This is a genomic window from Sphingobacterium humi, from assembly GCF_009768885.1.
GTDB lineage: Bacteria > Bacteroidota > Bacteroidia > Sphingobacteriales > Sphingobacteriaceae > Sphingobacterium > Sphingobacterium humi.
The window spans coordinates 1-57671 of record NZ_WSQA01000008.1 but is presented as its reverse complement, the minus strand read 5'-3'; the positions used below and the strand labels follow the sequence as shown (position 1 = coordinate 57671).

The 57671-nt window shown below is 40.1% G+C and carries 40 protein-coding genes (1 of these 40 running past the window's edge); 19 read left to right on the top strand and 21 right to left on the bottom strand.

Features of this window, described 5'->3' with window-relative positions; all coding sequences use genetic code 11:
- Positions 1-1593 carry the 3' portion of a beta-ketoacyl-ACP synthase III gene (locus tag GQF63_RS11645; RefSeq protein WP_160369407.1) on the top strand. It extends 294 nt beyond the left edge of the window, so only the last 1593 of its 1887 coding nucleotides appear in the window; its start codon lies beyond the left edge, outside the window; the stop codon is at positions 1591-1593.
- A gap of 11 nt (positions 1594-1604) precedes the next feature.
- Entirely contained in the window at positions 1605-2489 is an 885-nt protein-coding gene (locus GQF63_RS11640; RefSeq protein WP_160369406.1) for a DUF6999 family protein, read from the top strand.
- 28 nt (positions 2490-2517) lie between these two features.
- Here the strand turns inward: GQF63_RS11640 and GQF63_RS11635 are convergent, their stop codons facing one another.
- Genes GQF63_RS11635 through GQF63_RS11620 form a run of 4 tightly spaced genes read right to left on the bottom strand, consistent with a single transcriptional unit; the run spans position 2518 to position 8799 of the window.
- The gene (locus GQF63_RS11635; RefSeq protein ID WP_160369405.1) at positions 2518-3378 is read right to left on the bottom strand and encodes a DUF7281 domain-containing protein; all 861 of its coding nucleotides are present in this window, start codon (positions 3376-3378) and stop codon (positions 2518-2520) included.
- Positions 3368-7042 (bottom strand): ATP-binding protein, encoded by a 3675-nt coding sequence (locus GQF63_RS11630; RefSeq protein ID WP_160369404.1) that lies wholly within the window; start codon positions 7040-7042, stop codon positions 3368-3370. The genes GQF63_RS11635 and GQF63_RS11630 overlap by 11 nt, the downstream gene beginning before the upstream one ends.
- Positions 7026-7598, bottom strand: a complete 573-nt coding sequence (locus GQF63_RS11625) for a condensin complex protein MksE (protein WP_212592558.1) — start codon at positions 7596-7598, stop codon at positions 7026-7028. The genes GQF63_RS11630 and GQF63_RS11625 overlap by 17 nt, the downstream gene beginning before the upstream one ends.
- A 1-nt stretch (position 7599) precedes the next feature.
- Entirely contained in the window at positions 7600-8799 is a 1200-nt protein-coding gene (locus tag GQF63_RS11620; RefSeq protein WP_160369403.1) for a hypothetical protein, read from the bottom strand.
- Between the two features lie 195 nt (positions 8800-8994).
- Between GQF63_RS11620 and GQF63_RS11615 the strand changes: the two genes are divergently transcribed.
- Genes GQF63_RS11615 through GQF63_RS11595 form a run of 5 tightly spaced genes read left to right on the top strand, consistent with a single transcriptional unit; the run spans position 8995 to position 18387 of the window.
- A complete protein-coding gene (locus GQF63_RS11615; protein ID WP_160369402.1) occupies positions 8995-12201 on the top strand; it encodes a SusC/RagA family TonB-linked outer membrane protein in 3207 nt (1068 codons plus the stop codon).
- Positions 12202-12211: 10 nt separating this feature from the next.
- Entirely contained in the window at positions 12212-13915 is a 1704-nt protein-coding gene (locus tag GQF63_RS11610) for a RagB/SusD family nutrient uptake outer membrane protein (protein ID WP_160369401.1), read from the top strand.
- Between the two features lies 1 nt (position 13916).
- Positions 13917-15833: a heparinase II/III domain-containing protein gene (locus tag GQF63_RS11605; RefSeq protein WP_160369400.1), complete on the top strand. Its 1917-nt coding sequence runs from the start codon at positions 13917-13919 to the stop codon at positions 15831-15833.
- 7 nt (positions 15834-15840) lie between these two features.
- Entirely contained in the window at positions 15841-17115 is a 1275-nt protein-coding gene (locus GQF63_RS11600) for a DUF2264 domain-containing protein (protein ID WP_160369399.1), read from the top strand.
- A gap of 9 nt (positions 17116-17124) precedes the next feature.
- A complete protein-coding gene (locus tag GQF63_RS11595; protein ID WP_212592557.1) occupies positions 17125-18387 on the top strand; it encodes a glycoside hydrolase family 88 protein in 1263 nt (420 codons plus the stop codon).
- Positions 18388-18425: 38 nt separating this feature from the next.
- Here the strand turns inward: GQF63_RS11595 and GQF63_RS11590 are convergent, their stop codons facing one another.
- The 7 genes from GQF63_RS11590 to GQF63_RS11560 all read right to left on the bottom strand — a co-directional run bounded on the left by GQF63_RS11590 (position 18426) and on the right by GQF63_RS11560 (position 28833).
- Positions 18426-19856 carry a redoxin family protein gene (locus tag GQF63_RS11590; RefSeq protein WP_160369398.1) on the bottom strand — a complete coding sequence of 477 codons (1431 nt, stop codon included), beginning with the start codon at positions 19854-19856 and terminating at the stop codon, positions 18426-18428.
- 9 nt (positions 19857-19865) lie between these two features.
- Complete coding sequence (locus GQF63_RS11585; RefSeq protein WP_160369397.1) at positions 19866-21323, bottom strand: PKD-like family lipoprotein; 1458 nt, start codon at positions 21321-21323, stop codon at positions 19866-19868.
- 16 nt (positions 21324-21339) lie between these two features.
- A complete protein-coding gene (locus GQF63_RS11580) occupies positions 21340-22098 on the bottom strand; it encodes a DUF4843 domain-containing protein (protein ID WP_160369396.1) in 759 nt (252 codons plus the stop codon).
- 4 nt (positions 22099-22102) lie between these two features.
- Entirely contained in the window at positions 22103-23527 is a 1425-nt protein-coding gene (locus tag GQF63_RS11575; RefSeq protein ID WP_160369395.1) for a RagB/SusD family nutrient uptake outer membrane protein, read from the bottom strand.
- 4 nt (positions 23528-23531) lie between these two features.
- A complete protein-coding gene (locus GQF63_RS11570) occupies positions 23532-26813 on the bottom strand; it encodes a SusC/RagA family TonB-linked outer membrane protein (protein WP_212592556.1) in 3282 nt (1093 codons plus the stop codon).
- A gap of 173 nt (positions 26814-26986) precedes the next feature.
- Positions 26987-28135: a FecR domain-containing protein gene (locus tag GQF63_RS11565; protein ID WP_160369393.1), complete on the bottom strand. Its 1149-nt coding sequence runs from the start codon at positions 28133-28135 to the stop codon at positions 26987-26989.
- 98 nt (positions 28136-28233) lie between these two features.
- A complete protein-coding gene (locus GQF63_RS11560; RefSeq protein ID WP_160369392.1) occupies positions 28234-28833 on the bottom strand; it encodes an RNA polymerase sigma factor in 600 nt (199 codons plus the stop codon).
- Positions 28834-29013: 180 nt separating this feature from the next.
- Between GQF63_RS11560 and GQF63_RS11555 the strand changes: the two genes are divergently transcribed.
- Entirely contained in the window at positions 29014-30021 is a 1008-nt protein-coding gene (locus GQF63_RS11555) for a LacI family DNA-binding transcriptional regulator (RefSeq protein WP_170292232.1), read from the top strand.
- Between the two features lie 29 nt (positions 30022-30050).
- Here GQF63_RS11555 and GQF63_RS11550 read toward each other — a convergent pair whose 3' ends face one another.
- Positions 30051-30278: a hypothetical protein gene (locus tag GQF63_RS11550; RefSeq protein WP_160369391.1), complete on the bottom strand. Its 228-nt coding sequence runs from the start codon at positions 30276-30278 to the stop codon at positions 30051-30053.
- A gap of 580 nt (positions 30279-30858) precedes the next feature.
- Between GQF63_RS11550 and GQF63_RS11545 the strand changes: the two genes are divergently transcribed.
- Genes GQF63_RS11545 through GQF63_RS11535 form a run of 3 tightly spaced genes read left to right on the top strand, consistent with a single transcriptional unit; the run spans position 30859 to position 36940 of the window.
- Entirely contained in the window at positions 30859-33864 is a 3006-nt protein-coding gene (locus GQF63_RS11545) for a SusC/RagA family TonB-linked outer membrane protein (protein ID WP_160369390.1), read from the top strand.
- A gap of 20 nt (positions 33865-33884) precedes the next feature.
- On the top strand, positions 33885-35414 hold the full coding sequence (locus GQF63_RS11540) for a RagB/SusD family nutrient uptake outer membrane protein (RefSeq protein WP_246163494.1): 1530 nt from the start codon (positions 33885-33887) through the stop codon (positions 35412-35414).
- Positions 35415-35437: 23 nt separating this feature from the next.
- Positions 35438-36940: a DUF4886 domain-containing protein gene (locus GQF63_RS11535; RefSeq protein ID WP_246163491.1), complete on the top strand. Its 1503-nt coding sequence runs from the start codon at positions 35438-35440 to the stop codon at positions 36938-36940.
- Positions 36941-37044: 104 nt separating this feature from the next.
- Here GQF63_RS11535 and GQF63_RS11530 read toward each other — a convergent pair whose 3' ends face one another.
- From GQF63_RS11530 to GQF63_RS11505, 6 genes are all read right to left on the bottom strand, one after another.
- Positions 37045-39114, bottom strand: a complete 2070-nt coding sequence (locus GQF63_RS11530) for a DUF5689 domain-containing protein (protein ID WP_160369388.1) — start codon at positions 39112-39114, stop codon at positions 37045-37047.
- Complete coding sequence (locus GQF63_RS11525) at positions 39111-39962, bottom strand: endonuclease/exonuclease/phosphatase family protein (protein WP_160369387.1); 852 nt, start codon at positions 39960-39962, stop codon at positions 39111-39113. Before GQF63_RS11525 ends, GQF63_RS11530 begins: the two co-directional genes overlap by 4 nt.
- Positions 39963-39969: 7 nt before the next feature.
- A complete protein-coding gene (locus tag GQF63_RS11520; protein ID WP_160369386.1) occupies positions 39970-41490 on the bottom strand; it encodes a RagB/SusD family nutrient uptake outer membrane protein in 1521 nt (506 codons plus the stop codon).
- A 5-nt stretch (positions 41491-41495) separates the two neighbouring features.
- The gene (locus GQF63_RS11515; protein ID WP_160369385.1) at positions 41496-44903 is read right to left on the bottom strand and encodes a TonB-dependent receptor; all 3408 of its coding nucleotides are present in this window, start codon (positions 44901-44903) and stop codon (positions 41496-41498) included.
- A gap of 92 nt (positions 44904-44995) precedes the next feature.
- A complete protein-coding gene (locus GQF63_RS11510) occupies positions 44996-46093 on the bottom strand; it encodes a FecR family protein (RefSeq protein ID WP_160369384.1) in 1098 nt (365 codons plus the stop codon).
- Between the two features lie 40 nt (positions 46094-46133).
- Positions 46134-46679 carry an RNA polymerase sigma factor gene (locus GQF63_RS11505; RefSeq protein WP_160369383.1) on the bottom strand — a complete coding sequence of 182 codons (546 nt, stop codon included), beginning with the start codon at positions 46677-46679 and terminating at the stop codon, positions 46134-46136.
- A gap of 272 nt (positions 46680-46951) precedes the next feature.
- Here GQF63_RS11505 and GQF63_RS11500 point away from each other — a divergent pair, with 272 nt between their 5' ends.
- Complete coding sequence (locus GQF63_RS11500) at positions 46952-47719, top strand: methyltransferase domain-containing protein (RefSeq protein ID WP_160369382.1); 768 nt, start codon at positions 46952-46954, stop codon at positions 47717-47719.
- Between the two features lie 7 nt (positions 47720-47726).
- Here the strand turns inward: GQF63_RS11500 and GQF63_RS11495 are convergent, their stop codons facing one another.
- Entirely contained in the window at positions 47727-49115 is a 1389-nt protein-coding gene (locus tag GQF63_RS11495) for a Gfo/Idh/MocA family protein (protein WP_160369381.1), read from the bottom strand.
- A 185-nt stretch (positions 49116-49300) separates the two neighbouring features.
- The gene (locus GQF63_RS11490; RefSeq protein WP_160369380.1) at positions 49301-49477 is read right to left on the bottom strand and encodes a hypothetical protein; all 177 of its coding nucleotides are present in this window, start codon (positions 49475-49477) and stop codon (positions 49301-49303) included.
- A 163-nt stretch (positions 49478-49640) separates the two neighbouring features.
- On the opposite strand from GQF63_RS11490, the gene GQF63_RS11485 reads away from it, so the two are divergent.
- Genes GQF63_RS11485 through GQF63_RS11455 form a run of 7 tightly spaced genes read left to right on the top strand, consistent with a single transcriptional unit; the run spans position 49641 to position 56459 of the window.
- Entirely contained in the window at positions 49641-50273 is a 633-nt protein-coding gene (locus tag GQF63_RS11485; RefSeq protein ID WP_160369379.1) for a TetR/AcrR family transcriptional regulator, read from the top strand.
- A gap of 42 nt (positions 50274-50315) precedes the next feature.
- Positions 50316-51596 carry a TolC family protein gene (locus tag GQF63_RS11480; RefSeq protein WP_160369378.1) on the top strand — a complete coding sequence of 427 codons (1281 nt, stop codon included), beginning with the start codon at positions 50316-50318 and terminating at the stop codon, positions 51594-51596.
- Between the two features lie 44 nt (positions 51597-51640).
- The gene (locus GQF63_RS11475) at positions 51641-52567 is read left to right on the top strand and encodes an HlyD family secretion protein (RefSeq protein ID WP_160369377.1); all 927 of its coding nucleotides are present in this window, start codon (positions 51641-51643) and stop codon (positions 52565-52567) included.
- Position 52568: 1 nt separating this feature from the next.
- Complete coding sequence (locus tag GQF63_RS11470) at positions 52569-53483, top strand: ABC transporter ATP-binding protein (protein ID WP_160369376.1); 915 nt, start codon at positions 52569-52571, stop codon at positions 53481-53483.
- 1 nt (position 53484) lies between these two features.
- On the top strand, positions 53485-54231 hold the full coding sequence (locus GQF63_RS11465) for an ABC transporter ATP-binding protein (RefSeq protein WP_160369375.1): 747 nt from the start codon (positions 53485-53487) through the stop codon (positions 54229-54231).
- 3 nt (positions 54232-54234) lie between these two features.
- The gene (locus GQF63_RS11460) at positions 54235-55341 is read left to right on the top strand and encodes an ABC transporter permease (protein ID WP_160369374.1); all 1107 of its coding nucleotides are present in this window, start codon (positions 54235-54237) and stop codon (positions 55339-55341) included.
- A complete protein-coding gene (locus GQF63_RS11455) occupies positions 55338-56459 on the top strand; it encodes an ABC transporter permease (protein ID WP_160369373.1) in 1122 nt (373 codons plus the stop codon). The genes GQF63_RS11460 and GQF63_RS11455 overlap by 4 nt, the downstream gene beginning before the upstream one ends.
- A gap of 126 nt (positions 56460-56585) precedes the next feature.
- Here GQF63_RS11455 and GQF63_RS11450 read toward each other — a convergent pair whose 3' ends face one another.
- Entirely contained in the window at positions 56586-57107 is a 522-nt protein-coding gene (locus GQF63_RS11450; RefSeq protein ID WP_160369372.1) for a hypothetical protein, read from the bottom strand.
- Positions 57108-57671 lie beyond the last annotated feature (564 nt).

Below are 57671 nucleotides of genomic sequence, written 5' to 3'. Positions count from 1 at the left end.
CAGGCCGACTTGCCCGTCCCTGGCTTTGCCAGCATGCTGCATGGGGAAAGTAAGCTGCCTGTATGTGATATTGCCTCCCATCAAAGTGTGTGTGCCGCTGGAATTATGGCCTTAAAGAATGCCTTTCTACATATTCAATCCGGCGAGCATCAGCATGCTCTTTCTTGTGCCGCCGATATGCCTAGTCGCATGTTCAAGGCTTCCCGATTTGCCCATCAAGCCCATATACAGGAAAAAGGACTTCCCTTGGATACTGATTTCCTCCGTTGGATGCTCTCCGATGGTGCTGGCGCCATGTACCTAGCTGATACGCCAAATAGCAAAGGCTTATCCCTACAAATCGAATGGATTGAGGTAAAATCTTATGCCAACAGCTTTGAACCCTGTATGTATGCTGGTGCCAATAAAGCAAAAGATGGAAGCATAAAAACAAGTTGGCTCGATTATCCTTCTTTTTCCGAAGCGGATGCAGATGCTGCCATTAACTTAAAACAAGACATCAAACTGGTGAATAATACGGTGAGTTTGGGTGTGCAGCACTTCTTCCAATTGATTGAAGCTGGGAAAATTAATCCGAAATCTTTAGATTGGTTAGTGTGCCATTATTCCTCCGAATACTTTAAAAAGCCCATTGTGGATCTTTTAGCAAAAGGCGGCCTCCATATCGAAGATGAAAAATGGTTTACCAATTTACACAGTAAAGGCAATACTGGATCGGCTTCTATTTACATTATGCTGGAAGAACTCTTATACAGCGGCAAATTAAAAGCCGGCGATGAAATTGTTTGTATGGTTCCAGAGAGTGGCCGATTTATCACCAGCTTCGTCAAATTAAAGGTGGTCAGTGGCCGGCCCGAAACCAGACAACATGCCATTTCTAAAACCGATGAAATCCTTGCCCCTTCCATTCACATTGATAATAAACCTATCCAGGAAAAATTAGTGCGCGAGTTGACCGATATCTGGGTAGATTTCGAACTTGCCCTTCGTAATACTGAAATTATCGACCGTATCTATAAAGGCAGCATTACCCTGGAAGATTATAAATTACTGCTGTTAAACTTAAGACAGCAAGTTATCGATGGTTCGCAATGGATAGCACGTGCAGCATCTAATGTTAGCATGGATTATTTTGACATCAGGTCCTCTTTTATTTCCCATTCTCGCGATGAACATAAAGACTATCAGATTCTGGAGAAAAACTTCATCAACTGTGGTGGAAAGCAAGAAGACCTTTATCAAACACCGAAGAATATCGGTAGTGAGGCTCTTTCAGCTTACATGTTTCATAAGGCCAGCCAACCGAATCCCTTTGATCTATTAGGAGGAATGTTTATTATTGAGGGCTTAGGAAACCGATTGGCTGGAAAATGGGGCCGTGCCATTCAAGAGGAACTCGGATTAGCGAATGACCAAGTATCCTTCTTCACCTACCATGAAACAAGCGATAGCAACGACAATCATTTCGAACGCTTTGAAAAAGCCCTAAACTCCGATCTATTAACAGAGGACATGGCCAATAAGGTAGCAAAAACGGCGAAGGTGGTCGCCCGATTATATCAACTGCAACTAGCCGAGCTAGGAAACTATTAAATTAGAAGAATATGATTCACAATAGCTCATATTTCGAAAACCTCGAGAATAACCCAAGGGATCCCAGTCATTGGCATGCCCTATTTTTGGATAATTCTGTTCCCTTTCATAAAGATGCCAAAGCGGCCTTTTTATTTGATTCCAACCGCAAGAGCAAGCAGTTTTTATTGCCCTTTCTCCGGGTCTTTGGCAGGTTGACAATTATTATTCTGCAAATATTTAAGGCCATTGCGCCGAATTTGATAAATGCTCCCAAAACCTTACACCGCTTTCTTTATTGGGGCATGAAGTACTGGGTAAGTCCGGAGGCTAACTTTTTAATTTTACGCCATTTCTATTTAGGTTCCGAGGTGCTACGCTTTATTAAAGATAATGTAGAGGGTGCGGAAGAAATACCGATGAATCCTTTAAAACCTCTTTCCTTTGAAGCCGTTAAAGACAATTTGTTTTTAGAGCACGATCTAAATCTCTATAATTTTATTATAAACCTGAACAAGGCCATTCAAGAACGTGGATTAAGTATTAAACCGGTGCTGGACCCTAATTTTCAAGCCATCGGTGCTCAGCCCATACCCTTTGAACCGTTTAGAGATAAATGGACGAATATGTTGGATCTTGCCTCCGCTATTGAAATCTTCACCCCGGTTTATCAATTCTTTTTAACGGATAATGACTTTTGGCGCGCCTCGAACTCCCTGCAGTTAGATGAGGTAATTGGGGTATATGCCGCCACGATTATGCAATGTCCGGAAAAGCTGGTGGCTTTAAACAATAAACATCCCATGATTCCCTTGCCTACTTATGGCGCGGGCTTCCGCTTAGTGCTTCATGGATTATCAACTGAGGTATTACACCACCTCATCAGTCAGGAAAAACAAAAGAAGCAAGCTGTATAAATTTTTCTGGGGTATTTTTTCATTCGGATTATGTTAATCCGATCAAAGCTTCTTGCTCTAACCCTTTTTTATATTGCTGTAAAAGTTTGACTAACTCTATTAATGCAGGCTCCCCTACCTCATTAACTTTATGGTTGAGCTTTTGTCGATCATAAAGTGCTGGATTTCCATAATTAGAAAGTAGCTGTTCCAAGTTTTGTGGAACAAAGAATGTAGCACGCTCTTTTAAGGTGTTTTTATATTCATTTAAATAGATATTGATTCCAGCATAATCAAAATCGCCATAATGGAGGTATTTATTTGGTATACCCTGCAGCCACTTTAGCAGGTCTTTATTCTGATTTTGAGGATAGCGACTTACAAAGAGTGGTGTAAGTCCTTCAAATAGGAATCGTTGCTGTGCAATGGTACTAAAGTTCTCTGAATTTTCTACATTCACGATGACTACTTCGGGGTTTGGAATAAAGGTTTCATAGCGATGGATAAATTGAAAAGTTCCATCAGTGGGATGAATTATAATTTCAAGCCCATCTAATAAACCAGGAATCGGCATAAAGCTATTGACCAAAAAGCCCTTAAAAGACCGCACAGCAATAAGTTTGGAATCTGAGGCACTCCGGGTTAAATCCGATCGGGAGACTTCCTGCTGTTGAAGCACTGCAACATAAGTTTCAAGATCTAGTATAGCAAAACGGACTCGCAGATAGCTATTTAACCCATTTACATCTGGGATATAAAGTAAACTTTTGGATCTTCCTTTTCGCTGATCTAGAATAATTCCTTCTTCTATAAATCCATTGACAAGAGAGAATCGCATGCTGCTAGCGGGCAATTGTTCACCCCTAGCCATGCGTAATAATTTAATAGCAAGAGCCAGACTAATTTTCATACGCTTGGTTGTTTGTTATTAATCTTTTCACCAAGGTTGCATGCGTTTTATCCTTACTCAACAAATAGGTATGTTTATAATCAATTGCATTATAAGAAGTTGGCGAACTATTAATGAGCACGATATTTCGGTCATTAGCGAATTTCAGGATGCCTTTCACATTATTCGGATGTAATTTTCCAATCTCATCCATCATACAATGCAACCGGAAGTCCTTGAATTTTTTAGAAGCATTTTCCTTAAATACATTCAACAACATGATATTGATCATAGCTTTCACAAGAACGTCAGTTCCTTCAGAGCCTACGTTTGTGAGTTTTTCTACCCAACCACTGTCATTATCATTTTCTACAATTTTAAATTGTAATTCAAAAGTATCAGAAAGGGTGACTTCATTTTGTTTCGATGCTGCAATTTCCAAAGCAAAGCTTCGAAGATAATTCACAGCCTTTTTATTGTTAAGCGTTGAATCTTCCTGACTAAATAAATTTGCAGTACCTAATGCAATCGCATATTCGTCATTGAAAAGACGAATATGTTGTAGTAGCGACACGATCTTGCTTGCACTAGGTGTCATTCTTAATTCAATGCCCTTAATTACTCCCGCAAAATTACGTTCCATAAAGTCACGGTTAATATCATTGATTACTTTATTAATAATTGCTTCTTTAGAGACCAATTCAGTAGTCTCCCTTCCAACCTGGAGTATTAAAGATGCAAAAAGCTCATTCGTTCTTCTTTCGTATTCATCTATTTTATTTTCTTCCAGAAATTCACTGAGGTTATCAGCAAAGTGAAGGTATTGCTGATCATCAACAAGAATTGTTTCAAATCCAAAAATATTACCTACGGAGAAATTACTAAGGAATCGATTAATATGACTTCGTAATTCCGTCATCCGGTTGTTTGATTCACTTATTTTTTCATAAATCGTTGCAATTATTTTTACCAGTCGAATTGGATCCGCCTCAACCATTATGATATTTGGCTCTTCATTTGCCAGGTTCAGGTAAAGATCAGATTTACAGAATTCTTCAAACGCCGTTAGGTCTTCCCTAGTCTCCCGAAGTTTAAGCTCAAGGGATGAAATTTGATTTTGCAACACAGACAGCGATTCTTGGAGTCTGGACTTTGCAATGACATGACTTTCTTTTTCAGTAGCGAGTTTTCCCGTAGCTATTTTTCTTTTTGCTTTAAACTCATCAACCAGATCAAATAATTCCCTTTTATCTTTATTGTATTCTGCTACCCGATCTCTATTTGCCTCGATGTAATTTAATTCTGTTTCAATCTGAAGAATTTCAGTATCTATTTCCTTCAGTCGCTCCACCTCTGCTCCTTCCTGATGTAGATCCTTATTTTGTTGTTCCTCAATTTTAATTCTGCGAAGGGCCACCTGTTGCTTTTCTGCAGCAATAGATTCATCAGATTGATTTAGAAGGTTAGCGAGTCGTTGATCCTCTTCTTGTAGTTTACTTTTTAACTCTCGCTTTCGTTCCTCCTGTTGCCTTGTTTTATTGTTTTTGGTAGCCTTCCATTCTTCTTGAGCTTGTACTTTTTCTTGTTCCGCTTCAAACTTTCGCTTGTTCAGATCATCTAGAATTTGACTCTTCTTAGATTCAGCTTTTCGCTTCCATTCTTCCTGACTCAGTACTGCCTGTTTCTGTTTTTGGATAAATTTTGTTTCGTTATACTCTCCTATACCAATTTCTTCTTTTAGTTGTTTAATCTGAGGCTGATATTTTTTGCTAATTTTATCTATTTCTTTGTTTTCCTGTTCTTCAAGATTAGTGATGGAAGCTTGATGTTTTGCAATTTCTGCATAACAAGTCTTAATTTCCTGTTCATAATCGGCTATTGTTTTAATACGAAGCGGTAATTGCGCTAAATTAAGTTCAACACCAAACAGAAGGTGTCCATTGGCATCCACTGATTTCGGGGATAATTCAGAATTAAAAAGAATAGATTGCTGATTAATTACCTTACCAATATTTTCTTCCCATCCCGGTTTGTTGTTGTGCAACCATTCATAAAATGAATTACTACTTCTGCTAATTATCGACTCATTTTCGTCGATTATGGATTTTTCACCAGCTATCCGTTGGTCAAGTTCGGCCTTTTGCGCAGCATAACTCATTTGCACTTCTTTTTCATCCATTGCCCAACTTTTCTGTAATGATTCAATCTGTGCCCGACTATTGTTTCTGAAATTTTTAATAGCTATAAGTTCTTGATCTGCATGTTTGATCACCTGTTCGACTTCATTTAACTCATCTTCATACCAACGTTTCACCTTTGCTACAGCAGTTTCTAATGTAATCTGATGAATGATCTCTTGAATGGATGTTTCTTTTATATCGGCATTTTCCTTTAAAACAGCCAACTCCATATCCATTTCTTTTAAAATTTTATCAAACTGATCTTTAATTTTGTCTTTCCTCTGGTTGGTCTCTGCATTTAATGTGTTATTTTCCCTCTCCCTCTCATTGATGAACATTTGCAATTGATTGTCGAGCTGTTGTAACAAGGCTTTATATTTATCAGTGATTTCCTGATAACGAAATGAAAGTAAATGACGTTCGGCTTCCATGCTATGTTTTTTAGTTTCCCAAACAGCCTTTTTAGACACTCGATCTATTATGCTATTGATGTCCAATCGCTGATAGAGTTCATTCTTTATTTTGGCATCCGATAACCTATCGTCCATCAATGTTATTTCTTTATTAATCTTATTTATCCTCTCTTGAAACTTATCATTTGCTTCCCTAACTTTTTTCTCAGCCTGAGCTTGTTTTCCTTGTAGTTGCTCAAGCTCCTTTAATAAAAATGGATGAGCTTGCTCAATCTGGCTATGAATAGCAATCAAATTTTGAAAAAGTTCATATTTTTCTTTCGTCAAAAAGTTAACTGTTCTCCTGAGTTTTGCAATATTACTCGCAAGCATGCGAACAAGGACTTCCCCAGACCTGTTTTGTTCCGACCATTTACCTATGTCATTAAGTTGCTGTTCAAAATTCTTAAGATGAAGAGCATACTGATCTAAATCTATCCGGATGTCCTCCTCATTCAGCGACATAATAATCGTTTGTTTAATAAACTCCGCTTCTAGTTTAGAATTTAAAAAGACATTTTGAATCGTGCGTGGAAGATTCTGATAGGATCGACTTTCGATGAGGGCATATTTCCGGAACACAGCATCAAGTCCTTTATTATTACCATAAATTATATCCCGATATTCTTCATAACGGTCAACTTTTCGACTGTATGAGGTATGCGAAGCGAATGTATTGCGCAACTGATCCCACAGCATTGCCCTATGGTCCTCCCCGATGTAATTTTCCTTATGATATGCTGAATTTATAAACCTGAAGGCAGCTCTGCCTTGAGATTTAAATAACAAAACACAGAAGGGACCATTTTCTGTTAGAACTTCATATATTATATAAGAGTTGGCATGCGGTAGATAATAATCATCAAAAGTTCGCTTACTTTTTTCGATGCCCAGTTTTATTTTATCTGCATTATAGAAAAAGAGAATGGCCCGCAAACAGGTACTCTTACCTACACCTTGAGTTCCAATAAAGTGCACATTTCCAGAGAGGCCTATTTCTGCATAAGCAATACTGGCACTATTTATAAAAATAATTTTATTCAGGTATCTCATGCTGTATATCTTCTGGTATATCTATAGCTGAAACTAGGTTTTCTAAGTAAGCGAAGGAAGCCAATGTTTTGTATTCTTGAGATATATCGTTTTCAAGCTCGATAAAATTATCCCTTTCTAACATATCTAAAATTTTCGCCAAGATTTCAGCATACTTATCCTTGCCGGTTGTATATTTTCTTAAACTTTCAAGTTTACTTTTGAGATCCGCGTCTACACCAAGCCTTACCAATATATCAGCCATCCGAAAACGCATCCCTGAACCAAAGCCATGGTCGAAAGTTTTTAAAAAGTCTAATATATCAATCCATTTCATTGCAATTTCGAGCTTACGTTCAATTTCAGCACGGTATTCGGATCTTACAAAGTGATAATATTCATTTCCTTCTTCCAATAACATATTAATTCCAAGAAAATAGGTTCTATAGGCATCAAAATCTTCATTGATGGCTAAGTAAAGTTTTCGGATATGTTCTTTGGTACTATTTGAGCAAATGAACTGACCCTTACTCAAAATTTCGAAAACATTAGCAGATTGTTTAGGTATTACACTCATATTAAGCAGGATATATAAGTAAATATTCTGTTCCAGATTTTACATGGTATCGATCCGTAAATCTAAAAAAGTTATCGTATTGTGAAACAAGTTGGCAATAGACGGTTACTCTTTCTTCAAATTCCACTTGCATTCCAAAATCATAGCTTTGCAAAAATTCGAATAAATTATTACTCCCCGCGAGAAAGTTATTTTTTACTTCTTCCAGATTAATTTGAGGAACTTGCTCAACCTCTGAATCCAAATACGCACTTAAATTAGTTTCAGCAATCGACTGTTTTATTCTAATACCAGATAGATGCTTGGCACGGATTTTTTTAATCAAATCTAAACAGGTATCATCATTTTGAAGCTGTTCAATGGATAGCTTCAACGAATAAACCGGATTGGGCTCAAAAAGTAATGGGTTTTCCCTTCGCAAAACATCCAAAATATTGGTTTTAGTCCGTAGTTCAAATTGGTCTTTCAGATATATTAGCTGCCGAATTTTTTCTACCAAGATATTTTGTGCACGAAGTCGATTTAAATATTCTATAATCTGCTTCTGACTATCGATAAGGTTGTGTCGACAGGCATTAAGCTGACTTTTTAAATATAGAATGATTTGTTGGAGTTGCTCATCTGTTGCTACTTTAAAAAAAGTCTGCTCTTCATCTCCTGAAATTAGTTTCTCGGTAAGATTAATTAAATTGAATATATCATTCCGTTTACTATCCAGATTCTCCAGTTTAGACTTTTTGATTTTATAATTAGGTTCATTTTTAAACGTATTATCGATGTTTCGTTTTAAATCGACAACATTACGAATAGCAATTACACCTATTTTTCGAAGCGCATTCTTAATTTGTCTTAGATAGTTGTATCGCCTGTAATCATTATTTTCTTGCAGGTAATACAAAATATTATGGCGGATAGCTTGTATGTTTTCATTAATAAATGAGACGTTTATCTCTTCGTTAACCTCTAGAATCTGTTCAAAGAATTGTAAAAATTGATCATCCAATTCTAAAAATGCCCCATTCTCTCGAAGAACATTATACTCCAACAGCAAGCGAAGTTTATCCTCATTATAATCCAATACCTCCAGAGCGTCATCATACCTATAGGCAAATAGCTTCCTCTTTTCAAAGATTTCGCTTATAAGCTTCTGTTCTCGACTTAAGGTGGCCAGTAATTGCTTTATGGAAGTAAATGATTTCAAATCGCATACAGTTATGACCTAAAATAACAATTTATCAACACAAATGGCTAATCGACTGTCTTTAAACAGAATAATTAAAGGATACAATGGTATTATAGGCTGCCCAAACGCAAAGAAATCGTTTTCGTGATTATTTCATTACTCCAGAAGATTATCCCCTAATTTAGATACCGGCTAATAACAAAACCTATATAAATGAATAATAACCTTACTCACCCATCCTATGGAGTGAGGACGATTACCCCACGCGTAAGTTGGTCCTTACTCCTGTCGCTATGCTTTGCTAGTGTTATTCAAGTTCAAGGGAATACCTTAAAAGAAGCGCCTACAATTCGGATAGAATCCAACCTGCAGCACACCGTTCGCGGGAAAGTAACTTCCACAGATGGCACGCCCATTTCCGGAGCAACTGTTTCTGTGAAAGGGACGGCTATCAGCACGAAAACCAATGATGATGGCACTTTCCAGCTTTCTGGCGTAACAAGCAATGCATTGTTAACTGTTAGTTACATTGGCTATCAAACGTTGGAAATTCAAGCATCCACTACGGGCAGTATGAACATTCGCCTTGAGGCAGGCTCGACAGATTTAGAAGCTGTTGTAGTTGTTGGTTTCGGTACCCAGAAAAAGGAAAACCTCACAGGAGCCGTGGCTTCCATTCAAATGACAGACGTGGTGGAAAGCCGACCAATTACTTCCCTATCTGCCGGCCTATCGGGTCAAGCACCAGGATTATCTGTTACACAAGGTTCTGGTAGACCAGGTGCTGATGGTGGTACTTTACGAGTTCGCGGTCAAGGAACGTTGAACAATGCGAATCCACTTGTCGTTATTGATGGTGTTGTAGGCGATATGAACTTGATCAACCCCCAGGACGTAGAGAGCATCTCCGTGTTAAAAGATGCGGCTTCGGCCTCCATTTATGGATCAAGAGCAGCCAATGGAGTTATCTTGATTACCACAAAACGTGGTAAGAACGATCAGTTTAAAGTGATCTACAACAATTACTTTTCTTCACAACAGCCTTCGAATGTCATGACCATGATTTCTAATTATGCAGATTACATGGAATTGGTAAACGAAGGTTACAAAAATGGAGATCCCAATGCCAAAATGATATTTTCCCAAGAGAAAATAGACCTTTGGCGAGCCAATGAAAATGGCGATCCCTTGCAATATCCGAATGTGGATTGGGTAGAAGCATTATTCCAAAATAAAATTTCACAGAACCACAACCTTTCCTTTACGGGAGGTAGCGAGAAAATAAGATTCTTCGGATCCTATGGGCTATTGGATAACCCCGGCATTGTAGAACGTGCAACCTATAAGCGTCATACTGCAAGGGTAAATCTAGAAGCTGATTTAAAACCTTGGCTAACTTTAGGCGCCAATATCAATGGTGTCGTTTCAAAAACTGAAATAGGAACGAACTTGATCAATGATGTTTTCTTATATGCAGCTGCGAGTACGCCTGGTATGGTTTTACGAGCACCAGATGGCCGTTTTGGTTCACCTAATAATCCTGAGGACGATCCCCAATCAAACAACATTCTACATCGATTATATAGCTCAAAAGGAGATATCAATAAGAACCGCGTTGTCAGCAGATTCTTTGCAAAATTAAAACCGATTAAAGGCTTAACCATGGAAGGTTCTTATACTTATACGTATAATGATGATTTCATTTATTCTCAACCTGTATTTAATGATCGTTGGAATTTTCTGACTAATACAGTAGCTACAGCGGGAACTGGAAGATCCTCTGTATCCAACACCTCAGTGAAATCCTTCCGCTATTACATGGATGGAATTGCTAAATATGAAAATTCTGCTGTTGACAACCGCCTACAATATGAAGTTATGGTGGGTGCCAGCCAGGAGCTATTAAAGGACGGTTGGTTCTCGGCTTCTAAGCTTGATTTGGTTGACCCTTCTTTAACTGTGCTAAATGCCGCAACCATGGATGCCTCAGCCTCCGGAAATACAACTGATTGGGCCATGCGTTCCTTTTTCGGTCGGATAAACCTTTCCTGGGATGATAAGTACTTATTAGAGGCGAATTTGCGGACAGATGGCTCGTCCCGCTTTGCGTCGGGCAAAAGCAGATGGGGAACATTTCCATCAGCTTCCGTAGGTTGGAAAATCTCCTCGGAAGAATTTTATAGTGCCGAATGGATGCCAACGTTAAAATTAAGAGCTTCTTATGGTTCTTTAGGAAATAACGGTACCATTGATGATATTTTTTATTATAACTCAGGCATCAATAACTACGAGTATCAAGCACTTTATAACTCTGCTAATTACATCCTCAACAATCAACTCTATGTTGGTTTCGCTCAAACAGTGTTAAGCAATAGTTTATTAACTTGGGAAAGTACCAATGTGTTAAACTTCGGATTGGATTTCGATTTATTAGGTCATAAAATCGGTGGATCTATTGATGTATTCGATAAAACAACCAATAATATCCTCATTAATCTTCCCGCACCTTTAGTAGTTGGTGATGCGTCTATTCCCCGTACTAATGCTGCAAAAGTAAGAAACCGTGGTATAGAAACCAACCTATCCTATCGCGACAAGATTGGCGACGATTTCAACTTCAATATTGGTGGAAATTTCACCTTTATCGATAATAAAGTGATTAAGTTTAAAGGAAAAGATCGCTCTATATCCGGTTCTAACTTGTTACAGGAAGGCTATGCCATCAATACCCAATATATTTTACTCGCTGATCGGATTATCCAAACAGATGCCGACCTGCAATTAGTAGAAGATATGGTAAACAATGCACCAGTCGACCCAAACACCAACAATAAACTTAACCCATTTGCTGCTTTCGGAAATCCTAAAAAGGGCGATATTTTATATAAGGACAGCAATGGCGATGGTATCCTAAATGATGAAGATCGGGTTGCTGTAGGACATGGTACAGCGCCACGCATCACCTATGGCTTTAACATAGGATTTGATTATAAAGGCATCGATTTCAATGTATTCCTGCAAGGAGCCGCCGGCAATAAAGTAATTTATTCCGACATCCACTACACTCCAACGGTTCGTTGGGGCTATCAATTGAATAAGGAAATCATCGATGGGCGCTGGACGGAAGGTCGTACTGATGCTTCCTTTCCAAGGTTATTGCCTTATACAGATTCTAAAAACACACGTGCTAGTGATTTCTGGTTACAAAACAAAGCCTATATGCGTGTGAAAAACATCCAACTAGGATACACCATCCCGAACCATTTAACTCAACGCTTTGCCGTACAAAACTTGCGATTATTCGGATCATTGGAAAACTTCTGGACCGTTACTGACTACAAAGGATTCGATCCGGAAGTAAGTGGAACAAACTACCCTACAATGAAACAAGTGGTTTTTGGCCTTGGATTAACCTTTTAATTAGCACATCATGAAAAAGATATCATTATTATATATAGCCGCTTGTATAGGACTTAGCTCTTGCTACAAGCTCGATACAGTTCCTTACAGCCAAGTAAGTGCAAATAGCTTTTGGCAAAATGAAGATCAAGCCCTAGCTGGAATTCTAGGCGTTTACAACGATTTAAAAAAGGAAAACACCTTTGGATTACAATTCAGCTACGATATGCTGACCGATATTGGCTTAGGCTATGATCCTCCTGGATTTGGAGAAATAATTAGCGGAACTTTCACCGACCGAACAGGTATGGTGGTTTCGCGTTGGAAAAGTGGTTTTGATATGATTCAACGCGCCAATCATGCTATCGCGCAAATCCAAAAAATGAGTATTCCTGATGATAAAAAGAATGTATTTATCGGGGAAGCTAAGTTCTTGCGCGCACTGATGTACTTCCAGCTGAGTAACCTTTTTGGCGGTGTTCCGATTTACGATGAAACGGTGGATCTTAACGTAGAATTTGCAACCCTGATGAAGGAAAGGGCATCCTTAGCCGATGTACAGAAGTTCATTAAAGATGATCTTACCTATGCTATTCAAAACTTACCCGTGAAGTATGAGGATAAGTACTATGGTCGAATTACCAAAGGTGCTGCCTATGCCCTGCGTGGAAAGGTAAGTTTATATGAGAAAAAATGGACGGAAGCCATTGCGGATTTTGAAGAAATCGTCAATAATAAATCTAATAATTATGGTTATACCCTTGCGAATAACTATGCTTCCCTATTTACTATGGATGGCGACCAAAGTCCTGAAATGATCTTTGCAATCCAAAATATGGGCGGTATTGGCTTTAGCTATGGCATGCCAATGGCCTTTTACATGGGATCCAGATCAACATTTGGAAGTTGTTGGAACAATGTGATGCCTAGCACACGTTTCGCCGATAGTTTTGAAAATAAAGATGGATCTCCATTCTCTTGGAATGATTATTACCCTAACTACAACAGTGACAATGCGGTTAAAAAATCAGCTATGATGGCAACTCAAAACAATGGAACATTAACTCATGTTCCGGATACAGCCAAGTTACGTCAAATCTATACCAACCGTGATCCGCGCCTGAGGCAAAACCTAATCGTTCCTTATTCAGACTACCTTGGCTGGAATGCGAATAAAGAAAGAAATATGAAGCTTGTTCTAGCAACGGGCGTGAATGAAAACTTCGGACAGATTCGGAATAACCGAGGATGGTTGACCTATATGTGGCGCAAGTTTGTTCCGGAAGGCAACCTTAAAGGAGCTTTAACAGATCGAGCCCATACCCCAATTAACTTTCCAATTCTACGCTTAGCAGATGTGTTATTAATGCTTTCCGAGGCTTATAATGAAAATGGAGAATTGACTAAAGCAGTAACCGAGCTTAATAAAGTTAGAGCGCGCTCCAGCATGCCGGGCTTAAATTCAGGATCTCCGTTCCTTGTGGTCAGCAACAAAGTAGATATGCAGAAGCGTATTTCCCACGAACGCAAAGTGGAGCTTGGTGCCGAAGGACACCGCTATTTCGATTTAAAACGCTGGAATCAGCTAGAAATTGTTTCCAAAGATTATATAGAGAAAAGTATCGTAGGTGACAACCTTGTTACCCGTGGATACCAAACTCGTCACCAGTTATGGCCAATTCCAGGACAAGACATTGAAATGAATGCCGCCTTAACACAAAACCCGGGATGGTAATATGAAACGCTTAATCAACTTAACCCTACTGCTAATCCTAAATATTTCCACCTTTGCTGGTGGAAATACTTTTGAAGCTTTAGACCTGCTTATTAATAACTTCAGCAAAACTGATGTTAAAAACAGTTTGTTAGCCACTGATAAATGGGTTCCCTATCCAAAATATGCAGATAGAGCGGCTTGGAAAGAAATGACTGCCGATTTTTACCCGCAGCTCATTGCTAAAGGCGAAAAGTTATTAGACTACCAATGGCAAGTGGTGAAAGCCACAGATTATCTGGCATACGAGCGAAATGGATCTCGGGTAATTATGGAAAAGCCAATGGGTGAAAATGCCATGGCATTGAATGGCCTTCTAATGGCCGAACTCGCTGAAGGAAAAGGTCGGTTTTTAGATCAGATTATTAATGGGGTTTGGTATTTTACGGAAATGAGTACCTGGTCCCTATCTGCGCATGTGCCAGCGTTTCAATCCTCCAAAAGAACACTGCCACAAGCCGATACCCATGTAGTGGATCTTATGGCGGGCGATATGGGTTCTTTCCTTTCTTGGATACATTATTTCTTAAAAGCAGAAATGGATAAGGTAAATCCAGAAATCAGTAACCGTTTGAAAAGTAATATTGAGGGTCGCATCATTAACCCCTATATGAATAGAAATGATATGTGGTGGCAAGCCTTTGAACTATCTCCACAACAATTGGTAAACAATTGGAACCCTTGGTGTAATTTCAACGTACTTACTTGCATGCTTTTAATAGAGGATGATGAGGATAAAAAGATTGAAGGCATCTATAAAACAATGCGATCCGTTGACAAATTCATCAATTATGTAAAACAAGACGGCGCGTGTGAGGAAGGTCCTTCTTATTGGGGACATGCTGCTGGGAAGCTATACGATTACCTAGCTATTTTAGCGGAAGCAACGGGCAATAAAGTAAATCTATTTGATCAACCTGTAATTAAAAACATGGGCGAATACATAACTCAATCTTATATTGGTGGTGATTCTTGGGTTGTTAATTTTGCTGATGCCTCGGCAAAAGGTGCTGGTGATCCCCTATTGATTTACCGATATGGAACCGCTGTAAAAAGTAAAGAGATGCAACAATTTGCGAAATACCTGTTAGATAGGGAAACCAATAAGCTTTCCTTTTCTCGGGATATTTATCGCAACTTAGAAGACCTGCGTTTATTCCAGGCGGTTGAACAGGAATCAGCGGCATTGCCAACGAATCCGTATAAGTGGTATCCAGAAACCGAGTTCCTATATATCCGTGAAAAGGGATATTTCTTTGCTGCAAAAGGTGGTTTTAACAATGAAAGTCACAACCATAATGATGTAGGAAGTTTTATACTTTACCTTGAAGAACAACCTGTATTTATTGATGCAGGGGTTGGAACTTATAGCAAAAAGACCTTTAGTAAGGAGCGTTACGACATTTGGACTATGCAGAGTAATTACCATAATATTCCGCAAATCAATGGTATAGATCAGCAGTTTGGTGCTCAATTTAAAGCTAAGGATGTTAAATTCAATGCTAAGAAACAAGAGTTCAGCTTAGATATCGCACAGGCTTATCCGGCACCGGCAAACGTAAATTCATGGATTAGATCTTATAAGGCCGGTAATAATGGATTAATTGTTTCTGACGAGTTTTCTATTCAAAATCCAAACCATGCAAATATCATTCACTTTTTGCTAGCCAAAGAACCATCCCTCCAGAATGGTAAAATTCTGTTGAATAATGGAACACATTCACTAACTTATGATACTAAGCAATTCGATGTCAGTGTAGATGCTGTTGAACAAGATGACAACCGATTAAGCAAAGTTTGGGGTACTACTGTTTACAGGCTTTCCTTTAAAGCCAAAGATATCAAGGCTAAAGGAAAATACACGTTTAGCATTAAATAAGGCTCCTATGAAAAGAAGAACCTGGATACAACAGGCCAGTTTACTATTTACTGGATTAACTTTAGGTCATACAAATGCTGAAGGATCTCCTCAAAAAAAGAATGCACCAGGACTGGGAATGTCGGAAGAAACTAACGACCGGGTCTATTGGGTGAGTCTGATTAGCCAGATGGCAAAACCTATCTTATCCAATATTAGCCAAGGCACCTTACAAAAAAACATGCCAATGGTCGTCAGCGAATCCTTTGATGGCCGCAATCCGAAAGTAGGCTATTTGGAGGCCTTCGGTCGATTATTAGCAGGTATGGCACCTTGGCTAGCTTTGCCGGGCGATGAATCAGAAGAAGGTAAAACCCGCTCCCGTTTTTTAAGACAAGCCCAACAAGGGATAGCACATGCTGTTGACCCTACATCTGCTGATTATTTTGCCTGGCGCGATAAATCGAAGCAAACCCTAGTCGATGCCGCACACTTAGCTTTGGCTTTTCTAAGAGCTCCAAAGGCGCTTTGGGAACCCCTGTCAGTAAAAACAAAACAACAAGTAATCGAAGAGTTTAAATACATTCGATGGATTAAGCCCAATGAAAGTAATTGGCTTCTATTTGCGTCGATGTGCGAAACATTCCTTTACAGCATTGGAGAAGAACCTGACCGCCAAAAGATTGATTATGCAATCCAGAAGTTCGATCAAGATTGGTATGTAGGCGATGGCTGGTACAGTGATGGCGATCGATTTAGTTTTGATCATTACAACGGCTACGTGATCCATTGTATGCTGGTTGAAACGTTAAGACATAACCTTTCCGCAGGCGAAGCATACCAAGCACAGTTCGAGAGAGCTTATAAACGTATGCAACGCTATGCGCACCACCAAGAACGAATGATTTCGCCAGATGGCTATTACCCGATTATCGGTCGTAGTTCTACCTACAGAAATGCTGCATTCCAACCCTTGGCAGCAGTTGCTTTAGATAAAAAATTACCTGATGACTTAAAACCGGGGCAAGTTCGCGCAGCAATGACTGCTATGCTAAAACATATTTACAGTCCTAATATTTACGATAAACACGGCTGGTTGGTGTTAGGATTGACCTCCGCCGCGCAAGGTAATTTAGCAGATTCTTACACCAATGTTGGGTCTTTGTATGAAGCCTCCTTATCCTTCATCGCCTTAGGATTACCTGCGAATGATGAATTCTGGACTAGCAAACCGGAAAGATGGACGGCGCAAAAGGCCTTTTCCGGGGAGCAATTTCCCCGAGACTATTATGTAACCTATTAAAAACTAGAGATGAAAACACGATTTAACAAGCTCAAAGCATCATCGATAGCTGCCGCTGCTGCAGCAGTCCTATTTATGAATATGACACCCTATAAGCAGCCGGCCTTTATCGATGCAGCTTTCAAAAAAGCCGAAAAGCAATATCATTATTTAGCAAAAGAAGCCGATGTCTTGAAGAAATTTCCACGGACTACTGATAAAAACGGAAAGTTAAAAGGAACTGATGAATGGGATTGGACTGGCGGATTTTTCCCAGGATCACTCTGGTATATCTATCATCAAACAGCCAACGAGCAAACGAAAGCAGCAGCCATTAAATGGACTGAAGCTTTAGAAAAAGCAAAGGATCTAGACCAACATCACGACATCGGTTTTGTGATGTATTGTTCTTATGGAAATGCAATTAAGTACCTAAAAGACCCAGCAAAAATCAAAGAATATCAAGATATTATTGTCCATTCTTCAAACACCGCTTTACATCGCTATGATCCAAAGGTTGGTCTTATAAAATCTTGGAACGAAAAGAAATCCTGGGACGGTAAAACCCTTTGGAAATATCCGGTAATTATCGACAATATGATGAACCTGGAAATGCTGTGTTATGCTTCCGACTTAACGGGCGATCCGAAGTATAAAAAGGTAGCCATATCACATGCGGATCAAACCATGAAGAACCATTTCCGGCCAGATTATTCGACTTACCATGTGGTCGATTATGATAGCCAAGGCAATGCTATCCATAGGCAAACAAACCAAGGATTCGCAGATAACTCAACCTGGTCGAGAGGACAAGCTTGGGGCATTTATGGATTTACCATGATGTATCGGGAAACAAAAAAATCAGAATACCTCAAAACTGCGCAAAAGGCAGCGAAATATTATATCCAGCATCAAAACATGCCGCAGGACAATATTCCATACTGGGATTTTAATGCCCAGCAAGCAGGCTTTCAATCGGATGTTGATTTCTCTGGCCGCCAACTTTCTTACATCCCTCGAGATGCATCAGCAGCAGCTATTGTTGCCTCTGCATTGGTTGAATTAGCTGGCTTTTCGAAAGGAAAGGATAAAGAATTATTCCTAAACTTCGCGAAACAGACCTTAGAAACTCTATCAGAACCTGCCTATTTTGCGGATTACCAAAGCAATGGCGGATTTCTTTTGAAACACAGCGTGGGAAGTTTGCCACATAATTCAGAAGTTGATGGACCACTAACCTACGCCGATTATTATTACCTGGAAGCATTAACGAGGTTGAAAAAATGGAAATAAAATAAAAAGCCTGAAATGTAAATTTCAGGCTTTTTATTTTAGGACTCGAGGCCTTTTAGTAATTCTATTTTATAGCTTAGTTCATCTACAATATCTTTTACCACTGGCGAGCTTCCAGAAGCTTTATACCGTACTCTCCCCTTCTTATCAATTAAGATTTTAGTTGGAATACCTTTTATTTCATATTTTTCTACTAAAGCATCTTTGCTGGACATCTGATCATATAACACATGGAAAGAATAGTCTTTCTCTTTCATAAGCTTAGCTACACGATCTTTATAGTCGTCTCCACGTTCCCAAGTATTAATAAATAAAAACACTACATCCTTGTCGTCTTTATATTTATCTACTGCGGCCTGCATACCTGGAAAAGAATTAATACATGGACCACACCATGTTGCCCAGAAATCTAATACAATCACTTTCCCTGCGAAATCTGAGGACTTTACGACTTTGCCTTGCATATCCATCATCTCGAATGGAATAGCATCTTGGTCTACTAAAGCAGCCTTCCACTCACGCTGATTATCCTTCTCCTTTTTCTTCTCTACGCGCTCTTTATAACTAGCCCAACTAGATGTCGTGCTACCTAGCTGTTGGAATAGATTTGGCCCTTCTTGCTCTTGAACTTTGGTTAAATCTTTTTGCGAAAACTGATTATCTAATAGCAAGAAAGCATCAAAATAACGTTTTACACCTAACAAAGCTTTAAACTCTTCATCCTTTAGGTTTAATTTTTTTGATTCTATCATCGCTAATGCTTGATCCCACTTCTCTTGCGCTATCAATACCTGAGCATATAAGCCATATACTTGTTGTTCTGTACGGTTTGACTTACTTATTTCAGCGTTATAGTTTGCAACTACAGTTTCTAGTACTTGTTCTGCTTTATCATAATCCTGCGCCTCAAAATAATGATAGGCTAAATCATAATGATATTCTAAGAGCCGCGAAGCATCATTGACCTTTTGAATATAAGAATTCGCAATTTCAACTTCATCATTGGCCAAAAGTTTCTTGGCTACTTTCGCATAAGTTGAATTCAAGAAAGCTTCTTCTTTTAATAATCCCTTATGACGTTTTGTCCATTTGCTGAAGTCCTTTTTGAAGCTATCATAATCCAAATAATCATTCAACAAGATTCCTAATTCATCATTTGCGGCAAAACTGCTTTTAGGGAATAATTTTATAGCTTTCTCCTTGGCTAAATTACTTGTTTCTACGTCGCCTAAAAATCCAAAGATACTTCGTGCATGCAATATGTAATCCTGATTTTTAGTGTTCAACAAATGAGTAGCTTCCCATTTAATACTATCCTTTGCCAGTTCAGATCCGGAGGCCAATAATCTATTAACTCGATCCTGAACTTGCTTAAAAGTAAGATTTTCTTGTTTTGCTAGTTGCGCTTTTACCCCCTGCAAACCGATGAGGTTCAACGCTAAAAATGTTCCTAAATAGATTCTTTTCATAATCTTTTTTTAATTGTTTCTATTTCTATAATCAATATCTACGATTTCATCAAATCCTGTAAACTTTCGGAGAACTTTCTGCGTAATTTGGCCATCTGACTCAATCGAGTAAAAACGAAGTTCTCCTGCCCCTCCCGAATTAACTGCAACAACCAATTCTTTATTATAGGAATCATGTTTATCAAGTTCCCAGGATCGCTGTTGATGCACTTGGAAATCGCCTAATTGTTCATTAGCAGCTAATTGAAGCACCAAACTCGCCTGATTTGTTTGTAAATCATACTTGTAGATATTACGTGAGGTAGCATAATAAAAAATAGGTCGATCGGTAAGAGCCGAGAAGAATTTGGCCTGATCAAACTCTGCTGCAGTTTGAAGAGAAACTTCTTGCTTTGCTTTAGCCATAGCAGATACAAATTGCGCTATGGTATAAATAGAAAAGCTGCCTGTATTCGGATCTTTCATGATGTATAGCACTTCATCATTAGCACCATTCATAGCTGCTATCGCTGTTTTACCAATACTAGCTAGATTAAACTGGTTTGCCGGATTTGGCACCATTTCTAAAAGGTTCCGCGTGCTATATCCCATTCTTAAAAATCGTTTTCCCTTGTTATCATAAAAGATGGAAGAAATCGCATTATCTGTAGCTACAAAAGGAAATATTTCATAATCTTGTGTATAGGCTAATGGATCTGAATAAGTATTGGATGACCCACCAAAATCCGGCCCAATATTACCATAGACTAGTCCGTTATTAATCAAAAAGATATCCGTTGGATAACCCGCTGCCTTATAAAAGTTCATTCCAAAATAGAAGTCCTTCTTTGGAGAAACCTCTCCTGGAAATATCGTTTTTTTATCACCATTGATGAATAGATCATCCGCATTCATACGGTAAACATTATCATCAGTGGCTACAAAAACAAAACGTAGACCCTTGTTTATGGCAGCACTTACTTTACGGATGGGGACAGACCAATTCGTTTTACTAAAACTCTCTTCTACTTTATAAAAAACCTCTCCATCTTCCCGAACAAAGTTTAAATGCCCTTTTCCACCTTTATTAGCAGCGATATAATAGCCGTTATATAAGGTACTATTCACAATTAAGTTCAAAGATTTATAACTACGCACTTTAGTTTGCGAATCTATTGCTGTGAATAATAAGGAATAATTCCCTGGAGTTACATCAATTTCCTTATCCAAATTTTGTTCTGTACTGATTATAAATTCTTCAGTTTGCGAGTACAACTTCCATTCATAGGTATAAGAAGCGTTTGGATTTAATGTAGATTGTACTTTTGGCTGAATTTTCAGCACTTTGGTTTGTTCAATTTGATACGTATCAGCATCAGTTTGAATGGTCAATTCATTAACCTCAGCCTGCTTATAATTATTCTCCTCTTTCGTACAGCTGGAAAAACCTAGCAAGACGAGTAGAAGGAATGTATAGTTAAGTTTCATAATTTCTTAGCTTAATTTAGAATGATATTTCTTGTCCGTTTTCGTCTACTTTCCTGAAGCCATACTCTGCTTCGTAGGCATCAAGTGCTATATTCAGTTTTTGATACATATTAATGATATCAGCATAAATATATTTACCGCCATATGGAACAGTACGAAAATCATTAATACCTAAAACTTGAATCATAAACAATAACCGTTCACTGGAATAAGCACCAAAATAATAGGTAACATCGGAGGTCCAATTACCAGGCTTGCTCACAATGGAAGTGATATTCAACTTAAATGAACTATGGCTTCGTGCCCCTTTTGGAAATTCATTTGCTGTTACTTTCACATAGTTGCCCGAGGCACCTGTTTGAAAAATCCCATTATCCGCAACTTTTAATTTTAACTGAAAGATTTCCTTATTCATGTTTTCAGTTTTATAAACCACAATAGGATATAAGAAAGTAACCGCCTTGGCCGGGAAGCTCATTTTAGTGAAATCGAAATGAATTCCTTGTTTGGCTGTAGAAATGGGATCGATATCCAATTTAAATTCCCGCTCTTGTTCGCTTGGCCAGCCCGTAAGCATTAGTGGGATATAAACGGTATCTTTTTCCTTAGGTACAATATTCAGCGCAAAAGTATAGTTCAAACTATCGGTGGTGATATCTGTAGTTTCTGCGAAAGTGAGCCCCGATCCTGCAGAATAAACTGATAACTTATCTTTTTGACAGCTCATGATTATACTGAGTAACACGAAGCTGTAGTATAATTGTATTTTTCTCATGGGTTTAATAGCTTGGATTAAATTCTAATTCAGCATCCGGAATTGTTACTTGATAATTCTGTGGAGTTATTTGGGCAGACTTGAACAACATGTTTGTGGCACCGATTCTTTTGTAATAATAAAACGTTTGCCCTTCTGCATAAAATTCCTTCAGATATTCTTTGGTAATCTCTGCTCTCAAGAGTTCCTTAGTATTAATTTTTTGAGTGCTTAAATCGTTTATAAGGCCTCTATTTCTACGAACAGTATTCAAATGCGCTAGACTTTCCTCGATCGTAGTAGCACCTTCGGCCATCATGTAGTACAATTCAGACATGCGAAATAAGGGCACCGTTTGATCCAAACGATTCGTTCCCGTAGCACCGGCCCAAGTTTGCCAATATTTAGAGGTAAAATAGGTAGCTCCATCAATTTCAATCAAATTTTTAAAACGATAATCCTTCGTTTCAACAGCAACTGTGCTTTCAAATAAGGTTCTATAGTTTGCTATGCTTCGGAATAATCGATTACTAGGCAAAGAAGATTCATAAAAATATACCTTACCAACCCCAACACCTGTTTTCACCCATCGTTCCATATCAAATACCCGGATAGCAAAAATCAATTCATCTGAAAATAATCGATCTTTAATTTTAACATCCGTTGTCGTAATGGCAGCAGGTTTTACAAAGGTGAAAATACCGGATTTGATGATTTCTTCCGCAAGTTGTTTTGCTTCTAACGATTTACCCAAATATTGAAGAACACGTGCTTTAGTTGCCAAAACAGCATAATGGTTCATTCTATATTTTCTGGAGACATTGCCTTCCATGATGGGATCATTCTTCAATAAGGTTACAGCATCATCCAAATCTTTGAGAATTAATTCACAGTTTTCTTGAATCGTTAATGCTGGTTCAGAAACGGTATTAAAGTTTAAACGATAAGGGATAGCTTTTCCTGATGCATTTATATCTTGACTACCAAATAACCGTAACAAATCAAAGTGCAGGTATGCTCTTAAGCCCAAAGCCTCACCTTTAATTAAAGCATAATTATCTCCTGTAAATACGGACTTCTTAGCATCGATATAGCTCAACATATTATTGATCGTTGCAATTGTAAAATAACCTTTATTCCAAATATCACGGGTATAAGCATTATTGGCATATAAGAAATTACTGCTATTGTAAAGTGTGTTGATTGAAGTTAAGTTATAGTTTTGTGCCATAGCAGACACAACGCCCATCGTCAAGTTATCGCCATATAATTGTTGGCTTGCCATACTAACGTAAATACCGGTAAGGCCTTGTTTAAAACCGACTTCATCAGCGTATAACTTTTGGTCGGAAACACTTGATTTTGGTTCTACTTCCAAAAATTTAGAACAACTGCTTAGGAGCAGTAAAGGAATGCAGCAAAGTGCTATAGTTATAAATTTCATTTTCATAAGATTAAAAGCTAGCTCTTAAGGATAATGTATAATTGCGGTAAAATGGATTATTAATTCCTCTTTCAATTTCAATGCTACTGAAACGGAATAAATCATTAGTAGAACCCATTAATTTTAAACTATTGAATCCCATTTTTTTAATAAATGGCTGTTTCACTAACGTATAACCAAGTGATAAGCTCATGAGACTTAATGTATTATCATCTTGCACAAAGCGAGAGGTAGCACGTGTTGGCGAATTCGTATTATAAATACTAATAAACTTATAGATACTTTGGTCTCCAGGTTGTTTCCAACCAAAGTCATACGCTCTTCTATCTACGTTATTAAGAACGGAAGCATTTTCCACACGATCTGCTAAGGTTTCATTATACAATTGACCACCAAAGCGATACTCCAATAAAATATTTAAGTCAAAGCCTTTGTATAGAAAGTTCGTCCCGATAGTTCCTCGTAAAATTGGATCAGTATTTCCATAAGCTATTTTATTGGTTGAAGACCAATTGGCAACAGGATTACCAGCAAGATCTAGGTAAATTTCACGTCCTGTCGCTGGATCAATTCCTAATGATTTAACCACATAAATGGTGTTCATCGATTGTCCTTCTTGAAACTGAATATTAGGAACCGTTTGTTTTTTATTAGCTTCTGAACTTGCATTGAGTTTATCATTACTGATTTTCAAGGAGTTTGAAATCTCAACTAAGGTATTTTTATTATGTGCAGCATTAGCAAAGATGCTCCACAGGATGCCTTGTTCTTTATTCTCAAATGCTTTAAAACGTCCATACAGTTCGTAGCCTTCATTTCTGATCTTTCCTAAATTTTCAAAATAAGAGGATAAACCTACGGAAGGTGCTAAAGAAACCGGAATAATGGTGTTATTGGTTAATCCACGATAATGATCGAAACGCAGCTCTAAACGCTCATTTAAAAAGGAAGCATCCAAACCAATATTCCATTCCCTTTTTTCCTGCCATCCTAAATTCGGGTTACCGATATTTTGCAAAACGGAGCCTAGTTCACCATCATAAATATATTGGCCCAAAAAAGAATACCTGGTTTGAGAAGAATAGGCCGGAATATTTAAAGATCCGGTACTTCCGTAGCTACTTCTTAACTTCAACCGATTTACAGCTGTCAAATCCTGCATAAAGGCTTCATGATGCAAATTCCAGCCCGCTCCTAAGGACCAGAAAGTACCATATCTTTCGTTAGTACCATATTGCGAAGAACCATCCCGTCGGATTGAAACATCAAAAAGATACCGGTTGGCATAGCTATAGTTACCATTAAATAATAAACCTAAGCGATTCACAATACTCTCATCCCCTAAAGGCTTTGCATTCGGCTCGTATTGGGTTGCATATAATAAATGATCTAGCTTATCATAGCCAAAACCTACGGCCTTTACCCGATAAGAATCATAAGTCCGACTGGCTAAATTTACACCTACGGTACCAAGTAATAAACTTTTACCAAACCGTTTATTATAGTTTCCTAATACATTAAACTCATAATTAAGCAATTCACTATTCATTTTGTTGTAAGACCCTTTTAATTTTGGATCTGCAACTTGACCGAAGGATGTATGTTGGGCGGGTAAAAATTGATCAGCTTTTCCCATTTCTTTCCCTATACTAAACTGAGTTTCAAAGAACAAACCATCCATGGCGTTATAACGCATTTGAAAATTGTTTTGAAAGCCAAACAAACCTTGTTGGTCGATCGTGTTCAACGAGGAATTAAATAATGGATTTGTTATTCTACTGGAATAACCATCTTCAAAGCTGATGTCCTCCAAATAAAATTTAATTTTTCCATCATTATCATATGGAGACCAATAAGGATTCATTTGCACATAACTATTGAAGCTTCCATAATTAGATTCATTGGATTTAGTTTGATAAATACGTATCGAGTTACTAAACAACAACTTGTTAGTACGATAGGATAAATCAAACTGGCCGGAATAATTTGTTCTATCCTGATTTTTCATCACGCCATTTTGAAATCCAGCAGTGGCTTGCACGCCATAGCGAATTACATCATCCCCACCAGAAAGGTAGAGCGTCGTACGGTTATTTATTCCGTTCTGAACCGGAATTTGTAGCCAATTGGTATTGATCCCTCCTTCAGCAGCCTTCAATCGAAGGTTATAAATTTGATCCTTTTGAATTCTTCGAATGGGACTTTCATCGGTATATAATAAAGCTTGTTGTTCAAAATCCAATTTCTCCTGCGCATTTAATAAGTTATAAACACTTAAATCAGGCGTATTTATACCGAAGTCATTGTTCACCACAAGTCTGAGTTTACCTTTTTCTGGAGCCAAGGTTGTCACAATCATAACGCCATTTGCAGCTCTGGATCCATACACAGAAGTAGCAGAAGCATCCTTTAAAATGGTGATATCCGCAATTAAGTTAATATCCAGATCCATAATCCGTTCGATGCCGACTTCAAAACCATCCAATATAAATAAGGGTTGATTTGGGCGTTGCGAAATTTCTCCACTTAAATTTGGAAAACTATTCTGTCCTCGAAGTTGAATTTCAGGAACATGATTGATATTTCCACCATTTAGGTTATTGGCAACAATTTGAAAGGAAGGTTCAACCGCTGAAATAGCCTTAAAAATATTTGTAGGATTGATTTTTTTAAGATCCTCCCCTTTCATACTTATTGCAGAACCTGTAAAATTTTCTTTGGGCCTGCTAAAAATTCCATTTACAACAACATCTTCCATTTGCACAGCTTTTGAATGCAACACAATTTGTGTCGCAGACAAACTGTTTACAGCCATTGTTTTCGATTCAAAACCTATCATCGAAATGAGAAGCTGATCGGGCAATTCAACCCGAATCATGAACTTACCTTGCTGGTTACTGGCTGTTTTAATCCCAGAATTTTTGGAAGTTATTGTCGCATTGGAAATAGGTTTCCCTTGATCGTCAAGCACAAATCCATGCAAAATTTCTTGTTGCTGAACCGAAGCAGCCCCATTGCTGCTACCCACACGCACTACACTTCCCTGACTTGGTAATTTAGAAAGTATTACCTCTTTTCCTTCAATTTTATATTGAATACCTTGTTTCCGTAAGGCATGATCTAACACTTGTTCAATGGTCATTTTTCGACCATCAAAATGGACCGGATTCGCATTATCCATAATATCCTTTCGAATAAAAAACGAATAACCGGATTGCTCTTTCAATAAGCTAAATAACTCCCGTAAAGTCATATTATCATGCTTTATCTGGAGAACTTGTCCATAGGCCATGGAGACCAAAGAAAAGCACAAGAGCACGAAATAGGCCATCTTACCCTTCCTAAATAGGCAGGTAAGGCACGACTTAATCGGAGCTAATCGTAAAAACGAAGCTACTTCTTTCATAGTTAATAATAATTTGTTTTTAATTAATGATTGGTTTCTTTTCTAATTAGGAATGCAGATTAGTGAACTAACAGGATTCTTCCTTTTAATTCCATTTTTACCCCAGAATCTGCAAATGCCTTCATTATATATTGCAAGGAATTTGAACGATTTAATTCACCATAGAATTCCAACCTCGGAATTGCGCTGGCATACACAACCTGAATATCATACCAGCGTTCTAATTGACTCATGATTTCAGGAAAAGGCATGCCTTCAAAATTAAACTTGTTGTCCTTCCAGGAAACAACGGCCATAACATCTGCTTTTTTAATAGTAATAACAGCGGCATTGATAGGTTGAATGGCCTGTTCACCTGGTTTTAGTATAACCGATTTATTCTTGTTGTTCAGAAATTTAACAGATCCTTCCAGGAGACTCGTTTTGGTAGCCATAGAATTTTCATATGCATTGACATTAAAATGAGTTCCTAGAACCTCAATGCGATTTCCATTGGAGAGTTCCACAATAAATTTTTTATGCTTATCCCTCGCGACTTCAAAGTATACTTCGCCTTCAATTCGGACAGTACGACTGTCACCAGTAAACTGGGAAGGAAAATGAATGGATGATTCAGCATTCAGCCAAACACGGCTTCCATCTGGTAAAACGGCCTGATACTGCCCCTTTCGAGGTGTTTCTAACGTATAAAATTGTACTTCACTTCCTGTTTGGAAAACTGACTCTCCATTTTCATAAGTCAATCCTTCTTCTTTACTACATAATTGAGATTGTTTTTCATCAAGGATGATTTCCTGACCAGCACTTAACCGTAAGGTAGCTTTATTGCCTCCAGCAGCAACATCATAAAAAGCAATTTCTGTTGGGTTTACGGATTGCTTGTTTCCAAAATAAAAATAGGCCGAGAAGCAACATATTAATACAGCGGCTGCAGCTACATAAGGATAAAAACGTTTTAACAAACTAAGCTTAGCGACAGGAGAAGGAATACGTGCTTTTATCTTTTCATCAACCCTTAATACTAGCGCCTCAATTTCTTCAGGATGTGAAAATTTTTCATTATCCAATTGTTGCATAATTAAAGAATCGAGCAAAGTCGATTGATCAGGATCGGAAAAATAGGTCAACAACAACTGATATTCATCATGGTTAATACTATTGTTGATGTATTTCTGTAATAAGATTTCTAATTCGGGCTTATTTATCACTGGTTATTTTTTAGCTAATACGGAGCAACATGAAAAACCAGCAGCTCTGGTTTTCATTTTTTTTACTTTTTTTTAAAAAACAACTGTAACAAATTGATTTAAGGGATTTTATTTATGAGGATGGAAGAAAAAATCAAGACCATCAGAGTGATGGAGCGATCGTAATGTTGGAAAATAAATCGATGAGCTCGACTAATATGATCATTTACGGCACTTTCAGAAATCTGTAACAAACGACTAACCTCCGCATAAGATTTCCCTTCTAATTTACAAAGCGTAAAAACTAATTTCCGTTGTGCTGGCAGCGCTTCTATCGTTCGCATCAACTCCTTATCTTTCAGTAACTGCAGTTTTAAAGCTTCCGGATATTCTACCTGCGCAATATTATCCCATACCACTTGCATCAGCTCTCTATCCTTGGCTAAACGACGAAAATAATCATTTACTAAATTTGTCCCTATCCGGTATACATAAGATTTAAATGATTTTTCAGGATCTATCAGGTGCCTCTTTTCCCAAACACGAACAAACAATTCCTGCAGCATCTCTTCAACCAGGTCGGTAGATTTAAGTAAATTAAAAAGGTTACCCGCTAGCTGATATTTATATCGATGATATAAATAATCAAATGCATCTACTTCCCCGTTTTTTAATCGGTTCAGGTAATTTCGCTCTTCGATATGGGAGGATTCGTTCAATTTAAAGGTTTCTTAAAAAAGCGAATTAATAAAATCTTTCCTAAAATATCAAATCCTTTCCTGCTTATCAGTCAATTCTTAATTCGATATCAGCTCCCCCCACAGCTCTCCTAATTTCCAATTACGTATTGTAAACTCCGATTACGTTCCGTAATTTACGTCCGTACCAATACGTGAATTATGATCAAGAAAGGATTTGGGATTAAGAATATAGCCGAAATGCTCGGCATATCTGTGTCAACTGTTTCCAGAGCCCTCCGCGATGCCCATGATATTAATCCTGAAACTAAAGAAAAGGTATTAGCCCTTGCCCGCGAACTCAATTTCAAACCCAATAAAAATGCGTCCGCCTTAGCCTCAGGGAGTACCAAAAACATCGGAGTCATCATTCCATTTATCACCAATTACTATTTCAGCACTGTGATATCAGGTATACAGGAAGCTGCCTTTGAACTCGGTTACAACATCATCCTTTTTGTTACTAACGATGAAATGGAACGCGAGCGCAATCTGATTGAAAACCTGGATACCACGAGTTTAGATGGTTTATTAATTTCCATTTCCGCAAACTCTTCTGTTGTAGAGCAGTTTGAAACCTTATTAAAAGATGATTTTCCCATTGTCTTTTTCGACCGCGTACCTAAAGATATCGCAGCATCTAAGGTGATGCAGAGCGATTTTGAAGGCGCTTTTATAGCAACAAATCATCTTATTGAAAAAGGCTATCAACATATTGCTCATATTGCCGGTCCGGAAAATATGAACTTCAGTAAAGAACGCCTTCGGGGCTATCTAACTGCCCTTCAACGAGCCCGTATCCCCATTCAAGAAGACCTCATTATTTATTCAGGATTTACCCAGCAACATGGCTTTGATGATGTAGAAGCACTATTGGCGAGTGGCGAAAAAGTAGATGCTATTTTTGCGGTAAATGACCGTAAAGCCATTGGTGCCATTTTAGCCTTAAAGAAAGCGGGGATAAAAGTTGGTGAAGAAATAGGTGTTATTGGCTTTACGAATGACCCGATCTCTACCATTGTAGAACCCAACCTGACTACGGTGGAAGAACCCGCCTTCGAAATTGGCCAGCAAAGTTGCCAGCTTTTAATAAAACATATCAAAAATAAAGATTATGAACCCCGCTCGGTAATTATTCCTTGCAAACTCATCAATAGAGATTCGGCTTAATTCAATCTTTTTTCCAACCTTTCACTCCCCTATTTTACCATGCGATAATATGTGCTGCGGCTGATATTCAATAAACGACGAATATCAGCCGCATCTAATAAATGCGGATAGGCAGGCTTGGCTGAGGAAGGGGAATCGCTTTTGGAAGACAGGGTTTCCGCATCTAGGGAATTAGAAATCGTTTGTTGTAGCCCTTTTTCTATGAGAATATGAATCTTCTCTAACAGGAGGCATACGCGTAAAAGTTCTTGCTTCATCGCATTGGTATTAATGAACACCTATTTAATTAGCACCACTCTTTAGAGTTATTTATTGATTATCAACAAATCGTAGCCTTCAAATTAATCTTTTTCCATGGAGCTTGCCCTAAAATGAAGGTTAAATAAATAAAAGTATTTTGTTAAATAACATTCGGTTAACCTAAAATACCTTGAAAAACAAATAGCTTTGACTTAAATCAACAACGCATGTCTTTTACTGCTTTACAGGTCTTTTTGAATCCTAAACGGCAGCAAATTCACCTATATTCAAAACATCTACAGCCTGACAGGATACTCAAAACAACCTGATAGTTTATTGAAATTCACTACATCATTACCTCTCTCGATATATTGTGTATTATCAACACTAAGCGCAGAAGAATGAGAGGTAACTATGCGTTTTAAATAGCTATAAATCAACTATATAAATGATAGCAATTTAAAAATTGAGCAGTACCCTAATTCCTGATGTAGTAATGTGTAAATAAATAATTTGGTTCCAAACATATACATCACAATATTTGTTATAGTTATATTAAATCTAGGTTACCTATTATAAATCAAAATCCAAATCCATATGAAGCATCTATACGTGTTTTTATGTTTCGTATTTAGCGCAAACCTCTTATTTGCCCAGAGTACGATCTCCGGAACAGTAAAAGATAGCCAATCGGCTAACGTGATTCCGGGAGTAACAGTCATACTAAAAGGGAAAGGTGCCAGTACACAAACTGATGCTGCCGGTCGATTTACCCTCACGGCCTCCCCTACTGACTCGCTTACTTTTACCTTTATCGGTTATGTTTCGCGTACGCTTCCTGTAGGTGATCAAACCTTTTTCAACATCTCCTTACAAAGTAGCGACCAGTCTTTAGAAGAAGTGGTTGTGGTGGGTTATGGTACGCAACGTAAAATTGACCTCACCGGTGCTATCGCGCAGGTAAAGGGGGAAGAAATTGCGAATATGCCCAATGCCAACCCGATCAGTTCCCTACAAGGTAAGGTGGCAGGTTTAACCATCTCCAACTCCGGTACACCGGGTGGAGCACCAACGGTTCGTATTCGGGGTATCAATAGTACCAACAACTCCAACCCGCTTTATGTGGTGGATGGAGTATTGCATGATAACATCGATTTCATTTCGCCACAGGATATTGAAACCATCGACGTACTACGTGATCCATCTTCCATTGCTATTTATGGTCTTCGCGGTGCCTCGGGGGTAATTGCTGTGACTTTGAAAAAAGCAGCTCGCGGACGTACAGCGATTAATTTCACGGGGTCTGTAGGCGTCAATAAAGTAAATGACCGTATTGAGCTGGTGGATGCTGCCGGATTTAAAGAATTATACGATAGACAATTGGTAAACCTGGGCAAAGCACCTTTCGATTACAGCAAATACACGGCAAATACAGATTGGCAGGATTTGGTGCTTCGTTCAGCATTCAATAGCAACAATAACCTAAGCATCTCGAATTCTGGTGAGAAATCATCGACGCAATTTAGTTTAGGCCATAGTAAACAAGAGGGTGTGGTACGTAATGGCGACTATGAGCGCTTTACTGCCCGTCTAAATCAAGAAATTAAAGTTTCGGAACGAATTCGAGTTGGTGGTGAAATTGCCGGTTCTTACTGGAAGATGAAACCAACGAATGCCTCATTGACCAATGCCTTATGGGCAGCACCCATTGTGGATGTGCAATATGATGAAAGAACCTATTATGCGATGCCAAGCTTTCAACGTGCGCAGGTGGGAAATCCGATTGCTTCCTTAAACCGCATGGATGGCACTTCGCTACAACGTGGTTACCGTTTTGTGGGTAGCCTATTCGGGGAAATTAAAATATTAGATAACTTAACTTGGAAATCGACTGTATATACCGATTTAGGGTTTAACAATTCCAGAGGTTACTCTCCATTAGCCACACGCTTTATCTACTTAGGTGAAAATGGTGGTGCGGACTCCTTCTTCCAGGATGATCGGGTGTATACATCCGTAAATCAAGCGGCACAAGAATACAGACGCTTCCAACAGGATCATACCCTAACTTGGGAACAATCTTTCAATGAAGACCATCGTTTAACCGGAGTAGCAGGTTTTACGACGGTTTATAATGATAATACCGGCATTAGTGGTACACGTCGTGACACGACATTAAATGTGCCTAATGACCCTAATTTCTGGTATTGGGATATTATTAATGAGAACTCCAATCCAAAAGGCGATTACGCAGGTAATGGGTCTAAAAATTCTGTCGTTGGTCTTTTTGCCCGTGCGAATTACGCCTTTAAGAACAAATATTTAGTGAATGCCACCATTCGTCGGGATGGTAGCTCTAAATTCGCTCCTAAAAACCGTTGGGGAACTTTCGGATCCGTAGGTTTAGGCTGGGTTGTGTCGGAAGAAGAATTCTTTAAAAGCATAGAGAAAATCAATTTCATGAAACTTCGCTTTGCCTGGGGTAAAATCGGTAACTCCAATGGTGTAGCCGATAATGTGTATTTACCGGGACTTACCAATGGTGCTACCGCTATTTTCGGCGATAATATCTACAGTTCTGTGGCTCCGGCTTATATTCCCGATCCGAACCTGCATTGGGAAGTGGTGAACGGGATGGATTTAGGCTTGGAATTGAAGGCTTTCAATAGTAAATTGAGTGCGGAAGTGAACCTCTATGATCGGACGACTTCTGATATCCTTACCTCCTTGACCTTACCATCGTTACAGACCTCCTATTTTACCAACTTGGGTAAAATTACCAACCGCGGTATCGAGGTGACATTAGGATGGAACAACCAAGTGAATGATTTTAGTTACGGTATCAATGCCAATTATTCGTACAACAAGAACTTTGTAAATTCTATCGGTGATAAAATCGACTTTAAGATTACGGGAAATGAGGGGGCGAACGTGACAGAAACAGGCAAATCCATTGGGTATTTCTATGGCTACAAACAGGTTGGTATTTACCAAACGCTTGCGGACCTAGATAAGATGCCGAAATTTGCTGACTCTGCGCCTGGTGATATTGCTTTTGCAGATATCAATGGCGATGGCAAAATTGGCCCTGAGGACAGAACTTACCTAGGAACTCCATTCCCTCCCCATAACTTCGGGATCAACTTAAGCTTTGGCTATAAGAACTTCGATTTACAGGTGGAAGGCCATGGTGTAGCAGGCAATAAAATCTATGCACAACGTAGAACGCGCAACTTTGCGGATTTGAACTATGAGGCAAATCGCTTGGATGCTTGGACTGCTCCTGGAACCAGCAACGTAGAACCTATTCTGGATAACAGCCGGGGTAACAACTACCAATTCAGCTCTTATTTCTTAGAGCCGGGCGACTTCTTCCGGATTCGTACTTTACAATTAGGCTACAGCTTCGGCGATGCTTTATTGGAGAAATCCATTATCCGTAAAGCGCGGGTATTTGTAAGTGCGCAGAACTTGAAAACATGGAGTAAAGTAACAGGATATACACCGGAAGCTGCGATTTCCAGCATTATTGCTGGCGGTACAGATAATGCGACTTATCCACTACCTGCAACTTACACCTTTGGAGTTAACCTATCTTTCTAACCAATTAAAGAATGTACATCATGTCAAAATATTTAAATATAGCACTGGCCTTAGGATCGTCAATCATCCTATTCAGCAGTTGTGAGAAGTTTTTAGATACGGCACCCCAAGGGAAATATACCGAGGATAATTACCCTTATCCGGAAGGTGGTAGTACGTATGATCAGTATATTTTTCCAGCCTACAACGATTTGCGGAGTTACTCCGTGCATGTGGACGGCTTTGTGAATGCGACCAGCATCCGCAGTGATGATGCCGATAAAGGAAGTACCGCATCTGATGGTGGTGCTGATGTTATCGCGATGGATAACTTTCCTGTATTGCCATCCTCAGGGCGGGCGAATTCCTTATGGTTGGGCTATTATGGGTTGATCAATAAGACAAACCGGGCCATTCACTTAATGGATTCTGTTCAGAATCCGAATCAGGATGAGGCGATGAAGATTCAAACCGAAGCAGAGGCGAAGTTTATCCGAGGCTACTCCTACTTTATGTTGGTTCGTTTATTTGGTTCGGTGCCTAAGTTCGACAAATGGTTCGAAGATCCGGCCAGCCAGAATAACATCCCTCAAAGTACAGCAGGAGAAATCTATGCATTTATTGAGGAGGATTTAAAGTTTGCTGCGCAGAACTTACCCGATGTTTGGGATAGGCAATATATTGGTCGTGCTACGAAGGGAGCAGCAAACGGTATTTTAGCTAAGGTTTACTTGACGCAGAAAAAATGGCAACCGGCTTACGATGCTGCCAATATGGTGAGAGGTTCCGGGCTATATGATTTATCGCAGTCGTATGCTGAAATATTCTCTGAAAAGGGTGAAAACGGGAAAGAATCGGTGTTTGAAATTCAAGGTACGGCTTCTGCTGACCAACAAACTGCAAATGGTATTCAATATGCCAACTTGCAAGGCGTGCGCGGATCAGGGAACTGGAACTTAGGCTGGGGATGGAATGTGCCGAGCCCAGTTTTGGAAGCTGCCTATGAAGCGGGCGATCCGCGGAAAGCAAGAACGATCTTGTATTCCAGTACGACAGCAACCAAGCACTTCTCTTTATTTAATGAGCAAATGCCGGTATACCCTTCAGAAGTACCTAATCCGATGTATAACCATAAGGTGTTGAGCGATCCTGCTTTACGCAATAGCATTAGCCGTGGATCCTGGTGGATGAATATTAGGATTTTACGCTATGCTGATATCGTCTTAATGATGTCGGAAGCAGCGAATGAGCTTGGCAGAACCGATGAGGCTCGGACTTTATTAAATGAGGTTCGCGAGCGTGCTCGTCGTGGTGCAGCTACGGGGGTATTGCCGAATGTGACGAATACAGACCAAGCAGGTTTGCGTGATAAAATCCGTCATGAGCGCCGCATTGAATTGGCCATGGAGCACGATCGTTTCTTTGATTTGGTAAGATGGGGAACTGCACAAACAGCCTTACACGCTGCCGGCAAGACCAACTTCCAGAATTCCAGAGATGTGCTATTGCCTATTCCGCAAGCACAGATCGATATTACCAAAGGTGTTTTGAAACAAAACCCAGGCTATTAATCCTTTATTAAAAGATGAAATCTATGAATAAGCTATTCACTAAAATATCACAAAGTATCCTTCTCCTCTTTATGATGGGTATGGTACTTTCCTGCAGCAAAGATGGAAATCCGAATGGATTGCCTGACGCTGATATATCTCCCTCTTTAGTGGCTCCGAATGATGATGTTATCCGTATTCTAGCCATTGGTAACAGCTTCTCGGAAGATGCGATTGAATCACATCTATACGAATTGGCAAAAGAAAGCGGTAAAACGGTTATCATCGGGAATCTGTATATCGGCGGTGCTTCCTTAGACTTGCATAAAAGAAATGTAGAATATGACGGAGCAGCCTATGAATACCGCAAGGTAGGCATAGACGGCGTCAGAAAGGTTTACAAAAAGATCTCTATTGGTACGGCCTTAGTCGACGAGCATTGGGATTACATTTCCTTCCAACAGGTTAGTCAGAACTCCGGGCAATTGCAATCGGTAAAAGATGCCTTGCCAACTGTATTTAACTTTGTTAAAGAGAAGGCCTTGAATCCTGAGGTACAGTTTATTTACCACCAAACATGGGCCTATGCGAAGTCATCTACCCATGAGGGCTTTTTGAACTATGATAAGGATCAAATGAAGATGTACCAAGCCATTGTGGATGTTTCTAAGCAGGTGAAAGATATCGTGCCAATTGGTATTGTTGTGCCTGCCGGTACGGCCATCCAAAATGCGCGGACTTCCTATATGGGCGATCAATTCACTCGCGATGGCTATCACTTAACCATCCCTTTCGGACGCTATATTGCGGCCTTGACCTGGTTTGAGACCTTGTTCAAGCAAAATGTGGTTGGCATGGCTTACCGTCCAGAAGGGGTATCGGAAGAGGATGCTGCTTTAGCTCAAAATGCGGCGCATTTTGCCGTAGAGAAACCGTATGAAGTAACTGAATTAACCGAATTCCAAGGCGGTAGCAGTGGCCCATTAACCAGTGCGGTATTAATCGACTTTGGTAATAATGCAGCATCGGAACGTTGGAACCAAATTAATAGCTTCCTCGCAGGAACCGCTGTTAATATGAAAGATAGCTTAGGAAATCTTTCCGGCATCCAATTGGAAATCACCGAACGTTTTAATGGGGTGAATGCGGATGGTCCTACCGTGACCACTACACCATTGAATATGCCGGCGAATGTTTCGAGATACTCGTATTTTGGAAACTCTAAAGCTGCATTCGGAGGCATGACCATCGTGAAAAGTACCTTTGTACTTTCCGGTTTAGACAAGAAATTAACGTATAATCTATCCTTCTTTGGCGCGCGTGGCAATGTTTCTGACAACCGCGAGACCAAGTATATCTGTAAGGGTGAGAATGAAGTGTCAGTGGCTTTAAATACGTCTAGTAACAATAGCAAGATTGTTGTTGCCAAGGATATTAAGCCTGATGCTGAAGGAAAAATCACCGTAACAGTTACTGCCGGAGAAAACAATACAAATGGCACAGGGTTCTTTTATATTTCTGCTGCCCGCCTGATGTCAAATAATTAGGGCAGCTATTGGTTAGTTTGTAAAAAGGGCGCTTGAGAAAGCGCCCTTTGTTATGGAATTAGGTTAGGTAGTTGTATGTAAAGGATGTGAACACCCTCCCTCGATTACTTATTGTATTTGATGGATACATGGCCTAAGCGCACATTTGCTGTGGCGGTCACTGTTCCTGCTGTCGGATTGGTTAATGTTCCGGCAACTTTATTTTTAGCTTTTAAGCGTACATAAAGCTTGCTCTGATTAGAGGCTTCCATCGGTAGGTTGAAGTTGACAACTTTATTGCCTGGCACCTGCGAGATCAAGGTATTTGACCATTGGGTAACATCTTGCAAGGTAAACTCAGCTACCGGCTTCCAGTTTGCATCTTCCATATCATCCGTTGTATTCCACTCGGCGATAAAGTTTCGTGGTGCACCGACATCCACATTACCTTCTACCTGCATGGACAATTGCTTGGAAATTCCTTGGCTATTACATGCAATAATCCAGGCTTCACCCCGGTTTTTATCGTTGTTCCACCAGCCACGAGCGCCCCATCCTCCATTAGATACCACCCCTTTTACCGTTGTTGGCTCTTGTAATAGACCATTATAATCGGTGGTTTTATAGATACCGGCCGTTGCTGTATAGTTCATTGGATCAAGTCCGGAGCGCCACAGCTTACCTTGACCAACATCTGGGGTCAATGGGTTTTCCGCAGCTGTTGGGTTGGTTTCAAACTCTACTTTAAAGCGACTCCATTCTACCAGAACTTTGGAGAATCCTTGTTCTCTACCTTCCTGCAATTGAATATCCGACTCCCCTTGCGGACGGATAGCATATGTTCCGATTTGGGTGCCGTAGCGTTCAATCTGTTCATGCACAATGATACCGGCGAAAGATCCAGATCCTTGCGGCACTTGCTTGCCATCTCTACGGTATGGAACATCCACATTAAACAAAGCATATAAACTCTTACCTTGAATATCACGTAGATTGAGTGGATATACACTTGCCCGGGCAACATAACCTTCATTGATATTGGAGAACGCACCGGATGGCACTGAAATCTCAAGATCCTTCAACTTCACATAGGTAAAGATGTCGCGATCTGTCAATTGGGAGATGGTCAATTCACGTGGGATTAAGGCACTGCTTTGCGCAATCTGTTCCATCACCTGAATAGACTGCACATTACTAATGGTGATAAACTCTGGTGCTGTATTTTTCTTAAGCTCAGCTCCTTTTAGCCAAAGCTTCACTTTTTGATTTTTATCGAAGATATTATCGCCGGCAGTTGCTGTTTCAATGCGGAAAGCTTGCTTACCATCTAAGGAAGCGATATAAGCTGTTACGCTGGTTGGCGTCCGATCGATTACATGTTTATTTGCCTTGGAGTTGCTGTTTAGGGCAATATTGCTACCACCTTTATCATTTAGAACAATTCCTTCGATATAGATGTCGTCTTGAATAGCTCCGCTGGCCTTCATTCGTACCGCATCAAAGCTTACCGCAACAGCATTATCATAATCACCTTTTACTTGCTGTGCTATCTTAATACTATCTTTTACCAACACATTCAAGGCATCTAGGTAACTAAATTTCAGCATACCTTCACGTGTGGTTGTTAACTTGGAGGCTGCTATTTTCAAGTACAAATAGCCTTCTTTAATATCTAGATCGGATACCCAATCCAGCTTGCCTCCTTCTGCAGTGATAGACTCGACCTGCATTTCGCTAAAAGGAATATTGGTGCTAATGGCCGTACGCATGGTACCTCCTCCTGCAATTGCTTTTAATTCTTCATCTACTATGGCTAAAGTGGGCACTAAGCCCTTCTGCTGAATGGAAATGGAATCGACCTTACTACCACTCTTGATATAGAGGGTTTGGGCACGAGGCAAATTACCCGCATTGGAGGTGACAGTAATCTCTACGAGCTTTTTGCCAGATCCAGCGGTTGTTGGAACGCTAAGCCATTCCTCTCCTTTGGTCGTCGTTTCGATATTCCAATTGTCTTCGGCGTAGATTTGAACCTTGGTGCTAGCTGCGGAATCGGCCAATTGCACGATCCGCTGATTAATGGCTAGATCCGTATTAAAGGAGCGCAGCTCCTCCTTTTGGCAGCCCAAAATAAGCAGAGCTCCCAGTATTGATAGGCAGCCTATGGCTGAAAATTTCATAAATAACCTATTCATGGCTTTGGTTTTAAATTAATGAATAATGGTTTGTGATCAGAATACTTCTTGGTAAAGTCATCGATGATAAATTGACCGGAACTGATCCGACCGATCATATCCCCAGACAGGTAGATAAAATCAATACGGTGCTTGGTAGGCAAAATCATATTGGCCTCCTTCGGACGGGAAATAGCCAGCACTTTTAATGCATCAATATAACCGGCATCTAAAACCGTTTGGATGGTTTGAAAATCGATATCTTCATTATTGATGAGGTAGTTGTTCTTTGGATATTTCTCTTGTAAACCTTTCAAAAAGGCCACGGCCTTACCATCGCGGTAGTTCACCGAATCTAGCGGGCTGTAGGCATTAAAATCACCTAATAAGACCGAATTCTCGACAATCTGCTGTTGCTCCAAGCTATGTAAGATATTGCTGATTTCCTCACGGCGTTTATCCCAGCGGTGTGGGGATAGATGCAGCACCACAAAGTTTATCCCATGGCTCTTCGCTTGAATATATCCATGATGGAAATTCTCGATAACGATCTTTACATCTTCGATAGGATATTTTGAGGTCAAAGCAACGGGATAACCTTTTTCCTTAAGCAATACGGAATAGGGATGCCCCCATCCTTTTGCTAAACTCGCTAGACTTTCCTTCGTAAAGTGATTCGCCTCTTGCAAAGCAAGCATGGTCGGTTGTTGCATTTTCACCCATTTGGTAAACAATTGCTTACCAGCTGTACTATCAGTTTTCATGCCCTCCAAAATATTATAGCATAATATTTTGATCTCCTTTTGCGCGAAAACCGGCGCAACCAGCAAGAACTGACAGATAAAAACAGTAAATAATAACTTTTTCATCGATTTCCTATTGACCGGTATATTCTGGATTAGACAAAGCTCCTTCTGATTTTACCACCTCCACATCGGGAATCGGATAATATCGGTGGTATGGTCTGAAATTACTTTTGATATCAGGGAATTCCTCTGCAATGGTATTTTGAATGGAAGCCGCATAGATGTCCCAACGTACTAGATCATATTTACGGCCATACTCGCCCATTAATTCACGCGCTCGTTCCTCCTGTACCTCTTTAAAGAACTCCGCTTTTCCCGGATAGCTTGCTAATTGAAATTCTCGTTCAATAATAGCTTCTTCCTCGGCACGTTTTTTCACTGCATTGATGCTGCTCATGGCTAAATCAGTATCGCCAAGTTCATTGGCACATTCCGCAAGCATCAACAGCGCATCAGCATAACGGAATACCTTCTGGTTATTTCCATCTGCTAGGTTTTGCATTCCTGGACACCAGAACTTAGGCCCCATCCATGCTTTACCTGTGCCGTTATTAGCCATTGGTCTGGAAAAGTTTTTGCCGTTATAAGTATAAGCCAGGATGATCTCTCGTCGTGGATCATAAACATCATACAAGCCCATGAAATATTCGGAAGGCGTGATGGAGGTAAATGGATTGGCTTTATCGCCCAATTCTGGAATATCAACACCATCGTAGGTAGCAGTACCTGCTTTCTTTGCTGGCGTAAAGAAACAAGCAACCTGGGTGGTCTTTTTGATTCCTGTTGTTGACCAAGCATATTGCACTTCAAAGATAGATTCTGGCGTATTCTTATTACGATAGTAGGTGTCAACTAAAGGGTATTGAGCTAAATCGCCATAGATTTCCTTGATTTTCAATAAGGCTTCCTTGGCCACCTCATACTTTTTATTCCAAAGTGCCATTTTAGCAATCAGCATATAAGCTAAAGGCGCAGAAACACGATTTCCTGTGATATCGCTTGTACGCTTTTGCGGAAGCAACTCGACATGCGCTTGCAAGTCCTGAATTAAAGAGTCACGCACAATGTTTGCATCCGTACGAGGCAATTTATTGACTTCCTCTAAAACTTCCACAGAGTTTACATTTTTAGTGTAATAAGGAACACCATTAAAAGTGGATGTCAATAGGTAATAATACACAGCACGCAAGGTGATAGCTTCAGCTAAATAGCTTCCTTTCTTTGCTTCATCCACCGTAGAACGCTTAATTCCCGCAATGGAAGCATTCGCATACATCACGCCTTTGTAGGCATTTTGCCAAAGGTCATCCCCCATTCCCGGGTTGGCAGGTGAGATTTCCATCTTCGCATCCACACTGGACGAGTTTAAGAATGCTAGGTCAGTTACCCCCTCTGTGGCGATAATTAAATTCTGACTATAAATACTGGTTAAAGGCATATACACCCCATTCACGGAGGCTTTGATCTGTTCTTCGGTTTTAAAGAATCCATCGGCACCAACGAAACTGGAAGGCTCTTCTTCTAAAAACTTGGAACAACTGCTAAACAAAACTACTGCAGCTAATATACTCGTGATAGATAATAATTTCATGATGTTTAGAATTTAAGATTTAAACTGCCGATAACGGTTCTGCTATTCGGATAAGCACCGTTATCCATACGACGGATTGTCGAGCTTCCACTATCTGTAGAAACCTCCGGATCATAACCATTGTACTCTTTCCATAGGAATAGGTTATTTCCACTAATGCTTGCCGTAACGGAGCTTATCTTATTATTGGTCAATTTCTTCAAATCAAAAACATAACTTACCGTTACATTCTTTAGGCGCAAGAAGGTCGCATCATAGACGAAACGGTCGTTCGGGATATCATCCTTGGAATCTGCTCTCGGATAATCGGAGTCTGGATTACGAACCGGATGCCAAGCATTAACCATGTAGCGGTATTGGTTTGACAAGTAAGTACCTGTACCCATGAATAACTCCGTAGGATTATAGATTTTTCCACCTAGGTTATAGTTAAAGAAGATATTCACATAAAGCTTTTTATAGCGGAAGCTATTCTGCAATCCTCCATACACAATAGGATCGGCATTGCCTAAGTAAACCAAGTCATTATTATCCAGGATTCCATCGTTATTCTGATCGATGTAGCGCTGGCGTCCAGGCTGGTAATAGGCTGTTGAAGCGGATACAAACTGCTTATCGACTTTATTAGCTTCTATCTCTTCCTTGTTCTTCCAAACTCCGGCATACTGCATGCCCCATAGTGCATTCAAAGGCTTGCCTGCCACATAACCGTACATCATATAGCGACTACCATAAGGGTTTTCATAGGTTGGCACACGATCAAATACACCAATATCTACTACATTTTGCTTATTATGCGCAATGGTAAAGGTGGAGTTCCAGGAGAAATCCTTTCTATTGATATTCTGCGACTCTACCGTTAACTCTACCCCTTTATTTTCGGTCTTACCTAGGTTCATTAAACGCGTAGGGAAACCGCCATGATGTGGTAATTGCACCGTCAATAATAGGTCGGAGGTTTTCGACATGTACGCATCTAAGGTAAAGGTCAGCTTACGGTTTAAAATCGCGAAGTCTAATCCTGCATTATAGGTTACTGTTTTTTCCCAGGTGAGGTCTTCATTATTGATACGTGCTGGGAAATAAGACACCGGAATCACGCCGTCAAAGATATAGCCACCCATGGATGAGGAAATACGATCCAGGGATTGGTATGTAGCGATTGCATCATTCCCAGAAGCTCCTGTACTTAAACGTAATCCCAATTCATTCAGCCAATTGGTATTTTTCAACCAGCTTTCATTTTTCATGTTCCATTTAAAAGCTGCTGATGGGAAGAACGCCCATTTATGGTTTTTTGCAAAGTTAGAACCCGCATCGGCACGACCTGTTAGGGTTAAGTAATAGGTCGAATTATATTGGTAATTCAAACGGCCCAAATGCGAAACCCGGGTTCTGTTCTCAAAGTTGGAAGCCACATTCAGCATTTCCTTTGAAGGAACGGCACTTAAATCGTTGGTATTGATTTCATCGATAAAGTAACCATCTCCTGAAGCCTGTAAATTGTTATACCAGTTTTTCTGAATGGTGAAACCGTATAAAGCATCATACACGTGCTTATCTCTTTTAGCTGCATAGGACATGGTATTTTCATTCAACCAGTTATTGGCTGTATAGGAACGCTTCGAGGCGTACGCTCCAGTATTATTGCTTAAACGGGAAGGTAATGTCGATGGATAGAATGTATCATCGAACCTGTTATAATCGTAAAAGGAGAATTGCGTTTTAAACTTCAATCCTTTGAGCGGTTCATACTCCATAAACATCATGGGCGATGTTGTCTTCTTCACCTGATCGATCCGTTTCAATAAAACGTTGGCCAAAGGGGAATCAAATAAGGTTCCTGTATACCATTGGGAGTTCCAATCGTTTAAACTTCCATCCTCTTTATAAACAGGAATGGTTGGTGCCAAGAAGATGGTCGAGCGGTACCAAAGGGTTTGCGTACCGATATCAACCTTATTCAACTCATGGTCTAAGTAGGAATAATTGAAGCGGAAACCGCCTTTAAATTTATTGCTGAAGGTATGGTCCAAGTTCAAACGTGCCTGATAGCGTAATAAGCCGGAGGCCTGGATAATCCCTTGATTATTATTGAAGTTTCCGGAGAAATAGTATCGAGTTTTATCGGAACCTCCTGCTGAAGTCAGGGTATAGTTCTGATAGGGCGCCTTGCGCGAAACCACATCGGTCCAGTTGGTACCCTCGCCCAAAGATTCCGGATCTGGATAAGGATAACTTTCGATCGGTTTTGTTTGGTTAGCAACACTAGCGAAGTAGTAACGGTCGTTTTGGAGCTCTGCAAATTCCTGGGCATTCATTAAATCCAGAAAACGCGGCAATTCTGAATAGCCAAAATCCGCACGGATAGCGACGTCGTTCTTGCCGGGAGTCCCCTTCTTGGTGGTAATTAAGATGACACCGTTACTACCCCTTGATCCATAGATAGCCGTTGATGACGCATCTTTTAACACTTGAATGCTGGCGATATCATCCGGGTTCATATCGTTGAGGGATGTAATGGCATCCATCACCCCATCTACAACGTACAAGGGTTCATTAGTAGCGGATATTGAACGGGTACCGCGGATACGAATAGATGTTCCTGCTCCGGGCTCTCCTGATGAGGATACAATCTCTGCTCCGGCGATTCTACCCTGCAACATTTGATCGACACGGGGTACTGGGATATTCTGTAAATCTTCGACATTCACCACCGATACAGATCCTGTCAGATCTTTTTTCTTCACCTCACCGTATCCAATCACGACCACCTCATCCACCAGATTTTCCAAGGGTTGTAGTTGAATGGTAATGGGTTTTCCGATTTGTGCATGTTGCATTTTCTTGGTAAAACCAACATAGCTAACTTGCAACACATCATCTTTTGCGGAGGCAATGCTGAAATGTCCGGCACGGTCGGTTGTTGTGCTGGCTTTCCCTGTACTCAAGGAAACTGTCACACCTTCCAAAGGTTTATTTTTATCATCGACAACCGTTCCTTTTAAGCTGTCTTGTTGCTGAAGCTTAGGTGCATTCACAGGCTGGTTTGCTTTCCTTTTAATTAGGATACTGTTTTCGGCAGTTAGCTTATATTCAAAGGCTGTATTTTGAAGCAAATTGTCCATAGCTTGTTGGATGGACGCATTTTTTAAATTGATGGCTTTTACTTTAAACTGGCCAATACTTGCATCGTTATACAGAATGGAAACATTGCTTTGTTTTTTAAACTCCATTAAAGCATCATTGATGCTGATGTTTTGGCGATTTAAATTGATATGTTGTCCTAATCCTAAGCTTGGGTGTAGGGCACATAGCATCAATACGAAGGTACTGGACACCCGAATTCTCCTTTTGGAAAATAAAAAGGCGGCACAGGTCCTTACTACAGGGGTAAAGATGTTAAATTTCATTAATTTTGAGAAATTGATAGTTGATAGATCGCATATGTATGTCAATTATTAGGATCGGGTTTCCAGGGTCCAAGCTGGAAGCCCTCCATATTTTACCTTTTGTAGATATTGATTTTCTTATTACCTCCTTCCGATTTTACTTCAAATAGGATATCAAAATAGCTTAATTGCTCCAAGGCTTTGTAAGCGTTTAAGGAACGCTTTACATTCCCCCAGAGTCTGATTGTTTCTAATTCTTTCGGATTGACCAAGTTGATGTCTAAATCGTACCAGCGCTCATATTCCTGCATCACTTCCAGAACCGTTGCATTTTTGAATACGAACTCATTGGACACCCAATCCAAGATACTGGCTAAATCTACTTCAGCAACGCGTAGGGCATTTCCCGCTGTCATAGCTTGCTGATTAGGCTTCAGCAGCACCTTTTGATTTGCTGCAGCTACTTCCACCAGACCTGAGGCTACTGTTGTTTCCTCCCGATCATCTCCCTCGTAGGTACTAATGTTAAAGCTTGTCCCCAAGACCTTCACTGTTTGCTTTTGAGTATGAACCAGGAAAGGATGATTTTCATCGCGCTTTACTTCAAAGAACAGCTCGCCCGTCATATAGACCTCTCGATGCGTTTGAAAGTCGGCCCGAAAACGTAAAGTAGAGTTTGCATTTAAATGAACCAGGCTTCCATCCGGAAGTTCAACTTTCATAGTACCTCCTTTAGGCGTTTGGATTTCGTGGTACTGAATAGCGGTCGTTCGCTGTCCCAGACTGGTGCTTAGGGTTTTTCCTCCGAGCAGCACTTCCTCCGTATGAATTCTAAGGATGTCACCTTCTTTATCCAATTTAAATTCCTGACCAGATGCCAGCTTTAAAACTGCCTTATCGCTAGCAGGCGCAGCAATGATGGAATCAACTTGCACCAGCTGGTCATCCGTGTTATTGGAAAAGGGAAAATAAAATGCAATAGCAATAAGTAGCACTGCGGCGGCAAGGCCTACCCAGCGAATAGCGATAGGACGAGGCTGATGAACGGGAGCTTCCGAAGCTTGCTCCATATGCGAAGTCCATTGATCCAACCAAAATTGATATTCTTCTTCCGGAATGGTTTTCAAAAGCTCACGAAAGGATTCAAGCTCCTGCTCGCTGGCGGTTCCTGCTTGTATTTTTGCAAATAATTCCTGAATTGTCTTTCCCATTTAATGTAAAGACACCAAGCCTGCAAAAAAGGACACCCCTTTAGCGATAAATTTTTAGGAAATTTTCAAAAATGGACTTAACGTACTTATAATGCTTCTTCACCATCGATTCCGAAAGCTGTACCTCATCGGCAATTTGCTTGTTTGTTTTGGATTCAAACACTCGGGATTCAAAGATCTGACGCTTGGTTTCGGGAATTGTTTGCAGCTGATTTTGGAAAAGCGCATAATGCTCCTTAAAGATCAGATGATCTTCGGCAGTCTCTCGCTGCTGCTTCCCTATAAATTCTTGCTTCATGCGCTCCACAACCAACACATGACGGTGGATGTTCAGTAATTTATTCTTAGCAGTTTGCAGCAAATATCCTTTGAGGTTCCGAATATGGACAGCCTTGCTTCTACCCTCCCATAATTCTACAAAAATCTCCTGAACAATCTCTTCTTCCGATATTTCTAAGGTAATAAAGGGACGGCAATATTGAATTAATAAGCCATGATAGGCATGATAAAGCTCATCAAAAGCTTGATGATTTCCATCACTCATTCGTTTCAACAACAAGGATTCTCGCTCGGATAGTAGTTTCATATGCAGCTTAAAACAAACTGTATTTTGTATTATAATTGATTACAATAATAGGTATCTAAAGTTAAGTAATAATTACCAATGAATTAATAATCCATCAAGCAAACTGCTAAATAAAAGTTAAATAAAATTCAAAAACCTGTACAATAGCATGTTTTAGATTATATTTCATTGAATTATATTTAAAACCTAAACATCAAATAAAAGAAAAGTAACAAGCCTACTTTCTTCAACTTGGCATATTATTCGTAGCTTATGGCTTAAAACGAATAGAAATGCCTTGGAATCCTGAAATTTACAATCGCTATAAAGAAATCCGCTATCAACCCTTTTATGATTTGATGGCGCTCCTTATTGATGATACAAACAGCCTTGCGGTAGATTTAGGCTGCGGAACCGGGGAACAGACCCTCCTCTTGGCGCAGCGATTCAAACGCACGCAATTCCTTGGCATAGATGCTTCTGCGGAAATGCTAGAAAAGGCAAAGGAAATACAATACGACCGCTTAAGCTTCAAACAGCAAGATATACAGCATTTTTTAGAGGAAGCTGATCAATATGATCTCATCTTTAGCAATGCCGCGCTACAATGGGTAGATGATCATGAACGCTTATTCCCGAGGCTTATCGATAAGTTAAAGAAGGACGGACAGCTGGCGGTTCAAATGCCGATGCAAAAAGACAATACCTTAAATATCCTCTTGGACGAATTGGTACAGGAACCGGAATATGCTGCGGCCCTTCAGGGATTCAGACGGCAATCGCCGATGCTTAGCCTGGATGAATATGCACAGTTACTTTTTGAAAACGGCATGAAGGATATTCAAATCAGCATCCGCACCTACCCTATTATTGCCGATAACGCCGAGGAACTCTATGATTTTATTTCCGGTTCAGCCCTGATCCCTTACCTGGAAAGACTACATAAAGAACAACAGGAAGCCTTTCGTCAAAGCTTCCTGCAGAAAATCTCCAAAGCATACAAGCATTTCCCGGCCATCTATCCATTCAAACGCCTGCTAATGCATTCCGTAAAGGGGTAAATCCAAATTAAACTATCCGTTGATAAGGCTTTTCTACCATCAACTCAATATCGGTTAAATCAGCAATTTGGATTACCTGTTTCTGTTCAATACTCTTTCGGGCAGCAATACCTATCAAACATGATAGCGCACCATCACGTGCTGCTGCACATTGCTTCAGCGGATCTGGTATATTCGGTAAGAAAATCTGATCCTGCAGTAATTTATCACCACCGCCATGCCCCGAGGTGCCGTGCGGTATTCGGATATACTCACGTTTTCCAAAATTCTTAAACAGTACCAACTCATCGTAATCCTTCTTTTGCTCTGGTTGCGATTCTTCAATCCAAGCGTCTATCCGGCCTTCGGTACCATTAAAGGCAATTCGATAGCCCTCATAGGGCGAATAGGTGGTTAAGGAATATGCGACCTGGACTCCATTTTTATACGTAATGGTTGCCGCCATTTTATCATAAATGTCTACATCGTTTTTAAATACACAGCCATCGCGTAAATAACCGTCATACTTTTCGTTATTCACGTACAGATCTGTGTAATATTTACTTTTGGTCACATCCCAATAGAAATCACATTCCTTCGTGTGTGGACAAGTGCGGCAGTTCTCTGCTCTAAACTTGCCGTTCTTACCGTAAAAATCCAAGCTTCCCTGAGCATATACCGAGACAGGATCACTTTCAATCCACCAGTTCAGTAAATCAAAGTGATGGGTGGCTTTATGAACCCATAAGGAACCTGAGTTTTCCGTCTTGCGGTGCCAACGTCGGAAATAGTCGGCTCCATGTGAGGTGTCCAAGTACCAATGAAAGTCTACAGAGGTTAACTCCCCAATGGCGCCATTTCGAATCAATTCCCATATTTTCGCGCGGTGTGGCGAATAGCGATAATTAAAGGTCACGCGGCATTGTTTTCCTGTGCGTCGCTCGGCATCGACAATGGCTTGCACCTTGGTTTCATCCGTTGTCATGGGTTTTTCGGTCAGCACATTGCTACCGAGTTCCATACCGCGGATAATGAACTCATGATGCGTAGCGTCCATCGTACATACAATCAACAGATCAGGTTTCGTTTGAGCCATCATCTGCTCAAAATCTGTAAAGGTAGGACAATCACAGCCAATATAGTTTTTAGCAAAGGCGAGGCGTCCTTTATTTTTATCGCATAAACCTACAAATTGCAATTGCTGGCTGTAATTACGCTGCAGGTCTCTTCCCCACATTCCGGCACCGCGAGATCCGGTACCGATGAGGGCTACTTTAAGTTTTGCAGCGCCATCTGCTGGTAATAGATCGGCTAACAAGCCATTCGGATCGGCCTTGCTGACTCCGGATAATACGGTACCTCCCAATAATAAACTAGAGGCACTCAGAAACTGACGTCTTGAAAAATGGTCGCTCATGGAAATAGGTTTAAAGGTAAATGTTAGCAAAATCGTCAACTTTAATCTGCTTGGCAACCCATACCATCCTGCCCTCCTTTTTCACAGCTAAAATCAACGTTTCCTTCTAATTTACAAAAAATTAGCCTTCAGTGCATAAAAAAAGGAGCATCCTGCAGACGCTCCTATCACGTATAAATGAATCGCTATTTCATCATTTGTAAATAAACAAAGTAGATAATAGCCAAAATAATAATGGCAATAATTACGGAACGAATAATATTAATACCCGCGGGCTTATCATCCGGTTCCTCTTTCACTACCTCAGGAACCTGTTGGTCTTCTAACCGCTCCTGATCATCAAATTCTTTTTTCTCTTCCATAATACAGCGTTTTAGTTTCTAAGTATTAAACAAAAAAGTGAAGGCTTTTGTTTGAAGCCCCTCATTATAGCAATCTTTAAAGCCTTATATTTTAATCAAATGATTAAAATATTTGCAATACTTAATTGAAGGTCTTACCTTTACCGCCAAATTATAGGCATACATGGCGACATCGAAAGGGAAAAAGCAATTAGATCAATCTACCGAAGAGAAAATAAAAGCTGCGGCGCGGAAGGTATTTCATCAAAAAGGTTATGCCGCAACGCGGACTCGTGACATCGCCGAAGAGTCTGGCATTAACTTAGCCTTGATAAGTTATTATTTCAAAAGCAAGGAAAACCTCTACGAAATTATCACCCTGGAAACGGTGTTTAAGTTTATGCATAACTTGGCTGTAGTCTTCCATGATGAGAGCAGTTCCTTTGATGAGAAAATTGAACAACTAGCTGATCGTTACATCGATTTCATCAGTAAGGAACCCGATATTCCATTATTCATCCTCACGGCTATGCGCAACAATCCGGTCAAATTTGGCGACAAAATCCCGTTAAAGACCATTGTTTTAGAATCCATATTCTACCAGCAGTTTCAAGAGAAATTACAAGAAGGGAACCATGCCGATATCTCGCCATTGCAATATTTGTTAAACCTAGTTAGTTTAATCATCTTTCCTTTTGTAGCCAAACCAGTATTTCAAAATATTACCGGCACAAAAGATAGCCAATTCCATAAAATGATGCAGGAACGGAAAAAGCTCATTCCGATCTGGATCAAAAGCATGTACAGCAAACCTTAATTTTTTTAGTATGATATTAATCATTTGATTAAAATAAAAACCATGAAAACAAGAACCTTTTATACCCTTTGCATTATCCTATTCGGATTCTTTCTCATCCCGAATAACAGCAAGGGGCAAAGCAAAAATCAACTCCATATCGACAGCTGCTTCAGCATGGCAAAACGTAATTTCCCACTGATTCGGCAGCTCGGCCTGTTGGAACAATCCAAGCAGCTTAGCTTAGCCAATGTAGATAAAACATTGCTGCCCCAGCTCAGCATTAATGCATCTGCCACCTATCAGTCCGAGGTTACCAAGCTTCCCATCCAAGTACCCAATATGGAAGTACCGGTTTTGGATAAAGACCAATACAAAGCCTATGCAGAGCTAAGCCAATCGTTAAGCGATTTGTTTCTAGCGAAAGATCAAAAGAATTTATTAGCAACTCATAAAGCCATTGAAAGCCAACAAGTCGAGGTTCAGCTCTACCAGTTACGCGAGCAAGTAAATCAGCTATTCTTTAATGCCATGCTCATCGATGCGCAGTTGGCCCAGAGCAAACTTATGCAAGCCGATATTCAACATGGCATCCAACAAGTAGAGGCTGCTATCAAAAATGGCACCTCCACCAAAAGCCATTTGAATAAACTGCAAGCCGAATACCTTAAGGTTCAACAAAAGGATATCGAATTGCTTTCCAACAAGCAAGCCTTTGTCAATATGTTAGCCCATTTAATTGGGGAACCCATTGCTCAGGATTGTCAATTCACTGCACCAGAGCTTTTGCAGCTCAACCAGGCCTTAAACCGTCCGGAGCTCAAACTTTACGAACTCCAGCAATCCGCTATGGATATGCAGGAACAGGTACTTCAAAACAAAAACAAACCACGCTTCAATGCTTTTATTCAAGGCGGCGTAGGCCAACCCGCACTCAATATGCTGAATCCGGATATGCGCGGGTTTTACCTCACAGGCATCCGCTTAAATTGGAACCTAGCCCCTTTGTACACCTATAAAAACGAAAAGAAACTGCTGGAACTAAACAAAGGCCTCATTGCCCAACAGCAAGAAACCTTCGTTTTCAATAATGAACTATCCTTGATGCAGCAGCAGGAAGACGCGAGGAAATACCAAAATCTCTTAAGTAGCGATGCGGAGATAATCAACTTACGCGAAAGTGTAAAAAAGGCCAGTGCAGCTCAATTAAGAAATGGCATTATCAGCAGTTATGATTACATGAACGCTGTAAGTGAAGAAGATCAAGCACGACAGAATTTAATCGTCCATAAAATCCAATGGCTACAAAGCCAATACAAACAACAAGCAACCCGCGGAAATTAGAAAAGCCGGAATACCTAGTACATCTCTATAAACCAAGTAGATTTATGAAAAATAATCAATCACATACAATACCCTATCAGCTGCTGCTAGCAGCCATCCTCCTACCGCTTCTCTTCCTGAATAGCTGTAAGAAAAAACAGGAAACCTTCGATGCCACAGGCACCTTCGAAGCCATTGAAACCATTATTTCAGCCGAAGCCATGGGTACCATTCAGGCCTTTAACCTGGAAGAAGGTCAGGAGCTCAAGGCCGACGAGCTTGTGGGCTATATAGACACGGTTCAACTGTATTTAAAGAAAAAACAATTGGAAAGCCAGGCCAAGGCATTATTGGGTAAAAAGCCAAGTGTCAATACCCAATTAGCGGCTTTACAATCGCAGTTGAAAACAGCCATGCAGGAACGTACGCGCATTCAAAACCTATTGCTTGAAGATGCCGTACCTGCTAAACAGCTGGATGATATCAATGCGCAGATTGACCTTATCCAAAAGCAATTGGCGGCACAACGCTCTACGCTTAACCTCTCGGTTTCCGGTATTGATCAGGACGTACAACCCTTGGAAGTACAACTCCTGCAGCTGGACGATCAATTGCAAAAAAGCAAAATTATCAATCCCATAGGGGGCACGGTGCTTGCCAAATATGCCGAAGCCAAGGAAATGGCTAGCGTCGGAAAACCACTCTACAAAATTGCCGACCTCAGTGTATTGACCCTTCGTGTTTACTTTTCAGGCGATCAACTTCCGGAAATCCGATTAAACCAACAAGTACGCGTATTCACGGACGACGGTAAAGAAGGCATGAAAGAAACGGTAGGCCGCATTAGCTGGATTAATGATAAAGCAGAATTTACCCCAAAAACCATCCAAACCAAAAACGAAAGAGCCAATCAGGTATATGCCGTTAAGGTGCTGGTTAAAAACGATGGCACGTACAAAATCGGGATGTATGGTGAAGTAAAATTAAATTAATATGGAAGCGGTAAGCATCAACTCCCTATCCAAATCCTTCAACAAAGGAGCTATACAAGCCTTGGATGCCGTTAGCTTCTCAGTGCAGGAAGGCGAGTTATTTGGGCTTATCGGCCCGGACGGCGCAGGGAAGACTACCCTCTTTCGCATCCTGACCACCTTACTACTTCCTGACAGCGGGGAGGCGACTGTCTACGGCTGGGATATCCGCACCGATTATCAGAAAATAAGACGTGAGGTGGGCTACATGCCGGGGAAATTCTCCTTATATCAAGATTTAACGGTAGAGGAAAATCTAAGCTTCTTCGCTTCGGTCTTTGGACAAAAGTTAACCGATAATTATGCCCTTATTCAGGATATATACGAGCAAATAGCCCCTTTTAAAGACCGCCGCGCCGGAAAGCTTTCTGGCGGTATGAAACAAAAACTAGCGCTCTGCTGTGCTTTGATTCACCGCCCCAAGCTGCTGTTTTTAGATGAGCCGACCACCGGAGTAGACGCTGTTTCTAGAAAAGAGTTTTGGGAAATGCTTAAGAAGTTAAAAGCGCAAGGCATGAGTATTTTAGTATCAACTCCTTATATGGATGAAGCTAATTTATGCGAGCGGATTGCATTGATCCAGAATGGAAAAATATTATCCATCGACAGCCCACAAGGCATTATCAAGCAATACCCTACGCCCTTGTATGCCGTAAAAGCCAAAAACATGATTAGCCTATTGGCCACGCTGCGTCAGCAAGAGCAGCTTGCCTCCTGCTATGCCTTTGGCGAATACCACCACATCAGTTTTAAAAGCCAAGATGCGCAACAGCTGCAACAGCTACAACAAACCTTGGAAGCAGCAGGACATCAGGAGATCAGTATGCTGGCAATCGAGCCGAGCATCGAGGATTGTTTTATTGAATTAATGCATTAATATGGAAGCAGAAAAAGTAATACAAACAGTTGATCTCAGTAAGCATTTTGGCGACTTTATTGCCTGCAATGCAATAAGTTTTGAGGTCTTTAAGGGTGAGATATTCGGTTTTCTGGGTGCCAATGGCGCCGGCAAAACAACAGCCATGAAGATGCTGTGTGGCCTTTCTGCCCCCAGTTCCGGAAAGGCTACAATTGCAGGATTTGACATCTATAAGCAAACAGAGGCTATCAAAAAAAGAATAGGCTACATGAGTCAGAAATTCTCGCTCTATGAAGATTTAAGTGTCTTGGAAAACATTGAGTTCTTCGGCGGTATTTACGGGCTTAGTCAACAAGAAATAAAACAACGGGGCCAACAATTGATCGATCAATTAGGCTTAGCTGATGTAGCCAAAAACATGGTAGGCAGCCTGCCGTTGGGCTGGAAGCAAAAGCTAGCCTTTTCCGTGGCCAGTCTGCACGACCCTGAAATCATCTTTCTTGATGAACCTACCGGCGGTGTCGATCCAGTAACCAGAAGGCAGTTCTGGGATCTTATTTACGCCGCTTCCGTCCGCGGTATTACGGTCTTCGTCACCACCCACTATATGGATGAAGCAGAGTACTGTCATCGTGTATCCATTATGGTAGATGGGGAAATTAAAGCCCTGGACACGCCGGAAAACCTAAAAAAACAGTTCCAGGTCGATTCAATGGAGGATGTATTCTTCGAATTGGCACGCGGGGCACAACGATTAGGAGATTAAGCTATGAATCAATTTATCACCTTCATAAAAAAGGAGTTTTACCATGTCTTTCGCGATGGAAAGACCCTGTTAATGCTCTTTGGATTGCCGATAGTTCAGATAGTCTTATTTGGATTTGCCTTATCTAATGAGATTAAAAATGCGAAAATGATGATCTTAGATCAGGCCAAGGATGCCAGCTCGCAACAGATTATCGAACGCTTTGCCGCTAGCCCCTATTTCCAGATTGAGAAGACAATAAACCATGAGGCAGCAATCGAACCTTCCTTTTTAAAAGGGAACATTAAAATGGCACTCATCCTACCGGCGAATTTGGATCAAGACCTGAACCACACGGGAACAGCGGCCGTTCAACTGTTGCTAGATGCCTCCGATCCCAATGCGGCAAACACCTTAAACGGCTATGCCAGCAGTATTTTAAATAGCTTTCAACAGGAACGCATGCTGAACAGCAAGCTTCCGTTGCAGCTCACGCCGCAAATCCGCATGCTCTACAATCCGGAACTCAAAGGCGCACCAACCTTCGTTCCGGGCGTTATGGCCTTGGTGCTAATGTTGGTCTGTGTGCTAATGACGTCCATTTCTATCGTTAAAGAAAAGGAATTGGGAACCATGGAAATTCTATTGGTCTCACCGGTCAATCCGTTCTTACTGATTATTGCGAAGGCGGTGCCCTATTTAGGGCTTTCTCTCATCAACCTGGCCATCATTTTAACCCTCAGTGTAACCTTATTGGATATGCCTATCCATGGCAGTTTATTGCTGTTAATTGCAGAGAGCACCCTCTTAATCATTACCGCCTTATCTTTAGGGCTCTTAATCTCCAATGTCACTAACAGCCAACAGGCGGCTATGCTGATTGCCATTTTGGCCATGATGATTCCAACCTTACTTTTTACGGGCTTTATGTTCCCCATAGAAAACATGCCCCTGCCCTTGCAATGGATTAGCAATCTAATTCCGGCCAAATGGTATTACATCATTGCCAAATCCATCATGATCAAAGGCTTGGGCTTCGCCGCCATCTGGAAGGAAACCCTCATCTTATTGGGAATGACCGTTTTCCTATTGTTCCTAAGTTTCAAAAAATTTAAAACCCGACTGGAATGAGAACCTTAATCTTCCTCTTAAAAAAAGAGTTTAAGCAAATATTTAGGAACAAAGCCTTGTTGCCCATCATCTTTATTGCGCCCATTATGCAGCTCATTATCTTGCCCTTGGCGGCAGATTTTGAGATCAAAAACATCAACATCAGCTTTGTAGACCATGATCGGTCTAGCTTTTCACAGCAATTGTATCAAAAGATCGTAGGCTCGGGCTATTTTAAGGCCATAAGTTATGGCAGCTCCTATCAGGATGCCATGCAGCATATTGAAAAGGAAGAGTCTGATATTATCCTTGAAATCCCTGAAGGGTTTGAACGCCAGCTTATCCGAGAAAACAAACAGGATCTTTTTGTGGCCATCAATGCCATTAATGGCGTTAAGGCCGGCCTTGGTGGCTCCTACTTGAACCAGATTATTGCTAACTACAATCAGGACATCCGAGCGGAATGGGGCCTTATCAAAGGCAATCCACAACAGGCCGGTTTGCAGGTCAGCAGTTATTTCTGGTTCAACCCGCACATGAACTACCAGGTATTTATGGTTCCCGCCATCCTGGTCCTCTTAGTCACCATGATCAGCACCTACATGTGTGCTTTGAATATTGTGAAGGAAAAGGAAATCGGCACCATCGAACAGATTAATGTGACCCCCATCAAAAAATATCAATTTATTTTAGGCAAGCTGATTCCCTTTTGGCTGATTGGCATTTTTATATTTACAATAGGCCTATTTGGCATTGGCTACCTAATCTACGGCATAGTGCCTCTTGGCAACCTGCTTACCCTCTATGCCTACCTTTCCTTGTACTTAATTGCCATGCTAGGTTTAGGCTTATTGATTTCAACCGTATCCAATACCCAACAGCAAGCGATGTCTGTGGCCTTTTTCTTTATTATGATTTTCATGCTGATGAGTGGACTGTTTACTTCTATAGACAGTATGCCAAACTGGGCAAAAGCTATTGCCTACTGTAGCCCGGTTACTTATTTTATCGATGTCATCCGCATGTTGGTTCTTAAAGGCAGTACTTTTAACGACATCAAGGTTCATTTTGCAATTACTGCAGGATTCGCTGTCCTTTTAAATGTATGGGCACTTTATAAGTATAAGAAAACCAGCTAAGAGGCAAGAAATTAAAAAAGCTTGTCGAGTAAGATGTTAATAAATGTTAAAACCTAAAGGAGCGCCTACTTCGGCACAGAACTTGATAATACTTTATTAAATTTCATAATTTAGGTTAATAATTGGTTAGTTAAAACTCCTGATGCTCCCCGCTTCAGGAGTTTTTTTATGCAGTTCGTATCTATGGATTACCGGAAACTTCAGCAATCCTTCCGAAAGATGGACACGTAAGGAATCACGCCGCAGGCTTTTCCTTTTCAAACTATGTGTAAAACTTACTTTTCGGATCACCCCATTTTCAAAATCTAATAAACCGATATGATCACTTTGCGGAGCTCCGGATCCCCCCATCATTCTTTTATTTACGCGATTGACACTATACACCTTCACATGCACGTGCCGACTGGAGAACAACATATTTAAACTCAACAAACTAAAGGTGATGTAACTGCCGAGGATGACAATAAAATACATCATCAGCTCGAACTTCCCTTCAATAAATCGAGAAAAGCGATGCCGCAGCAAGGGATACAATGGAATAGCGGTAAGATAGAAAAAGAGAATAATATAAGGTGGAATGACGGTTTTCTTAAGTAAGTGAAAATTAACAACATTCAACAGCACCGCTGATATAAATAGGAATTCCAACCTAGTGGACGGCTTTAACGAGAGAACCTTCATAATATGCAACATCTGAATCTCACCGACTTATCATTTCGTAATAAGTAGGTTACAAATATAAAAACATCCCATGAATTAATCCAAATAAGTTTAAAATATCTTATTAATTAATTTTAAAGCATTAAAATTATAATCAAAAGCTTCGCTGAAGGTCAGATTGTTAAAAGATGTTAATCCGAAAAGCAGAAAATAATAAGCAATTAAAACCCTCGTTTTTATTGTAGTGAATAACAAAAGAGGTTCGTTGTGACAACGAGGATAATAAGAGTAAATAATTTCATAATTTAGGTTAATAATTGGTTTGTTAAAAAGTCCTGAAGCTCCCCGCTTCAGGACTTTTTTTGTAAATCAGCTGTTTCCACAAAATCATCTCTAAGATGTTTTATTGGGCAGTTCCTGTTTTAGGATCATACCGAAAGTTTGGGGGGTAATAATTTTTAAGCATACAATTTCATCACCCGATATAAGAAAAAGGTAGTATCTCTAACTCCTCGAAATACACTTCTAAAAGCCTTAAGTTTTGCATTGAAA

Excerpts from the sequence above, each read along its gene's own strand:
- GQF63_RS11640 (WP_160369406.1), top strand. The coding sequence starts at position 1,605 with ATGATTCACAATAGCTCATATTTCGAAAACCTCGAGAATAACCCAAGG.
- GQF63_RS11635 (WP_160369405.1), bottom strand. The coding sequence starts at position 3,378 with ATGAAAATTAGTCTGGCTCTTGCTATTAAATTATTACGCATGGCTAGG.
- GQF63_RS11630 (WP_160369404.1), bottom strand. The coding sequence starts at position 7,042 with ATGAGATACCTGAATAAAATTATTTTTATAAATAGTGCCAGTATTGCT.
- GQF63_RS11625 (WP_212592558.1), bottom strand. The coding sequence starts at position 7,598 with ATGAGTGTAATACCTAAACAATCTGCTAATGTTTTCGAAATTTTGAGT.
- GQF63_RS11615 (WP_160369402.1), top strand. The coding sequence starts at position 8,995 with ATGAATAATAACCTTACTCACCCATCCTATGGAGTGAGGACGATTACC.
- GQF63_RS11610 (WP_160369401.1), top strand. The coding sequence starts at position 12,212 with ATGAAAAAGATATCATTATTATATATAGCCGCTTGTATAGGACTTAGC.
- GQF63_RS11605 (WP_160369400.1), top strand. The coding sequence starts at position 13,917 with ATGAAACGCTTAATCAACTTAACCCTACTGCTAATCCTAAATATTTCC.
- GQF63_RS11600 (WP_160369399.1), top strand. The coding sequence starts at position 15,841 with ATGAAAAGAAGAACCTGGATACAACAGGCCAGTTTACTATTTACTGGA.
- GQF63_RS11595 (WP_212592557.1), top strand. The coding sequence starts at position 17,125 with ATGAAAACACGATTTAACAAGCTCAAAGCATCATCGATAGCTGCCGCT.
- GQF63_RS11590 (WP_160369398.1), bottom strand. The coding sequence starts at position 19,856 with ATGAAAAGAATCTATTTAGGAACATTTTTAGCGTTGAACCTCATCGGT.
- GQF63_RS11585 (WP_160369397.1), bottom strand. The coding sequence starts at position 21,323 with ATGAAACTTAACTATACATTCCTTCTACTCGTCTTGCTAGGTTTTTCC.
- GQF63_RS11580 (WP_160369396.1), bottom strand. The coding sequence starts at position 22,098 with ATGAGAAAAATACAATTATACTACAGCTTCGTGTTACTCAGTATAATC.
- GQF63_RS11575 (WP_160369395.1), bottom strand. The coding sequence starts at position 23,527 with ATGAAAATGAAATTTATAACTATAGCACTTTGCTGCATTCCTTTACTG.
- GQF63_RS11570 (WP_212592556.1), bottom strand. The coding sequence starts at position 26,813 with ATGGCCTATGGACAAGTTCTCCAGATAAAGCATGATAATATGACTTTA.
- GQF63_RS11555 (WP_170292232.1), top strand. The coding sequence starts at position 29,014 with ATGATCAAGAAAGGATTTGGGATTAAGAATATAGCCGAAATGCTCGGC.
- GQF63_RS11550 (WP_160369391.1), bottom strand. The coding sequence starts at position 30,278 with ATGAAGCAAGAACTTTTACGCGTATGCCTCCTGTTAGAGAAGATTCAT.
- GQF63_RS11545 (WP_160369390.1), top strand. The coding sequence starts at position 30,859 with ATGAAGCATCTATACGTGTTTTTATGTTTCGTATTTAGCGCAAACCTC.
- GQF63_RS11540 (WP_246163494.1), top strand. The coding sequence starts at position 33,885 with ATGTCAAAATATTTAAATATAGCACTGGCCTTAGGATCGTCAATCATC.
- GQF63_RS11535 (WP_246163491.1), top strand. The coding sequence starts at position 35,438 with ATGAATAAGCTATTCACTAAAATATCACAAAGTATCCTTCTCCTCTTT.
- GQF63_RS11530 (WP_160369388.1), bottom strand. The coding sequence starts at position 39,114 with ATGAATAGGTTATTTATGAAATTTTCAGCCATAGGCTGCCTATCAATA.
- GQF63_RS11525 (WP_160369387.1), bottom strand. The coding sequence starts at position 39,962 with ATGAAAAAGTTATTATTTACTGTTTTTATCTGTCAGTTCTTGCTGGTT.
- GQF63_RS11520 (WP_160369386.1), bottom strand. The coding sequence starts at position 41,490 with ATGAAATTATTATCTATCACGAGTATATTAGCTGCAGTAGTTTTGTTT.
- GQF63_RS11515 (WP_160369385.1), bottom strand. The coding sequence starts at position 44,903 with ATGAAATTTAACATCTTTACCCCTGTAGTAAGGACCTGTGCCGCCTTT.
- GQF63_RS11510 (WP_160369384.1), bottom strand. The coding sequence starts at position 46,093 with ATGGGAAAGACAATTCAGGAATTATTTGCAAAAATACAAGCAGGAACC.
- GQF63_RS11505 (WP_160369383.1), bottom strand. The coding sequence starts at position 46,679 with ATGAAACTACTATCCGAGCGAGAATCCTTGTTGTTGAAACGAATGAGT.
- GQF63_RS11500 (WP_160369382.1), top strand. The coding sequence starts at position 46,952 with ATGCCTTGGAATCCTGAAATTTACAATCGCTATAAAGAAATCCGCTAT.
- GQF63_RS11495 (WP_160369381.1), bottom strand. The coding sequence starts at position 49,115 with ATGAGCGACCATTTTTCAAGACGTCAGTTTCTGAGTGCCTCTAGTTTA.
- GQF63_RS11490 (WP_160369380.1), bottom strand. The coding sequence starts at position 49,477 with ATGGAAGAGAAAAAAGAATTTGATGATCAGGAGCGGTTAGAAGACCAA.
- GQF63_RS11485 (WP_160369379.1), top strand. The coding sequence starts at position 49,641 with ATGGCGACATCGAAAGGGAAAAAGCAATTAGATCAATCTACCGAAGAG.
- GQF63_RS11480 (WP_160369378.1), top strand. The coding sequence starts at position 50,316 with ATGAAAACAAGAACCTTTTATACCCTTTGCATTATCCTATTCGGATTC.
- GQF63_RS11475 (WP_160369377.1), top strand. The coding sequence starts at position 51,641 with ATGAAAAATAATCAATCACATACAATACCCTATCAGCTGCTGCTAGCA.
- GQF63_RS11470 (WP_160369376.1), top strand. The coding sequence starts at position 52,569 with ATGGAAGCGGTAAGCATCAACTCCCTATCCAAATCCTTCAACAAAGGA.
- GQF63_RS11465 (WP_160369375.1), top strand. The coding sequence starts at position 53,485 with ATGGAAGCAGAAAAAGTAATACAAACAGTTGATCTCAGTAAGCATTTT.
- GQF63_RS11460 (WP_160369374.1), top strand. The coding sequence starts at position 54,235 with ATGAATCAATTTATCACCTTCATAAAAAAGGAGTTTTACCATGTCTTT.
- GQF63_RS11455 (WP_160369373.1), top strand. The coding sequence starts at position 55,338 with ATGAGAACCTTAATCTTCCTCTTAAAAAAAGAGTTTAAGCAAATATTT.